Origin of the sequence: Pararoseomonas sp. SCSIO 73927, assembly GCF_037040815.1 — a bacterium.
Classification (GTDB): domain Bacteria; phylum Pseudomonadota; class Alphaproteobacteria; order Acetobacterales; family Acetobacteraceae; genus Roseomonas.
Genome location: NZ_CP146232.1, coordinates 1,482,501 through 1,537,431, shown reverse-complemented (window position 1 = coordinate 1,537,431; position 54,931 = coordinate 1,482,501). Strand labels below are relative to the sequence as shown.

The following is a 54,931-nucleotide window of genomic DNA, read 5'->3' as shown; positions in this document are numbered from 1 at the left end:
CGGTTCCTGCCCGTGCTGCTGGCCCCGCTGCTGCCGATGGCGGCCGCGCCGGCGCTGGCCCAGACGACCCCGGCCCAGACGGCCCCGGCCCAGATTGCCTCCGGTGGTCAGGTCGCCGTGGAGCTGAACCGGCTGGAGGCGCGGCCAGAGGGCTGCCGGGTGTGGATGCTGGCGCGCAACCCCGGCGCGGCGGTGGACCCGCTGCGCCTCGACCTCGTGGTCTTCGGCAAGGACCAGGTGGTGGCGCGCCGCCTGGCACTCGATCTCGGCCCGCTGCCCGCGGAGAAGACCATGGCCCGCATCTTCGACCTCGCCGGCACGTCCTGCGACGGCGTGGGCTACCTCCTTCTGAACGACGTGCTGGCCTGTGGGCCGGACGCCACCCCCGCCGCCTGCCTCGGCCGCCTGGCCGTCAGCTCGCGGGTGCAGGGCGTGGCGCTGGAGAAGTAAGCCATGAACCCCGCCGCCCCCGCGCCCGCCGCTCCCTCCGTCCCGCCCGCCATGTCTGCAGCAGCCCCCGCCGTGCCCCCCGCCGTACCCCCCGCCGTGCCCCCCACTGGCCCGGTCGCGGTGCCCGGGGCGCCCGCCACCGACCTTGCCCACGCGGCGGTCGGGCACGACCTCTCCCCGCTCGCGCTGTTCCTGCAGGCCGACCCCATCGTGAAAGGGGTGATGATCCTGCTGCTCGTCGCCTCCATCGCCTGCTGGGGGATCATGGTCGAGAAGCTGATCGCCGCCCGCCGTCTCCGGGCGGAGGCGCGCAAGCTGGCCGGCGCCGCGACGGGCGCCGTGACGCCCGAGGGCGGGCTGGCCGCCGAGGTGATCCGCGCCGGCGCGCGGGAGTGGCACGAGGGCCGCGACCCCGCAGAGAGCCGCGGCGAGTACCGCGAGCGGATGGAGCACGCCATGCGCGCCCCCGTCATCGCCGCCTTCCGCGCGGCGGAGCCCGGCCTGCCGCTGCTGGCCACCATCGGCGCCGTCGGCCCCTTCATCGGGCTGTTCGGCACGGTCTGGGGCATCATGAATTCCTTCTCCGGCATCGCGGCGAGCGGCGACACCAGCCTCGCTGTCGTGGCGCCGGGCATCGCGGAGGCGCTCTTCGCCACCGCCATCGGCCTGGTGGCCGCCATCCCCTCCGTCATGGCCTATAACCGCTTCACCGTGACCTTCGCGCGGATCCGGCAGAACGCCTTCTCCTCCATCCATGAGCTCTCGGCCGGCATGGCGCGGCGCCCCGCCCCCTCCCGCGCCCATAGCGGCCGCGCGGCGGAGTAGGCCGCGATGGCCATGTCCATGGGCGGCGGTGGCGGCGACGATGACGACGCCGCGCCGATGGCCGAGATGAATGTCACGCCGCTGGTGGACGTGATGCTCGTGCTGCTCATCATCTTCATGGTGGCCGCGCCGATGATGACGGTGGGCGTGCCGGTGAACCTGCCGCGCACGGCGGCCGCCCGCGCCGCCTCCACCAATCCGCCGGTCGTCCTCACCGTCGCGCCGGGCGGCAGGATCTTCATCCGGCAGGAGGAGATCTCCGAGGCGGCGCTGACGGAGCGGTTGGTGGCCCTGCACGCGCAGGACCCGGAGGCCCCCGTGCACGTGCGCGGCGACCGCGCCGTGCCCTATGGCGACGTGCTGCGGGTGATGGGCCGCGTCTCCCGCGCCGGGATTACGAAGGTCTCCCTCATCGCCGAGGCCGACGCCGCCGCGCCCGCGGTGCAGGCGCGCTAAAGGGCGGGGCCGGGATGGACCACCTCCTCGCCGAGAAGCCCCAGGCCGCCCGGCCGGCCCTGCCGTTCATGCCGAAGGTGGTGCCCCTGCCGGAGCCGCCGCCGGCGGTGCTGGAGGCCGCGCTCGCCGTCGCCGCCCGCCACCCGGCCCCCGCCCCGCATCGCTCCGGCCTGCGCCGCGCGGCGAAGCCGTTGGCCTGGGGCGTCTCCGCCCTGTTCCACGCCGCCGCCATCGGCGTGCTGCTGATCCCCGCCGCGCCGCCGGAGACGCCCGTCCCCGCCGTGGAGGTGGAGACCATGCCGGCCCCGGAGCCCGCGCCGGCGCCCGATCCCGCCCCCGTGACCGAGGCCGCGCCCCCGGCCGCCCCGCCCGATTCCGTGGCCGCTGCCCCGCCCGAGCCGGCGGCCGCCACGCCGCCGCCCGAGACCGCCGCCCCGCCGCCGCCGGACGCCGCCCAGCCCCCACCCCCCGAGGCCGCGCCCCCGCCGCCGCCGGAGGCCGTAACGCCGCCCCCGCCGGACACGGCCCCGCCGCCGCCGCCCGACGCCGCGCGCCCGCCGCCGCCGGACGAGGTGGCGATGGTGGAGCCTGACCCCGTACCGCCGCCCCCGCCAGAGGCGCCGCCGCCGCCGGAGCCGCCGCCGGTTGAAGCCACGGAGGAGCCCCCGCCGCTTCCCCCGCCCCCCGCCCCGCCGCCGCCGCCCGTGCCGGTGGTGCAGCCCCCGCGCCCCCGCGCCCCGGCGCCCCGCCCCGTGCGGCCGCAGGTGGCGGAGCAGGCGCCCGTCCAGCCCTACACGCCGCCCGTGGCCGCGCCGCCGGCTGCCGTGCCCTCGCCCGCCCCGGCCCCCGCGGCGCCGGCCGCGCCCGCCCGGGCCGCCGGCGGCCTGCCCAGCAACTACGTGGGCCAGATCCAGGCGGCGCTGCGGCGTGTGCAGCGCTACCCCGCCGGCGCCCGCGCGCGGCGCGCCGAGGGCGTGGTGAACGTGGGCTTCGTGCTGCGCCGGGACGGGACCGTCATCTCCGCCCGCGTCGTCCGCAGCTCCGGCGAATCCGACCTGGACGAGGAGGCGGAGGCGATGCTCCGCCGCGTGAGCCTGCCGCCGATGCCCGACGACATGGCCGGCAACACGGTGGACATGGTGGTGCCCATCCGCTTCAGCCTGAGCATCCGCTGAAGCGGGCCATCTGCCTTCAAAAACAAACGGCTGGACACCATATCCACCGGGTGTCCAGCTACCCCGCCATCCCCTTCCCGCCGCTCTCCCCACGCCTCCGCCGCCGCATCGCCCGCCTCTCCCGCGCGGTGCGGGAACGGCGCGCGCTGGAGCTGCGCTACGGCGGCGCCTGGCGCGTGGTGCACCCCCACGCCATCGGCCGCACCGGCACTGGCCGCATCGGCCTGCTGACCTGGCAGACCGCCGGCCTCGCGCGCGGCCCGGACGACCCCGGCGAGGGATGGCGCCTCTTCGACGTGTCCCGCATTGAGGGCAGCCGCGCCCTGCGCGCCCACTTCGCCCCGCGCCCGCGCGGCGGCCCGCACTGGACACCCGGCATCGACGCGCCCGTGGCGGAGGTGCCGAGCCGGGCGGAGGCGCTGGCGGCCTGACGCCCACCCGCGGCGGGCAGCCGGCGCAACCTTCCGCGCCGCGTCCCGCTGCAACGGCATCCATCCGCATCCCCGCGCAGGAGCCGCCGGCCATGTCCGCCACCACCCTTCCCACCCCGGCCGAGGGGCGCTTCCGCGTCGTCCGCGCCCTGGCGAGCGGCTGGTGGCTGCTGCTCCTCCGCGGGGTGGCCTCCATCCTCTTCGGCATCTTCGCCTTCCTCGCGCCGGGGCTGGGGCTGGCCGTCATCCTCGGCGTCCTCGCCGCCTGGCTGGCGCTGGACGGGATTTTCACTCTCTGGCAGGCCGCGACGGGCCGGAGCGCCACCCCCCTCCCCGGCCCCGCGCGCCCGCACTCCGGCTGGCTCTGGGTGGACGGCCTCCTCTCCCTCGTCGCGGCCGTAGTGCTGATGGCCATGCCGATCGCCTCCGCCATCATCCTCGTGCTGCTCGTGGCGGCCTGGTCCATCGCGACGGGGATCTTCCGCATCGTCCTCGCCTGGCGCAGCGGCAGCTGGCTGCTCGGGCTCTGGGGGGCGATCGGCATCCTCATCGGGCTGTGGCTGGCCGCGGCGCCGGGGGCGGGGCTATTGGCACTGATCTGGGTGGTGGCCATCCAGGCCGTGGTGGGCGGGGTCCTCCTCCTCAGCCTCGCGTTCCGGCTGCGGCGCATCCACCACGACCCGACGCCGGGGTGATCCTGCGGCTCCGGTCCGTGGCCAGGGAGAGGAAGAAGGAATTCTTCCTCTCCCCGGACCCCTCACCATCATCTTCTTCTTCGAGTTGGTCTGATCTTCGCTGACGGTGCGCCTCGGCTCGTGGAGCCGAGGCGACTGCAGGGGCAGGATGGGGTGCTGATCGTAGAGGGCCGACATCTCCCGTCAGTCCCGCGGCAGCCCGATGCAGGTCCAGGAGGCTCAGCCTCCTGGTGGGGGTTCCAGGGGGCAAGGCCCCCTGGTGCCGGACAGTCGGAAACCTAGACCGACATCCCCGCGCACCACCCCGACGACCAGGCCCATTGGAAGTTGTAGCCGCCGAGCCATCCCGTCACGTCCACCGCTTCCCCCACCACGTGCAGGCCGGGGACGTCCTTCGCGGCCATGGTCTGGGAGGAGAGGGCGGCGGTGTCCACGCCGCCGGCCATCACCTCGGCCTTGGCGTAGCCTTCCGTGCCGGTGGGGGTGAGGGAGAGGGCCTTCAGGCGGGCGGCGACGGCGGAGAGGGGCTTGTTGCCGAGCTCGCCCACGGGGCGCGCGTGCTCCTGGAACAGGGTGGCGCCGAGGGCGGAGGCGAGGCGCTGGGGCATGTGCTCCGCCAGCACGGTGTGCAGGGCGGCGCGCGGGCGCTCATTCTTGCGGGCCAGCAGCCAGGCGGTGGCGTCGAGCCCGGGCAGCAGGTCCACGGTGACCGGCTCACCGGGGCGCCAGGGGGTGGAGACCTGCAGGATGGCGGGGCCGGAGAGGCCGCGATGGGTGAAGAGCATCGCCTCCGCGAAGCGCGCGGGGCCCGCGCGCGCCTCCACGGGGAGGGAGACGCCGGAGATGGGGCGCATGAGGGCGAGGTCGGACTCCCCGAAGGTCAGCGGCACCAGGGCGGGGCGGGGCGTGACCACGGGCAGGCCGAAGCGGCCGGCGATGTCGAGCGAGAGGCCTGTCGCGCCCATCTTGGGGATCGAGAGGCCGCCGGTGGCGAGCACGAGGGCGGGGGCGGCGAAGCTGCCGCGGTTCGTCTCCACCTGGAAGCGGTCCGCGCGGGTGACGCCGGTAATGCGGTGGCGCGGGCGCAGGTCCACGCCGGCGGCGTCGCACTCGGCCAGAAGCATCCCGACGATCGCGCGGGCGGAGCCGTCGCAGAAGAGCTGGCCGAGCGTCTTCTCGTGGTAGGGGATGCGATGGCGCTCCACCATCGCGATGAAGTCCCGCTGCGTGTAGCGGGAGAGGGCGGAGCGGGCGAAGTGTGGGTTGGCCGAGAAGAAGCGCGCGGGCTCCACCTCGAGGTTGGTGAAGTTGCAGCGGCCGCCGCCGGAGATGAGGATCTTCGCCCCCGGCGCCTCCGCGTGGTCCAGCAGCAGCACGCGCCGGCCGCGCCGCCCCGCGGTGAAGGCCGCCATCATGCCCGCGGCGCCGGCGCCGAGGATGATCGCGTCGAAGGTCTCGGTCATCGTGGGCCTCCCTTGGCGCCGCGCGACGGATCGCGCAAGGCCGTCTCGCCAAGCCGGGCGGGGCGGGAGAGAATGGCGCACCGGAGGAATCGATGATGCCGCATTTCGTCCCCGCCACGCCGCAGACCACGCGCATCGGCCAGTTCGACGCCGGCTTCCCGCCGGTGGCGAGCATCGCGGCCGGGGAGAGCGTGACGCTGCAATGCGTCTCCGGCCTCGGCGACGCCGTGCCGGGCGAGGGCAGCGGGATGACCGTGCCGCAGGCGCTGCGCGACATCGCCGCCGCTAACACGGCGGGCCTCTCGGGCCACATCATCACCGGGCCGGTGGAGGTGCGTGGCGCGGAGCCGGGCGACGCGCTGCGGGTGGAGATCGAGCGGATCGAGCTCGGCACGGACTGGGGCTTCTGCGGCTTCCGCCCGCTGATGGGCACATTGCCGGAGGACTTTCCCTTCCGCCGCATGCTGCACATCCCCGTGGACCAGGCGGCGAAGACCTGCACCCTGCCGATGGGCGGCGGCATCCGGCTGGACCTCGCGCCCTTCTTCGGCGTGATGGGCGTGGCGCCGCCGGCCGAGTGGGGCCGCATCTCCACGAAGGAGCCGCGCGCGCATGGCGGCAACCTCGACAACAAGGAGCTGGTGGAGGGCACCACGCTGTGGCTGCCCGTGCACGTGGCGGGCGCGATGTTCTCGGCGGGCGACGGCCACGGCGTGCAGGGCGACGGCGAGGTCTGCATCAACGCGCTGGAGACGAGTCTGACCGGCACCTTCGGCCTGCACGTGGAGAAGGGAGGCGGCGCGCGCGACCCGATCCTGCGCTTCCCGCGCGCGGAGACGCCGACGCACTTCATCACCATGGGCATGAACGAGGATCTGGACCTCGCGATGAAGCAGGCGCTGCGCGAGATGATCGGCTTCATCGCCGCGCGCACCAACCTCACTCCCGCGGACGCCTACCAGTTCTGCTCGCTCGCGGTGGATTTCCGGGTGACTCAAACCGTGAACGGCGAGAAGGGCGTGCACGGAATGTTGAGGAAAGGTGTCATCCTCTAGCGGCGTGTGAAGTCGGCGCACGAAGCGGCTGATCCGATTCACACACTGATTCCTGTCCACAGAATCACCCACATTTCCGTCCACAAGTTTTCGTGGGCGTCATCTTGTGGGCGGGTAACCCTGTGACCTACCGTATCTTGTATCGTCGTTGACGGGGGTTGCGCGATGGACTGGTCAGCGGAAGCGATCGAGCAGTTGCGGGCGCTCTGGGCGGAAGGACACTCCACCGCCGAGATCGGGCGCCGCATGGGCATCTCGAAGAACGCGGTGGTGGGCAAGGCGCATCGCCTGCACCTGCCCGCGCGCCCCAGCCCCATCCAGCGCGAGCAGGCCGCCGCATCGGCCGCGCCCCGTCCGGTGGCAGCCGCCGCGCCGGTCATGGGGCCCGTCACGGGGCCGGTCGCCGCGCCCGCGCCGCGCCCCGTCGTCGCCGCCGCGCCCCGCCCGCCGGCCGCCCCCGTGATGCGCGCCGCGCCGCCCGCCGTGGTGCGCCCCTTCCCGCGCAGCGGCGCCCGCACCTGCTGCTGGCCGATCGGCGAGCCCGGCACGCCGGAGTTCCGCTTCTGCACGTCGGAGTCCTTCGGCGGGAAGCCCTACTGCCTGGAGCACGCCTCCATCGCCTACGTGAAAGCGCGCGATCGCCGCGAGGACGCTGCCTGAGGGCAGCGGCATCGCGTGACAGGAGGGGCGCCGGTCAGGGGGACCGGCGCCCTTCTTGTTTGGTGTGTTTCATGAGACTTCGCGCCTGCCCGGGCCAGGAGAAGGACCCGGACCCCATCATCCCATTCCTCAGGCTGGCGCCGGCGAGACCTGTCCCGCGCCGAGGGTCATCGGCCCTCGGCGAACCGCAAGCCCCCGCATCCCGCGGCAGCCCTTCAGAAGAAGATGAGGGGTGGGTTCCAAGGGAGGGGAGAATTCCTTCTCCCCTCCCTTGGGGCCACCACGCGCCGCGCCTTTGATGCGCTCGGCCATCCGCAGTCCGCGCCGATCATTCGCCCATCGCGGATGACGCCATCCGCCGCGGCGCGGCCCTTGCCGCGCGTCAGACCCCCGCCAGCACCGCTTCCGTCACCCGCGCCACCTGCACGTCGTCCAGGTAGGGGTGCATCGGCAGGGCCAGGATGCGCTTGCACAGCGCCTCGCTGACCGGCAGCGGCGGCACCCCGGCAATTCCGGCGGCGTGGGCCTCGCGATAGGCGGGCTGATGGTGCAGCGGCAGCGGGTAGTACACCGCCGTCGGCACGCCGCGGGCCTTGCAGGCCTCCTGCACGCGGGTGCGCTGCGCCTCGTCGGCGAGGGAGATGGAGTAGAGGCCGTAGGCGCTCTCGGTGCCCGCCGGCCTCGCGGGGGTCTGCACCACTCCGCCCAGCGCGGCGTCGTAGGCGGCGGCGGTGCGGGCGCGGGACGTCAGCTCGCTCTCCAGCAGCGGCAGCTTGCACAGCAGGATGGCCGCCTGGATCGTGTCCAGGCGGCCGTTCATGCCGGTGCGCATCACCTCGTAGCGGGTCTTGCCCTCACCGTGCGTGCGCAGCGACCGGTAGAGTTCCGCCTTCTCCGCGTCGTTCGTCAGCAGCGCGCCGCCGTCGCCGTAACAGCCCAGCGTCTTGGTCGGGTAGAAGGAGAGGGCGGCGGCGCCGCCCCAGTTCCCCAGCCGCTTTCCGTTCAGCGCGCCGCCGAAGGCCTGCGCGGCGTCGTCGAGGGCGAACATCCCCTCCTCGGCGCAGATCGCCTCGATCGCCGGCCAATCGGCGGGAAGGCCGAAGAGGTCCACGCCCACCACGGCGCGGGGGCGGAGCTTCCCTTCCGCCTTCACCAGCGCGACGCGGCGCTTCAGGTCGGCGATGTCGATGTTGAAGGTCTGGGGGTCCACGTCCACGAAGACCGGCGTGGCGCCGAGCACCAGCGGCACCTCGGCCGTCGCGGTGTAGGTGAAGGCGGGCAGGAACACGGCGTCGCCGCGCCCGATCCCCTCCGCCATCATCGCGATCTGCAGCGCGTCCGTGCCGGAGGAGACGCCGACACAGTGGCCGGCACCGGCGAAGGCGGCCAGCGCGCGCTCCACCTCCTCCACCTCCGGCCCCTGCACGAAGCGGCCGGAGTCCAGCACGGCGGCGATGCGGCGGTCGATCTCCGGCCGGATCAGCGCCTGCTGGGCCTTCACGTCGAACAGCCCGATGGGGGGGAGAGAAGAGGGGTCTTGCGCCATGGGCGCCCCCTTAGCCCAAAGCCGCGGGGGCGTCGAAATCAAGGATCGTGTCGCGGGGTTACCGCGCCGATCGTGTCGCGGGGTTACCACGCCGATCGTGTCAGGCGGTTACCGCGCCTTCCCCGGCATGATGCGGGAGAGGCCAAGGCCGAGCGCCAGCATGGCCGCCCCGCTGACCGCCAGCGCCCACGTGGCCCCAAACCCGCCGAGCAGCGCGCCGAAGAGGAGCGGCCCGAGGGACTGCCCCACGAAGAAGGAGAAGGCGTGCAGCGCCACCGCGGAGCCGCGGGCGCGCGGCGCGATCTCCGTCACCCGCATCTGCAGGGAGTTGTGCATGGTGAAGTAGCCCAGCCCCATGGCGAACATGCCCAGCACCACGGGCAGCACGCCCAGCCCCGCCCACCAGCCGCCACAGGCGACGAGCAGGAAGCCCGCGGCCACCACCAGCCCCGCCACGCGCTGCATGGCCGAGAGGCCCAGCCGCGCCAGCATGGGCCCGGCCAGGAAGGTGTAGGCGACGCCGGAGGCGCCGAAGGCCCCGATGGCCAGCCCCGCCTGCACCGCCCCGCCCAGCCCCCAGCCCGCGATCAGCGCCGCGAGGTAGGGGAAGAGGCCGAAGACGAAGAGGCCTTCTGTCGCCACCGCGGCGTAGACGCGCCGGGCTGCGCCCAACCGCAGGATCTCCCCATAGCGCCGGGCGGCCGAGCCGGCGTCCAGGTGGCCGGGGGCCGGGTCCGGCTCCCGCCGGATGTCCCGCCACAGCACCAGCCCCATGGCCAGCACCGCCACTGCCCCGCCGCCGATGATCCCGCGCCAGTCCACGAAGCCGTGGACGAGGCCGGAGACCACCCCGCCCGCGATCTGCCCGGCCGTGGAGAAGGCCAGCAGCCGGCTGAGCGCCACCTGGCGCGATTCCTGGGGCACCCGGTCCCCGAAGGTGGCGATGACCAGGGGGTAGATGCCCCCCGCCGCCGCCCCCGCGAGGGCGCGGAAGGCGAAGAGCAGCCCGAGGGAGGGGGAGAGGGCGCAGGCGACGAGGGCCAGGCCGGTGAGCAGCGTGGCCAGGGCGATGATCCGCCGCTTGCCCAGCGCGTCCCCCACCGGCCCGAGAAAGGGCTGCACCAGCGCGTAGGGCAGGGCGAAGGCGGAGGCGAGCAGCGCCACCGAGTCCGTGGCCGCCGCGAAGTCCCGCGCGATCTCCGGCAGGATCGGGTCCAGGCTGCGGGCGGAGAGGGAGGTGGTGAAGGCCGTCAGGCCGTAGAGCGTGATCAGCCGCCGGGTGCGGGATGTCTCGTCGGGCGGGGCGGGCATGGCGGGCCATGGTGCGGCGCGGCCCCCGCGAAGGCCAGTCACGGGCGCGCGGGGCAGGGATGCGGGGGAGGGGCGCGCCCCTCAGGCCAGCAGTGCCGCGCTCAGCGCCGCGTTCACGGGCCCCGGCGCCTCGAAGGCCACCCAGTGGCCGGCGCCCGGGACGACCAGGGGCTCCACGCCCCGGTCCCGGAAGAAGCCGATCCGCCCGGCCAGGTCGGGCACGACGATCGCGTCGTGCTCGCCGTAGATCACGGAAAGCGGGGCCCGGACCCCGTCCAGCGCCTGCCGCAGGGAATCCGGCTGGACCACGTTGCGGCTGCGGTAGCGGGCGTGATCGCTGTTCCAGGCCTGGATCGCCAGGGCCTCGGCATCGATCCGGGCGGGGTCGTGGATCATCAGCCGGGCCAGGTTCTCCCGATGCGCCGCCATCCGGTCCTCCCCCTGGCGCTCGCGCACGGAGACGAGAGGAATGGGCCGGCGCGGCAGCCCGAGCGACCCGGCGCCAAGGACCGTGAGGGAGAGCACCCCCGCCCCGTGCCGGGCGGCCACATGCCCCGCGATCGTCGCCCCGAAGGAGAAGCCGACGAGGTCGTAGGGCGCGCCGCCGAGCCGCGCCCCGATCCCCGCCGCGACGAGGTCGGCGAGGCCGGCCAGGTCCGTGCCCGGCGGCGGAAGGTCGGATTCCCCCAACCCCGGCAGGTCCGGCACATGCAGGCGGCGGCGGGCCGAGAGCGCCTCGACGTTGCGCGCCCAGTGCCGCCAGGATCCGGCGCCGCCGTGCAGCAGCACCGCCGGGCGCCCGGATCCCCATTCGTGCCAGACCATCCGGCCGCCATCCTGCCCCCCGGCGAAAGCTGTCTCGGCGCGGGTGGCGGAGTTCGCCAGGCGCTTCAGCCGGGCCTCGGGGTCGTCGTCGGTGGGCATGGCGGGATTGTCCGGCAAATCCGGGCGCCGCGGAACCACCCCCTCGGAGAGATGATCAACGATCAACCAAAGTGCTTATCGGGAGGATTAACTTGACGAATGCGTGGATAAGGTAATCCACTTCTCACCACAGGGCTGGCGATGACGTCCCGCTACCCGGACACGAAGGCAGGCCGCCATGCCCCACCCCACACGTCGCGCGCTGATCGCCGCGCTGCCCCTCCTCGCCGCCCCGGCCGCCCTTCGCGCCCAGGCGCCAGGGCGCCCGGTGCGGGCCGTGGTGCCCTTCCCGCCCGGCGGCGGGGTGGACGTCTTCGCGCGGCCCTTCGCCGTGGCCCTCGCCGCCGCGCTCGGCCAGCCCGTGGTGATCGAGAACGTCGGCGGCGCCTCCTCCCGCATCGGCAACGGCACGGTCGCGCGGGCCGCGGGCGACGGCGCGACCCTGCTGGTCACCAACGACACCCTGGCCGCGGTGGAGGCCCTGCCCGCCCCGGGCGCCGCGCCCGTCCTGCCGCAGCTCGCCCCCGTGCTCCTGGCCGCCAGCTCCCCCCACGTCATCGTCACCCACCCGAGGTCCGGCTTCCGGACGGTCACCGACTACGCGGCGCGGGTGCGGGACCCGGCGCGGCGCCCCAACATCGCCCTGCCCGGCCTCGGCACCGCCCACCACTTCGCCAGCGCCCTGTTCGACGGGGCCGTGGGCGGCCGGGCCGAGCCCGTGCCCTACCGCGGCGGCGGCCCCGCCATCGCGGACCTTCTGGCGGGCACCGTGGACGCCTCCCTCGTCACCCTCGGCATGGTGGTGCCCCACATCCGGGAGGGCCGGCTGATCGGCCTCGCCGTCACCTCCGCCACCCGAGCGGCCGCCGTGCCGGAGGTGCCGACGGTCGCGGAAACCGTGGCGCCCGGCTTCGACGTGACAACCTGGATGGGCGTCCTCGCCCCCGCCGCCACGCCGCCCGCCGCCCTGGCCCGCCTGCACGCCGCCGGCCGCACGGCGCTGGAGGATGCCACCCTGCGGGAGCGCCTGGCCTCCCTCGGCTTCGAGCCGGCCGGTGCCGGGCCGGAGGAGTTCGCCGCCCTGCTGCGGAGCACGGTGGAGCGCTTCGCCGCCGTGGTGCCGGCGGCGGGGATCAGGGCGGAGGACGCCTGAGAGCGGCCCCAAGGGGAGGGAGAAGGGATTCTCCCTCCCCCTGGACCCCCACCCTCATCTTTTTCTGGGGGGCTGCCGCGGGATGCACGGCTTGCGGTTCGCCGAGGGGCGGTGACCTTCGGCGCGGGAGAGGTTCCCCTGGCACCAATTCGAAGAAGATGATGATGGGGGTCGAGGGGGAAGAATTCCTTCTTCCCCTCGCGGGGGTTCCGGGGGCGGAGTCCCCGAGAATCCGCGGCCACGGGGTCTTGTCCCGCCGCCCCCCCCTGAATACATCGTGGTCCGACGGGCTCAGGCCCGTTTTCCAACCCCCATCCGATTGAAAATGGGGCCGCGCACGGTGCCTGATGACGGGCCGTGCCCCGGCCGCCGCGAAAAGGAGTGACGGATGAGCAAGGTCATCGGTATCGACCTCGGCACCACCAATTCCTGCGTCGCCATCATGGAAGGCGGCGAGACGAAGGTCATCGAGAACGCCGAGGGCGCCCGGACCACCCCCTCTATGGTCGCCTTCGCCAAGAATGGCGAGCGCCTTGTCGGCCAGGCCGCCAAGCGCCAGGCGGTGACCAACCCGACCGACACGCTCTACGCCGTGAAGCGCCTGATCGGCCGCCGCTTCGATGACCCGATGGTGCAGAAGGACGTCTCCCTCGTCCCCTACAAGATCGCGCGCGCCGACAATGGCGACGCCTGGGTCGAGGGCGGCGGGCAGAAGCAGGCGCCGCAGCAGATCAGCGCCTACGTGCTCGGCAAGATGAAGGAGACGGCGGAGGCCTATCTCGGCGACAAGGTGACGCAGGCCGTCATCACCGTCCCCGCCTACTTCAACGACGCCCAGCGCCAGGCCACGAAGGAGGCCGGCAAGATCGCGGGCCTCGAGGTGCTGCGCATCATCAACGAGCCGACGGCGGCGGCCCTCGCCTACGGCATGGACAAGAAGAACGGCGGCACGATCGCGGTCTATGACCTCGGCGGCGGCACCTTCGACGTCTCCGTGCTGGAGATCGGCGACGGCGTGTTCGAGGTGAAGTCCACCAACGGCGACACCTTCCTCGGCGGCGAGGACTTCGACCAGCGGGTGATCGACTATCTGGCGGACGAGTTCCGCAAGGAGAACGGGATCGACCTGCGCGGCGACAAGCTCGCCCTGCAGCGCCTGAAGGAGGCGGCCGAGAAGGCGAAGATCGAGCTCTCCTCCGCCAAGCAGACCGAGATCAATCTGCCCTTCATCACCGCCGACGCGAGCGGCCCGAAGCACCTGGTGCTGCAGCTCTCCCGCGCGAAGCTGGAGAGCCTGGTGGACGACCTGATCCAGCGCACGCTGGAGCCCTGCCGGAACGCGCTGAAGGATGCCGGCCTGACGGCGGGCGAGATCGACGAGGTGATCCTGGTCGGCGGCATGACCCGCATGCCGAAGGTCATCGACGCCGTGAAGTCCTTCTTCGGCAAGGAGCCGGCCCGCAACGTGAACCCGGACGAGGTGGTCGCCATCGGCGCCGCCATCCAGGGCGCGGTGCTGAAGGGCGAGGTGAAGGACGTCCTGCTGCTCGACGTGACCCCGCTGTCCCTCGGCATCGAGACGCTGGGCGGCGTGTTCACCCGGCTGATCGACCGCAACACCACGATCCCCACCAAGAAGTCCCAGACCTTCTCGACCGCTGACGACAACCAGACGGCCGTGACGATCAAGGTCTTCCAGGGCGAGCGTGAGATGGCGGCCGACAACAAGCTGCTCGGCAACTTCGACCTGCAGGGCATCCCGCCGGCGCCGCGCGGCGTGCCGCAGGTGGAGGTGACCTTCGACATCGACGCGAACGGCATCGTCTCCGTCTCCGCGAAGGACAAGGCCACGGGCAAGGAGCAGCAGATCAAGATCCAGGCTCGCTCCGGCCTGTCCGACAACGACATTGAGCGCATGGTGAAGGACGCCGAGGCGAATGCCGAGGCCGACAAGCGCCGGCGCGAGACGGTGGAGGCGAAGAACAACCTGGAGGCCCTGGTCCACTCCTCGGACAAGGCGCTGAAGGAGAACGGCGACAAGCTGGCCGATGCCGAGAAGGGTGAGGTCGAGGCCGCCCTCTCCGCCGCGCGCTCCGCGCTGGAGGGGGACGACCCCGAGGCGATGAAGGCCGCGGGCGAGCGCCTGTCCGCCGCGTCGATGAAGATCGGCGAGGCGATGTACAAGGCGCAGCAGGCGGCCGAGAGCGCCGGGGCGGCCCCGGGCGAGGGGGGTGGGGCCAGCGGCCCCAGCAACGCCAACCCGAACGGGAAGGTGGTCGACGCCGAGTTCGAGGATGTCGACCCCTCGAAGAAGAAGCAGGGCTGAACGGCCACGCCGTGAAGTAAAAGGGGCGCCCGGCATCGCGAGAGCGGGCCGGGCGCTTTCTCTTTACGGCGCCGGTCCTGTATTCACCCCCTTAGTATTCAACCCCTCAGGGCGAGCGCACGCCCCGCACGGGAACCATCATGGCCAAGCGTGACTACTACGAGGTGCTGGGCGTCGCCCGCGACGCGAACGAGGACGCGCTGAAGAAGGCGTTCCGCAAGCTCGCGATGCAGCACCACCCCGACCGCAATCCCGGGGACAAGGCGGCGGAAGCGAAGTTCAAGGAGTGCAACGAGGCCTACGACGTCCTGAAGGACGCCGAGAAGCGGGCCGCCTACGACCGCTACGGCCACGCCGCCTTCGAGAATGGCGGCGGGGGGGGCGGCAATCCCTTCGGCGGCGGCTTCGCGGGCGGCGGCTTCGAGGACATCTTCGAGCAGATGTTCGGCAACCTCGGCGGTCGCCGGGGCGGTGGGGGCGGGGGGAACAGCGGCCGCGGCGCCGACCTGCGGACCGAGGTGACGATCACGCTCGAGGACGCCTTCGCCGGCACGAAGCAGACCATCCGCGTCCCCTCCTCCGTTTCCTGCGACAACTGCCAGGGCACGGGCGCGGAGGGCGGCAAGCCCCAGACCGAGAGCTGTCCGACCTGCAAGGGCGCCGGCAAGGTACGCGCCCAGTCCGGCTTCTTCCTGGTGGAGCGCACCTGCCCCACCTGCGGCGGCCAGGGCCGCACCATCAAGAACCCCTGCAAGGTCTGCCAGGGCGCCGGGCGCGTCCAGAAGGACCGCAACCTCAACGTGACCATCCCCGCCGGCGTGGAGGAGGGCACCCGCATCCGCCTGGCCGGAGAGGGCGAGGCCGGGCTGCGCGGGGCGCCTGCCGGCGACCTCTATGTGGATATCGGCATTAAGCCCCACCCGATCTTCCAGCGGGAGGGGAACAACATCTTCATCCGCGTGCCCCTGCGGATGACGCAGGCGGCGTTGGGCGGGAACGTGGAGGTGCCGAGCATCGACGGCGGCCGCGCCCGCGTGCAGATCCCCACCGGCACCCAGGCGGGCGACCAGTTCCGCCTGCGGGGCAAGGGCTTCTCCGTCCTCCGCTCCGCCGCGCGGGGGGATATGTACGTGCAGGTCTCCGTCGAGACCCCGCAGAACCTGACCGCGAAGCAGCGCGAGCTACTGGAGCAGTTCGAGGCCGAGGCGGAGGCCAACAATCGGACCAGCCCGGAGAGCGAGGGCTTCTTCTCCCGCGTGAAGGAGTTCTGGGACGGGCTGGGGCGCTGAGCGCCTTCCAGGCTGGCCATCATGAGCCCCCGCCGGTCCGCCGGCGGGGGTTTTTCGTCTCGCCCGACACTTCCCCTCAGGATTCCAGGCGCTTGCCGATTTCGGATCAAGGGCGGACTGAACGGTCCGCGGCGGCAGGGCGACACCGCCGGGCGATTTAGTTTTCCCAGAATTTATCCACAGGATGAGGGCTTGACCCCCCCGGACTCGCCCGAGAGTCCGCGCTTTGTTCCCCGGACTCCCAGGATTCACCCAAGTTGATTCCTAAGTGACTGTAATAGCTGCTTTTTGCGATATCCACATACGCATCAGCAACAAACATTTCCCTGACTCCACAAGGCCTTGCTGCCGTGTCTTGCGCCGGTGTCCCAACCCCGCCCCGCATCTATTCCACCAACTTGTCCACAGCCCCTGCCAGAAGCCCTGGAAGGACCGGCCATGGGTCCACCCTCGGCGCGGGCGGTCTGTCCCGGGGAGAGGAAGAAGGAATTCTTCCTCTCCCCGGACCCCTCACCATCATCTTCTTCCAGGCTTTGGTCTTTCCCGGCTGACGGCGCGCCTTGGGTCGATGACCCGAGGCGACTGCAAGGGCCGGATGAATGCCGATCGAGAGGAGCAACGGCTCCCGTGGGTTCCGCGGCAGCCCAGCCGCTGGGGTCTGGGGACCCCCGCCGGGGTCCCCAGCGGGGTGCAGGGGCGGAGCCCCTGCGGGCCACGCGCACGAAAAAGGCCGGGGGAAGTGGCTTCCCCCGGCCCTGATCGGCCTCAGAAAAGGCGGGCTGGCCTCAGCGGCGCAGGCCGAGGCGCCCGATCAGGGTCTCGTAGCGCTGCTGGCTCTTTTTCTTCGTGTAGTCGAGAAGGCCGCGGCGCTGGCCGACGAGCACGAGCAGGCCGCGCCGGGAGTGGAAGTCCTTTGGGTGGGCCTTCATGTGCTCCGTGAGCGAGGTGATCCGCTCGGTGAGCAGGGCCACCTGGACCTCCGGAGAGCCGGTGTCGCCCGGGGCGGTGGCGTATTCCTGGATGAGCGCGGCGCGGCGCTCAGGGGTGATCATCGACATCGGGATATCCTAAGGTCGGGATTTCAGGGTCACCCGCGGGTGAGCCAGCGTTCGGGGCGGAGAAGCCCTTCCCCCAGGCGGCACAGACCCATCAGGCGCTCCCCCGACAGCACGCGGACCAGGCCCCCATCGGGGTTGGCTGCCTGCGGAACCCGGCCCATGAATTCGACCAGGGAGAGTTCCTGGCCGAAGGAGAGCCGGGCGGCCTCGGCTTCGGTGACGGCCAGGGCCGGGATGTCGTCCAGCGCGGTCGTCACCGGCAGCAGAAGCGCCGGGGAAGGGGGCGGGGTATCGCCCGTGACGATCAGGCTGTCCAGCGGAATCGCCGCCTCCTCCAGGAAGGGTCCGACCCGCAGCCGGCGCAGGGCCGCGATGTGCCCCACCGTGCCCGCCGCCCGCGCCAGGTCCCGCGCAAGGGAGCGCATGTACACGCCCTTGCCGGACTGCACGTGGAACACCGCCGTGTCGTCGTCCACCCGCTCCACCAGCTCGAAGCGGTCCACGCGCGCGGGGCGGGGCTGAAGCTGGATCTCCTGGCCCTCGCGCGCCAGGTCGTAGGCCCGCTCCCCGTTCACCTTGATGGCGGAGAAGATGGGCGGCACCTGCATGATGTCGCCGCGGAAGGCGGGCAGGGCGGCCTCAATCTGCTCGTTGGTCGGGCGGTGGTCGGAGGTGGCGATGGTCTTGCCGTCCGCGTCGTCGGAATCCCGCTCGTCGCCCATCTTCAGGGTGAAGCGGTACACCTTCGTGCTGTCCATCACGTAGGGCACGGCCTTGGTGGCAGCCCCGAAGGCAATGGGCAGGATGCCGGTCGCGAGCGGGTCCAGCGTGCCGCCATGCCCGACCTTCTGGGCATCGAAGGCGCGCTTGAGCTTCGTGACCACGTCCGTGGAGCCCATGCCCGTGGGCTTGTCCACGATCAGCCAGCCATCCAGCGGCCGCCCCTTAGGCTTGCGGTTCTGCCGGCCCCGATGCCCGTTCTGCCCTGCCATTCGCGGCCTGCCCTCTTCGCTCGGACCGTCACTCGCGCGGTCAGTCCATGCCGCCCCGGTCCGATCCGGGCGGCGAGGGCGGCCGTCTAGCACCGCGCGAGGGCGGGCGGGAATGCCCCGAGGGGAGGAGAAGGGGATTCTCCCCTCCCCGGCACCTCCGCATCCCTCCTGCCCGCATGTCATGCCCTGTCCGCGAAGGCCGGTGCCGCCCTTTCCCGCAGGGCGGCTTCCGGCCGGAGGGCAAGCCGCAGCGCCTGCCGGCTGTGTCCCCGGGGGCGGGTGGCCTAGGTGGCGGCCGCGATCTCCGCGATGGATTTCGCCACCAGCCGTGCTTCGAGGTGATGGACCATGTGCCCGGCCCCGCTCACGATCCGCAGGCGACTTCCGCGGATGCTGCGGTGGAGCCGCTCGGCGGAACGCTTGAACACCACCTTGTCGCCATCGCCGGCGATGATGGTCACGGGCATGGAAAGCATCCCGTAGCGGTGCTGCAGGGCCAGGACGCCCGGGATCATCAGGGCGCCGTCGCCGGCCGTTGCGCGGAGCTGGGAGGGGCGGAGCGCCATGGCGGGGGAGAATTCCTCCGTGAACCGTTCGGGTATGCGGGCGGGCGAGAACAGCGCCCGCTTCACCAGGGGCATCGTCAGCCACCCGAAGACGGGAGAGAGGGTGTAGCGCAGGACATCCCCCAGGACGGGGATCGCGGCGATCCCGACCAGCAGGACATCGGGCCGGAGCGTCGGGAAGTAGTAGCCGGACAGCAGCACGAGCCCGGCGGTGTCGGTCGGGTAGCGGTCCGCGAAGGCGAGGGCGACGATGGCGCCCCAGGAGTGCCCGACCACGACCGGCCGCTCAATGCCGAGCTGGCGCAGGGCCTCGTGGAGCAGCCCGGCCTGCTCAGCGGCCGTCCACATGCGCCCGCGGGGGCGTTCGCTATGCCCAAAGCCCGGACGGTCGAAGATGATGACGCGATGGCCGGCGCGCAGCAGGTCGGCCACGCCACTGGTGTCGTAGTCGTCCCCCGTCACCATGTTGCCGTGGATCAGGACGACAGGGCGCCCGGTACCCCGGTCGCTGTAGTGCAGGCGCACGCCGTCCACCTCGATGAAGCGGCCCTCCGGCGGGTGCCGCCGCTCCGCCCTGCCCGCGAGGACATGGTTCACGAGGGCGAGGGCGCCAAGGGCACCGGCCGTCCAGGCCAGGACCCGGGCCGCGGACGGCCCTCGGGAATGCTGTCGAAGAAGGTTCATCACTGCCCCTGATGTGGCGCACCACGATCGCCGGAGCGACTGCCCGGCCCAGGGATGGGCAACGCGCCACCGGATGGCTCTGCTGCAACGCGGCACGTTCCGTCCGCCGAACGGGTGCCGGCGGAAAGGCCCGCGGGTCGGGGGGAAAGCAGATGCGGGGCAGGTCTACTCGGGCCGGATGCCTGCGCGCCGGATCAGTTCCCCTTGCGAGGCAAGGTCCGCCTCCAGCCGCGCCCGCAGCGGCCCGGGCCCGGGCTCCATGGGGATGAGCCCGTTCCGGTTGAGGAAGTCGCGCATCGCCGGGCCTGCGATCGTCGCGGCGGTCGCCGCGGACAGGGCCTCGCCCTGCGCCTCCGGCATGCCGGGCGGGGCTTGCAGGCTGAACCAGCCGCCCGCCGCGAAGCCGGGGAAGCCTCCCTCCGCCAGGGTGGGCACGCCGGGCAGGGTGGGGGAGCGCTCCGGCAGCGCGATGCCGAGCGGCCGCACGCGGCCCTCGTCGATGCTCGCCTTCGCGGCGCCGAGGAGGGCGAACATGAGGTCGGTGCGCCCGGCGATGAGGTCGGTGAGGGCCTGGGGCGACCCGGTGTAGGGGGCATGAACCCACTCCACCCCGGCGCGCGCGGCCAGGTCCACCATCGGCAGATGCCCGGTGGTCCCAATGCCTTGGCTGGCGTAGCTGACCGCCCCGGGCCCGCGCCGCGATGCCTCCAACACCTCCGCCAGGCTTCCCCATTTCGGGTTCGCCACCAGCACGTAGAGCGAGTCCACCAGCAGGGTGACGTGGGTGAAGCCCGCCACCGGGTCGTAGCCGGGCTGGCGGAACATGTGCGGCGCGTTGGCGAAGGTGGCGATGGTGCCGAGGAAGAGCAGGCTGCCATCCGGCCGGCCGCGCGTGACCTGGCGCGCGGCGAGGGTGGTGGAGGCGCCCGGCCGGTTCTCGACCACGAAGCTTCCGCCCAGGCGCTCGGCGAGGCCGGTGGCGAGGAGCCGGGCCATGACGTCCGTCGGGCCGCCGGGGGTATAGGGCACGACGAGGGAGGTGGTGAGGCCGCGCGGCCAGGCCTCCGCGGCGCGGGCCGCCCGCGGGCGGAAGGGGGCAAGTGGCGCGAGGGCCGCGCCGGCGAGGAGCCCCCGCCGGGGCACCCCCCGCGCCAGGTCGCGCATCAGGCCCAGAGCCCTTTCGCCACGAGCCAGTCCTGGACCAGGGCCGCGACCTCGTCGCTGTTGCGGTCCATCATGACCATGTGGCTATTCCCGCGGATCCCGCGCTCCGGCAGGTTCACCACGTCCACGCTGCCGCCGGCGGCGCGGACCGCTTCGGCGAAGCGCATCCCGTTGGCGCGGATCGTCGGCCAGCGCGCGTCGCCCTCGATGTAGTCGCCGTAGAGGACGAGCATCGGCACGTCCTTCAGCGCGGCGGCCCTGGCGATGTCGCCGGTCGCGGCCGGCTCCACCAGCACCAGCGCCCGCACCTTGTCCGGCCGCTCCTGCGCCGCGCGCCAGCCGAAGAAGCCGCCCTGGCTGTGCACCATCACCACGCTCGGGCCCACGCGGTCGAGCAGGGCGCCGTAGGCCTCAAGCGTCAGCTCGTCCGTCGTGGTGAAGCGCGGCACGTTCTGGCGCATGAAGCTGCGGTAGCTGGCGGGATCGGACGGAAACTGGTTGCCCGGCAGGGTGGTGCCGCGCTCACGGGGGCCGTCGCCGATGCGGAAGCGCTCCCAGGGGTTGTTCTCGGTTAGGAAGACCGGCTGGCCGCCGGTCGCCTCCGGGATCATCGTCCAGCCGGAGCGCCCGCGCTCCGTGGCGTCGGAGACATAGACGGGCCAGCCGCGGCGCAGGAAGAAGTGCTGCCAGCCCTCGCGCCCGTCCGGCGTCGTCTCCCAGGTCACGCCGGTCAGGCCGCCGCCGTGCCACATCAGCAGCGGGAAGCGGCCGCGCCGGGGCTCGGGAATCATGTAGCCGGCATACATGCCGCCGATGAGGTAGGTGCCGTTCGGATCGACGCGCGCCGGCTGCCCGCCGGGGGAGAAGAGCACCTCCCGCGTCGGCTGGCCGGAGATGACGAAGTCACGCCCCCCGACGTGGAAGGAGCCGAAGTCGGAGAGGGTGAGGGGAGCCTTGCCCGAGGCCGGTGCCGGGGCGGAAGGGCCGGGGGCCGGCGCGGTGCCCTGGGCCCGGACCGCGTCCGGTAGCGCGGCGGCCGCGGCGGTCAGCGCCGCGCCGCGCAGGAACGTCCTTCTCATCCCTCGTCCTCTCCCATTCCGTCCGTTTCCCGGACCTTCGCTTCCGTGCCCGGCCGCAGCCGCCGGGTGTCTGCAGACCGTGGCATCGCGCCGGGCGCGTGTCACGCTGAGCGGGCCCGCGAACGAGGACCAGGACCGGCGGGAACGGGGCCCCGCGGCGTCCCGCTACCCCGCCGCGAGCACCGCCTCCACGATCTCCTGCACCTCCAGCGCCTCGCGCAAGGTAGCCAGGGTGTGGGGTTCGCCGCGGGTCATGGCGATCACCTTGTCCAGCTGGCCGCGCAGGACCATCGGGCGCATGCGCTCGTTGGGGATGGCGTCGGGGGCGGTGGCCCAGCCGTCCGGGCCCTCGCGCTCGGCGATCGACCAATCCCGCAGGCGGATGGCGCCGGCGGGGCCGCGCAGGGTCCAGGCGTTGGTGTCGTCGCGGTCGGTCGTGCCGACGCCGCCGCGAAGGGTCACGGGGATGCCGCCGGCGGTGAGGCGAGCCTCCACGGCGGTCTCGGAGCGGTCCTCGCCGGGGTAGGTGGCGCGGGCGGATTCCAGCGCCAGCGGGCCGAGCAGGCGGCGGGTGAGGAAGAGGAAGTGGGAGACCACCTCCCGCGTGAAGCCGCCCTCGGCGCGGCGGGAGAGCCAGGAGGCGGCGTCGTGCTGCCAGGCGCGGGGCCAGGTGGCGAAGGCGACCTCGATGGAGAGGGAGTGCGGGGTGCCGACGGCGCCGGATTCCATCCAGGCGCGGAGCCCGGCCACGGCGGGGGAGGACGCCATGGGGAAGTTCACCCCGGCGCGGGCGCCCTCCGCTTCGGCGTGGGCGACGAAGGCGCGGGCGGCCGCCGTGTCGTGGGAGAGGGGCTTCTCCAGCAGGACGGAGCGGCCGGCGGCGAGCGCGGCGCCGGCGAGCGGCAGGTGGGCGGCGGGCGGGGCGGCCACGTAGAGTCCGTCGCAGCCGGCGATCACGGCCTCCGCGCTCTCCAGCATCGGCAGTTCGGGGGCAATGGAGGCGAGGCGGGCGGCGGCCTCGGGAGAGGGGTCCCAGACGCCGGTCAGGCGCAGTGGGGCGCCGTGGTGGTCGAGCGCGGCGCGCAGCAGGCGCTCGCCCATGATGCCGAAGCCGACAATGCCGAGTTTGACGGTGTCGGGATGTTCGGAAGCCAAGATGGAGGTGCCCCCTGTGCGTGAGGCGGCGGAAGATGGCCCCCGGTTCGGAGGTGCGCCAGCCCCTTCAGCCCGGCAGGCGATCGCGCAGCGCGCCGAGCTTCTCGGGGTTCCGCATGACGTAGACCGCGACGATCCGGCCCTCCACGATCTCCAGCGTGGTGGCCTGGGGCAGGCCGTCCGCCTCCAGCGTGACATAGCCGGGCAGGTCGTTGAGGCGGCCCAGATATAGCAGGGCCTCGGGGGGCGGCACCTTGCGGGACAGTCCGACGAAGAAGCGGCTCACCTTGTCGGCGCCGAAGATCAGCTTGCGGGCGGCGGGGCGGATGCCGCCGCCATCGGTGTGCAGCACCACGTCCGCTGCCAGCAGGGCCCGCAGCGCGTCCTCCCGGCCCTCCCGCGCCGCTTCCATGAAGGCGCGGGCGATGCGTTGTGCCTCCTCCTCCGTCACGGATTGCCGGGGCTGGGCCTCCCCGAGATGGGCGCGGGCGCGGCTGGCCAACTGGCGGCAGGCGGCCTCGCTGCGGTGGAGGAGGGCGGCGATCTCGGCGAAGGAGGTCTCGAACAGGTCGTGCAGGATGAAGACCGCGCGCTCCGCCGGGGAGAGGCGCTGGAGGGTGAGGAGAAAGGCCACCGAGATGTCCTGCGCCCGCTCATGCGCCGCCTGCTGCGGGGCATCCTCTGTTGCCAGCATCGGCTCGGGCAGCCAGGGGCCGACATAGCTCTCCCGCCGGTGGCGGGCGGATTTCAGGTGGTCCAGGCTCAGCCGCGCCGTGGCCTTCAGCAGCCAGGCGCGGGGCAGCTCGATCTCGCTTCGGTCCGCGGCGTTCCAGCGCAGGAAGGCTTCCTGCGCGAGGTCCTCCGCGGTGGCGAGGGAGCCGGTCATGCGGTAGGCGAGCCCGATCAGCTCCCGCCGCAGCGGGGCGAAGTGCTGCACCGGATCGGGCCCGCCCGCCACGTCAGGCCGCCTTGGGCATCACGCCGGGGACGCTGCGGAAGCCGATGGCGAGCCGGTTCCAGGCGTTGATCGTGGCGATCTGCATTGTCAGGCCCACGATTTCCTCCTCGGTGAACTGCGCCTTCAGCGCCTCGTAGTCCTCGTCCGGCGCGTGCGTATGGGAGACCAGGGTCAGCGCCTCCGTCCAGGCCAGGGCCGCGCGCTCCCGGTCCGTGAAGTTCGGCGCCTCCCGCCAGGCGTTCAGCAGGAAGAGGCGCGCCGGGCTCTCCCCGGCCTTCATGGCGTCCTTCGTGTGCATGTCGATGCAGAAGGCGCAGCCGTTGATCTGGGAGGCGCGGGTCTTCACCAGCTCGATGAGGCTGTGCTCCAGCCCGCTGCTGGCGACGGCGCGCTCCAGGTTCATCATGGCTCCCAGCAGCTTCGGGGCGGTGGAAAAGTAGTCGAGGCGAGGCGTCATGGCGCTCTGTCCTTGTGGGTGTTCGCCGGTAGGACGAGGCAGGCCGGGCCGGTGTGACACGCCCGCCGAAGATTCCTCGCCCGCCGCATTCCCGCCGCAGGACGGCGCTGACTTCGCCACCGCCGCCGCGCTAGGCTGCGCCCGGGCCTCGGGGGAGGCCCGAGGGGGTTTTCCGATCGTGTCCGCCATTCTCATGCGGCTGTTCCTGCTCGCGCTGGCGGGCGGCGCGCTCTCCGCCTGCGGGGGCACCCGCAGCGGCCCGATCGCGGCCGGCCACGGCTACGAGGCGAGCGGCGGCTACCAGTCCTGCGTGCCCTACGCCCGGGCCCGCTCCGGCATCGAGCTGCGCGGCGATGGCTGGCAGTGGTGGGACGCGGCGGTCGGCCGGTATGACCGCAGCCAGCGCCCCCGCCCCGGCTCCGTCCTCGTTCTCCAGCGCACCTCCCGCCTGCGGGACGGGCACGTGGCCGTGGTGGCCCGCGTGATGGGCCCGCGCGAGATCCGGGTGGACCACGCCAACTGGGCCTCCGGCGGGCTGAAGGGCCGCGTGGCGCGGGATCAGGCGGTGATCGACGTGTCCGAGCGCAACGACTGGTCGGCGGTGCGGGTGTGGTATCCGCCGGCGAATGTGGTGGGGAATACCGTGTTCCCCGCCTACGGGTTCATCCTGCCGTACCGGAGCTGGGCCTCGGCGGAGTAGCGCGGGTGGCCCCAGGGGGAGAGAAGGAATTCTCTCCCCCTGGACCCCCTCTCATCTTCTTCTGGGAGGCTGCCGCGGAATGTGGGGCTGGCCCGTGAAGCAGGCCCGTGAAGCAGGATTGTCATGCGGGACCGGCGGACATGGCCCGCGCCTCGGGTCATGGACCCGAGGCGAGCCGCAAGCCCCGCATCCCGCGGCAGCCTCCCAGAAGAAGATGAGGGTGAGGGGGCCGGGGAGAGGGAGAATTCCTTCTCCCTCTCCCCCGGGGCGGCCGGCGTACCGCATGAAGGAACCGTCATCCGCCCATTGCGTCCGGCCAGCGCATGGCCCATGTCCCCTACCGGATTTCCGCAGGGCTGGGGCGGTCCGGTTTACCCCGGGAATGCGCGGCCCTAGTCTCCAACCTGGAACGTGGCTGGGCCGCCGGCCCGGCACATAAGGATCTACGGGGCGTCACATGGGTTCGTTCAGCATCTGGCACTGGCTCGTCGTGCTGCTCGTCGTGCTGCTGCTCTTCGGCAGCGGCAAGATCAGCGGGCTGATGGGCGACCTGGCCACCGGCATCAAGTCCTTCAAGAAGAACATCAAGGAGGACGAGCCCGACGCCTCCATGGCGGACACCACCGCCGTGCCGCCCGCCGGCAACCTGCCCCCGCCGACCGTGGGCACGGCCGCGGACGCGAACCGCACCACCGTCCGCCAGCCGCCGACGGTCTGATCGTCCCAATTCGTGCTGAAAGCGCGCCGGTCCCCAGGGTAGTGCCTGGCGGCCGGCGCGCTGCTGTTGAGGAGCCGGCCGGTGCCCGATTCCATCCCCCAGGCTGCAATCCCGGCGGCCGCGATCGAGGCCATCGTCTCCGCCGGGCGGCGGATGGCGGAGCGCAACTGGGTGCCGGCCACCGCCGGCAACATCTCCGTCCGCCTACCCGGGAATCAGGGGGGTGGGCGGGTGGCGATCACCCGCTCCGGCTTCCACAAGGCGCATCTGGACGCCGGCGCCGTGATGGCAGTGGACATGGCGGGCGCGCCGGAGAACCCGACGCTGCGCCCTTCCGCCGAGACGGGGCTGCACTGCGGCGCCTACCGCGCCTTCCCGGATGTGGGGGCGGTGGTGCACGGGCACTCCATTGCCAACACGGTGCTCTCCCGCCGGGCCGGGGATTCCATCCGGCTGGAGGGGTACGAGCTGCTGAAGGTCTTCCCGGGCCTGCCGACCCATGAGGGCGCGGTGGAGGTGCCGGTGCTGGACAACGACCAGGACATTCCCCGCCTGCAGCGCGCCGTGGAGGCCCGCTGGGCCGGCATGGCCGCCCCGATCCCGCCCGGGTATTTGATCCGCGGCCACGGTGTCTATGTATGGGGCCCCGACATGGAGGCCGCCCTGGCCCGCCTGGAGGGGCTGGAATTCATGCTGGCCTGCGAGATGGCCAACCGTTCGATCAACCCGTAGCGGGGAGGTTCCGCCCATGAGCCGCCTTGTCGTCCACGACGCCACCACCAATGCCGTGCTGCAGGACACGCAGGACGCGGCGGAGATCGCCACCGCCCTGTCCGCCATCGGCGTGCGCTTTGAGCGCTGGCCGGTGGCCGAACTGCCGGAGGGCGCGGACCCCGAGACGGTGCTGGCCGCCTATCGCCCCCGCCTGGACGCCTTCATGGGCGAGACGGGCGCGGGCACGGCCGACGTGATCCGGCTGACGGCCGACAACCCGCAGATCGACGCCATCCGCCAGAAGTTCCTGGCCGAGCACCGCCACACCGAGGACGAGGTCCGCTTCTTCCACGAGGGCGCGGGCAACTTCATCCTGCACGTGGGCGGGAAGGTTTACGACGCCCACTGCACGCGGGGCGACCTGATCTCCGTGCCCGCCAACACGGAGCACTGGTTCGACGCGGGCACGACCCCGAACGTGACGGCGCTGCGCATCTTCACGGACACCACGGGCTGGACGCCGCACTACACCGGCACCGACATGTCAGAGCGCTTCCCGGCCACCTTCGGCTGATGCCGGTCCGCGTCATGGCACCCGATGACCGCAGCGCCGCAGGGCGCGGAGGTCTGAATCGGGTGCCCCGATGTGTCGTCACCGACATCGAGGGCACGACCAGCGCCATCGCCTTCGTGAAGGAGACCCTGTTCCCCTTCGTGGAGCGGGCGCTGGACGGCTTCCTGGCGAAGAACGCCGGGGATCCGGCAGTGGCCGCGATCCTCGACGAGGTCCGTGCCCTGGCCCCCGGCCAGGACCCGGCCGATGCGCTGCGCGGCTGGATGGCGCGGGACGAGAAGGTGACGCCGCTCAAGGCGTTGCAAGGGATGATCTGGCGCCAGGGCTTCGAGGCCGGGGCGCTGCGCGGGCACCTCTGGCCCGACGTGGCGGGATGCCTGCGCGCCTGGGCCGCGGCCGGCATCGCGCTGCGCATCTACTCCTCCGGCTCGGTGGAGGCGCAGCGGCTCCTCTTCGGCCACACCGAGGCGGGGGACCTCACGCCCCTCCTCTCCGGCTTCGACGACACGCGCACGGGGCCGAAGCGCGAGGCGGCCTCCTACGCCGCCATCGCCCGCACGGCGGGGCTGCCCCCGGCGGAGGTGCTCTTCCTCTCCGACGTGGTGGAGGAGCTGGACGCGGCGGAGGCGGCGGGGATGATGACCTGCCAGCTCGTCCGCGCGGCGGACGGCACGGTGGCCGGCACCCGCCACCCAAGCTGCGCCACCTTCCCCGAGGTGGCCGCCCGCTTCGGCCTGCCCGCACCGGACGAGCCGCCCGCGGGCTGAGGCAGGCCTCAACCTGTCATCCCGCCGCGCTGGCAGGGTGCCGCGCGCGGCGCTAGAGCGGAGGCGCCCCGGCCGAATCGGCCGCCGGCGCGAACCGCCGCTGCACGACCACCGCCCGGCCGCCGGGGATGCCGCCCATGATGACCACCTACGCCCTCCGCAACGGGACCTGCGATGTCCATGGCGGAATGGACACGGCCGAATCCATCGCCGCGGCGACCTGGATCGACCTGCTGAACCCGACGCCCGACGAGGAGCGGGCCGTGCAGGACGCGCTGCACGTCGAGGTGCCGACCCGGGAGGAGATGCAGGAAATCGAGAGCTCCTCGCGCCTCTACAAGGAAGGCGAGGTCCTCTTCCTCACCGCCTCCTTCCTCTACGGAGCGGAGGAGGGGGAGTACGGCTCCACCCCCATCACCTTCGTCCTCGCGCCCACCGCGCTCATCACCGTGCGCTACGCGACGCCCAAGGCCTTCTCCGTCTTCGCCCTGCGCGCCCAGCGCCAGGCCCTGCCCATCCTGCGCACGCCGGACGGGGTGATGCTGCATCTGTTCGAGCAGATCGTGGACCGCCTTGCCGACATCCTCGAGCGCACCGCGAGCGAGATGGACCGCGCGAGCCAGACCACCTTCCGCAACGCGCGCAACATGCAGGTGAAGGCGAACAAGCGCGACGTGGACCTGCGCCAGGCCCTCCTCACCCTCGGCCAGGTGGGCGACGTGACGACGCGCGCGAGCGACACGCTGCTCGGCCTCACGCGCATCCTCACCTTCCTCGGCGCCGAGAAGGCGAGCGCCGTGCGCAAGGAGAACCAGGTGATGATCAAGACCCTGGTGCGCGACGTGCGGTCCCTGATCGACTACGCGAACACGATGAACGGCAAGGCGCAGTTCCTGCTGGACGCCGTGCTGGGCATCATCAGCATGGACCAGAACGGCATCATCAAGACCTTCACCGTCGCCTCCGTCGCGCTGATGCCGCCCACCCTGGTGGCCAGCATCTACGGCATGAACTTCGAGTTCATGCCCGAGCTGAAATGGGGGCTGGGCTATCCCTGGGCACTGATGCTGATGATCGCCAGCGCGCTGCTGCCGATCGTGTACTTCAAGCGTAAGGGATGGCTGTGATCCTGCGCTGATGGTCCGTGGCCAGGGAGAGGAAGAAGGAATTCTTCCTCTCCCCGGACCCCTCACCATCATCTTTTTCTAGTAGGTGGAAGCACTCTGCTGACGGTGCGCCTCGGGTCCACGACCCGAGGCGACGGCGTGATCGGAATGACGCCCGTCATGCCGAAACTCCGTGTCAGGATAGCGCGGCGGCAGCCGAAAGGGGGTCCAGGGGCCTCAGGCCCCTGGCGGGAGAGGTGTGGAGAGGGCAACGCCCTCTCCACGGCCGCCGCGCACCCATTCTTGTGATTTCTTGTGACGGATTCGTGGCCCTAGGCTTTGTAGAAGATGCCGAGTCCGGCCTGTTCCCAAGAGGGAGGGCGGTGCCGGGCGCGGCCTGCGAGGGGTGCCGATGCATACACGGAAGCGCGTTCTGGTCACCGGTGGCGCCGGATTCCTCGGGTCTCATCTCTGCGAAAGGCTTCTGGAGCGCGGCGACCACGTCCTCTGCCTGGACAACTACTTCACCGGCACGCGGGACAACATCGCGCACCTCCTGCAGAACCCGTACTTCGAGGTGATCCGGCACGACATCACCTTCCCGATCTACGTGGAGGTGGACCAGATCTTCAACCTGGCCTGCCCGGCCTCCCCGGTGCACTACCAGCACGACCCCGTGCAGACGACGAAGACGAGCGTGCACGGCGCGATCAACGTGCTCGGCCTCGCCAAGCGCCTGCACGTGCCGGTGTTCCAGGCCTCCACCAGCGAGGTCTACGGCGACCCTTCCGTGCATCCGCAGCCGGAGGCCTACTGGGGCAACGTGAACCCGATCGGGCTCCGCTCCTGCTACGATGAGGGGAAGCGCTGCGCGGAGACGCTGTTCTTCGACTACCACCGCCAGCACAACCTGCAGATCAAGGTGGCGCGGATCTTCAACACTTACGGCCCGCGCATGCACCCGAACGATGGCCGCGTCGTCTCCAACTTCATTGTGCAGGCGCTGCGGGGCGAGCCGATCACCGTTTATGGCGAGGGGCAGCAGACCCGCTCCTTCTGCTACGTCTCGGACCTGATCGAGGGCTTCATCCGCCTGATGGAGTCCGGCCCGGACGTGACCGGCCCTATCAATCTCGGCAACCCCGAGGAGTTCAGCATCCGCGAGTTGGCGGAGATGGTGCTGGCCGAGGTGGGCGGGCCGAGCCGCCTCGTCTTCCGGCCGCTGCCGAGCGACGATCCCCGCCAGCGCCGCCCGGATATCGACCGCGCGAAGGACCTGCTGGGCTGGGAGCCGCGGGTGCAGCTGAAGGAAGGGCTGCGCGCGACGATCGCCTATTTCGAGGCGGAGCTGGGCCGGCACGCGGTGATGCGGAGCCTGGCCTAGGGGCGCCCGCGCGGGGGGGGGGGGGGCGGCCCCCCCCCCCCCCCCCGCCGCGCTACCCGAAATACGCCTTCCACCACCGCACGAAGTGGCTGAGGCCGGTGTGGAGGTCCGTCGTCGGTTCCCAGCCGAAATCGTCCTGGATGGCGGAGATGTCGGCGAAGGTGGTGGGCACGTCGCCGGGCTGCATCGGCAGCAGCTCGCGCCGGGCGGGCATGCCGATGAGCTCCTCCAGGATGGAGACCATGTCCAGCAGCGGTTCCGGCTGGCTGTTGCCGATGTTGTAGAGGCGGTGGCCCGCCTCCACCGACGGGTTGTCGAGGGCGGCGAGGATGCCGGCCACGATGTCGTCGATGTAGGTGAAGTCGCGCTGCATCCGCCCCTCGTTGAACAGGCGGATGGGGCGGCCCTTCAGGATGGCGTCGGTGAAGAGCCAGTAGGCCATGTCCGGGCGGCCCCAGGGGCCGTACACCGTGAAGAAGCGCAGGCCGGTGAGCCGGAGGTTGTAGAGGTCGGCATAGGTGCTGCTCATCACCTCCCCCGCCTTCTTGGTGGCGGCGTAGAGGGAGGCGGGGGTGTCCGTGCGGTCCGTCTCGCGGAAGGCGCCGTCCGTGCGCCGGCCGTAGACGGAGCTGGTGGAGGCGTAGACGGCGTGGCCGACGCGGCCCTCGCTGCGCCGGATTCCCTCGAGGACGCCGAGATGGCCGGTGACGTTGGTGGAGGTGTAGGCGAAGGGCGCCTCTAGCGACCACCGCACCCCGGCCTGGGCGCCGAGATGCGCCACGCGGTCGATGCCGGGATTGGCCGCGAACAGGGCGAGGAGGTCGTCCGTCTCCGCGATGTCCAGCCGGTGCAGCGTGAAGGCGCCGGGGCGGGTGTTGCCCGTCAGCGCCGCCAGCCGCGCCTCCTTCAGCGCCGGGTCGTAGTACGGGTTGAAGTTGTCGACGCCGATAACCTGCTCACCGCGCGCGAGCAGGGCCTGGCAGACATGGGCACCGATGAAGCCGGCCGCGCCGGTGACGAGGACCTGTCCCATCAATCAGGGCGTACTGGCCGGGCGTTGGGGCGGGAGGGCATGACATGATCCGGTAAGAAAGGGCGTGGAGGTATCAGGGCGGGGGCGCGGGGGCCACATCCGTCTTGCGGGCCGACCCGGCGCCGTTCCATACGGCTGCTGGACACCGGGGGGAGCCCATTCCGGGCTGAGAGGCGGGGAGACCTGCGACCCCTGGAACCTGATCCGGTTCGGACCGGCGTAGGGACGGTGCACCATGAGGACGAGCGCGCGCCCGGATCCGGCGTGCCCCGCCTCCGGCCCCTCGGGGCCGGGGCGCGGGACGGCGCCCGCATCATGGCTTCTTCCGCCGCCTCCGCCCGCCCCCGGAGTGGAGGATATCCCATGCATCGCCGCTCCCTCCTGAAGGGCACCGCCCTTGTTGCGGGCACCTCTTTTTCTGGCTCGCCCACACTGGCCCAACCTGCCCGCTCGCGCACGCTGCGCTTCGTGCCGCAGGCCGCGCTGACGGCGCTGGACCCCATAGTGCAGAACGCCACGATCAGCACCACCCACGGCTTCTGCGTGTTCGACACGCTCTACGCAACCGATGCGCGGCTGATCCCGCGCCCGCAGATGGCGGCGGGGCACGAAGTCAGTGCGGACGGGATGCTCTGGACCATCCGCTTGCGCGAGGGTTTACATTTCCACGACGGCACACCTGTCCTATCACGCGATTGTGTTTACAGTCTGAAGCGCTGGTGCGCGCGGGACCTCTTCGGAGCGATGCTCGCCCGGGTGGTGGCGGAGTGGGGGACGCCGGACGACCGGACGCTCACCATCCGCCTCACCCGCGCCTTCCCCGCCCTGCTCTACGCCCTGGCCAAGCCCGCCGGCATCCCGCCCTTCATCATGCCGGAACGGCTGGCGAGGACGGACCCGGCAAGGCCGGTGCCGGAGATGATCGGCAGCGGCCCCTGGAAGTTTGTGGCGTCGGAGTTCAACCCCGGCAGCTTCGTGGCCTATGCCCGCAACGAGGCCTACCGGCCGCGGGACGAGCCGGCCGAGGGGGCCTCCGGCGGGAAGCGCGTGCATTTCGACCGGCTCGAGTGGCACATCATCCCCGACGGCGCGACGGCCGGGGCCGCCCTGCAGCGCGGGGAGGTGGACTGGGTGGAGTACCCGCTGCCGGACCTGCTGCCCGTGCTGGAGCGGGACCGGAACCTGCGGACGCAGGTCTACGACCCCGTCGGCTTCCTCGGCGTGGTCCGCTTCAATCACCTGCACCCGCCCTTCGACAACGTCGAGGTGCGGCGGGCCGTGCGGGACTGCATCAGCCAGCCCGACCACATGGCCGCGGTGGCCGCGCCGGGCGACTGGCGGGAATGCCACGCCCTGTTCCCCTGCACCCTGGCGGGGGTGACCGAGTTCCCCGCCGCGCCGCGCGACTTCGCCAGGGCGCGCGCCGCCATCCGCGCGGCGGGGGCGGAGGGCGCGAAGGTGGTGGTGATCAACCCGACCGACTTCGCCGCGGTGGCCCCGCAGGGCCGGCTGGCCGCCGATGTCCTCCGCCAGCTCGGCTTCCAGGTGGATCTGCAGGAGATGGACTGGGCCGCCCTGCTCAGCCGCCGCAACTCGCGGGAGGATGCGAACCGAGGGGGCTGGAGCATCTACCCCACCAACTTCCCCGCCGCCTCCATCGCCAACCCGGCGGTGAATTCTGGCATCCGCGGCGACGGCCCCACGGCCTGGTTCGGCTGGCCGACCGATCCGGCGACCGAGGCGAGCATCGAGCGCTGGCTCTACGCCCCCGACGCCGCGGCTCAGGCCCAGGCCTTCGCGGAGGTGCAGCGCAGCGCCTGGGAGCATGTGGGCTTCGCGCCCTCCGGCCTCTTCGTGCTGAAGACCGGGTTCCGCGCGGACCTCTCCGGCGTGCTGCAGGGGCCCAACCCCTACCTGTGGAACCTGCGCCGGGCCTAGGACCGGGCCCCGGTCACGAGGAGGGGTGGCAGGAGCGGCTCAGTTGTGCTGGCCCCCGCCGCCGGTCGCCCCGCTGCCGTCCAGCACGCTCTGTCCGGCGCCGCGCGGACCCATGCCGTATCGGGCGTCGTACATGGCCTCGTCGGCGCTCCGCTCGGCGGCGGGGGCCGGGGCAGCCATGGGACGCGAGTTCGCCTCGGCCCCCGCGCCCACCACGGCAAGGGTGGCGGACAGGGCGGCGGCGAGGCCAAGGATGCGGACGGAGGTGATCATGGCGGGTACTCTGTTCGGGTATTCGGGGTGGGCACTTGCGCGAACGGTGGCTCGAGGGTGTCATCTCGTTATGTGAGATATGTCTCTTCACTCGCGTCCGGACCATAGGAAGAAGCGGATACCCGCCATACGCGCAGCGGATGGAACTTTCTCCCGCTTGGCTTGGCTCCGCAGAGCGGTCACAAGAACGGCGCGTCATCCGTTCCCCGTGTGGAGACAACGCCCCCATGAGCCCGACCCCGAAGCCATTCCCACGCCGCACCCTCCTGGCGGGTGCCGCTGACCTCTCCCTGCCCTCCCTCCTTCCCTCCCGTGCCGGGGCGCAGCCGCACCTCGCCGGCTGGCGCCGCTTCGAGCTGCGGACCGAGGTGACGGTCGAGACCGGCGACGAGCCCGCGATCCTCTGGCTGCCCCTGGCGGGGACCGTCGGCACCTACCAGCGCGCCGACGAGCCCGCGGTCGAGACGAACGGCCGCGCGGAGCGGGTGCAGGACGCCCGCTACGGCGCGGAGATGCTCCGTATCACCTGGTCCTCCCCCCGGGAGCAGCGGGTGGTCGTCACCCAGGCCGTGGCCACCCGCCCCCGCGGCGCCGAGCCCGCGGCGCTGAGCGCGGCCGAGCGCGCCCTCTGGACCGCCCCCACCGAGAGCGTCCCCACCGACGGCATCGTGGCCGAGACCGCCGCGCGCATCACCGTCGGCCTCGGCACGGAGGAAGCGAAGCTCCGCGCCCTCTATGACTGGGTGGTGGAGAACACCTTCCGCAACGGCGCCACCCGCGGCTGCGGCACCGGCGACATCAAGGTGATGCTGGAGACCGGCTGGCTCGGCGGGAAGTGCGCGGACATCAACGCGCTGATGACCGGCCTCGCCCGGGCCTGCGGCATCCCCGCCCGCGACGTCTACGGCATCCGCGTCGCCGCCTCGGAGAACTCCCGCTCCCTCGGCACCGGAGGCCCCGACATCACCCGCGCCCAGCACTGCCGCACGGAGATGCATGTCGGCGGGAGGTGGGTCCCGGTGGACCCCGCCGACGTCCGCAAGATCGTGCTGGAGGAGAACCTGCCGGTGGAGAGCGACCACGTCCGCCGCCAGCGGGAGCGCCTGTTCGGGAACTGGGAGATGAACTGGGTGGGCTACAACAGCGCCACCAACATCGCCCTGCCCGGCGCGCCGCGCGCGATGGAATCCAACTTCCTGATGTATCCCTGCGCCATGACGGCGAAGGGCGAGCCGGACTGCCTGGACCCGGCGGCGTTCCGCTACGCCATCGCCGCGCGCGAGATCGGGGCCTGACATCGCCGTGGCCAGGGGGAGGGAGAAGGAATTCTCCCTCCCCCTGGAACCCCCGCCCTCATCTTCTTTCAAGGGGCTGCCGCGCGAGGCCCGGCTTGCGCCGCGCCGAGCGGCTTGGCCGCTCGGCGCGGCGCCTGTCCCTCCGCGCTGCCGCTGCGGAAGATCCGTCACCTCGCGGGCCGGCCCGGCCTTCCGCGGCAGCCCCGCAGAAAAAGATGAGTGGGGGTCCAGGGGGAGAGAATTCCTTCTCTCCCCCTGGGGCCACCCGTGCAAACCTCCCCATTCCCTTCCGCCTGTGGCAGTTTCCCCGCCCATGTCCCTCGGCCGCCCCGTCATCGTCTTCGACACCGAGACCACCGGCTGTACGGGCCAGGACCGGGTGGTGTCCCTCGGCGCCGTGCGGCTGGACGCGGCGCTGGAGCCGGAGGGGACGCTGCACCTCGTCTTCGCGCCGGGGATGCGCTGCCATTTTGGGGCTTACCGGGTGCACGGGATGTCGGACGCCTACCTGGCGGGGCAGCCCGGCTTCGCGGAGCACGCGGGGGAGGTCGCGGAGTTCTTCGGCGGCGCGCTGGGCTGCGCGCACAACATGGCCTTCGACCGGCGGATGCTGGGCGGGGAGTTCGACCGGCTGGAGATGGCGCGGCCCTGGAGCGGCGAGCTCTGCACCATGCTGGCCTGGCGCCGGGCGCGGCCGGGGGAGCGGTCCGGGCTCGCCCACGCCTCGGCGGCCTGCGGGCTGTCCCGGGAGGGGAGCCTGCACGGCGCGCTGGAGGATGCCTGGCTGGCGGCGAACCTGCTGCGGGCGCTGCACGGGCTGGCGCCGGCGCCGATGCGGCTGCACGGCTTCACCAACGAGCAGGTGGGGGACATGGCGGCGTAGGGCGCCGCGTTCGCATGTCCTCTCTGGCGCCGATTAGGCAGGACGCAGCCGGTAGGCCCGCTGGGCGCTGACGTACTCGCGCCCTTCGAAGCGGTGGGCCGGCCGGCCGGCGAGCACACCCTGGATGTCGGCGATCACCTCCGGGCGCGCCCGGTAGAACTGGTGGTCCGCGTCGGAGATGCCGCCGATGTCGGAGACGTCGCTGCAGTCGATGAGGTTCAGCCGGCGCGGCAGGTTGGTGAGGGTGCGCGGCCCCGCATTGCCCAGCCGGTCCGGGTTGCCCTTCGTGTTGTCGCTGATCCAGAGGGCGAAGTCGGTCACCGCGTAGTAGAGGTGCATCTGGGTGGTGATCTCGTGCAGCCGGCCGAACTTCAGCGGCGTGTCGAAGGCGTCGTCGTCCTCGTCGCTGGCGACGAGGAGGATGTTGGAGAAGATCCGCGGCATGTTCTCCCGCGGGAAGTCGCGCGCGAAGCTCTGCAGGGCGAAGCGCAGCACGTAGTTGCCCATGGAGTGCGCGACGAGATGGACGCGCCGCTCGCACCGGTCCTCCTGCCGCAGCTCGTGGAGGAAGGCGTAGAGCCGCCGCAGGCTGCGCGCGATCGCCTCCGCCGAGGCCTCCGCGTCCTGCCGGTCGCTGCGGTAGGCGGCGCCGAGGCCCGCGTTCCAGCTCGGCGCGAAGGTGCGCCCGTCCGAGGGCCAGCAGAACACGGCCGCTTCGAGGGGCTTGTCGGGGGTGCCGTAGACCGCCTTCAGGATGGCCGCGCGCTGCAGCGCGACCTCGAAGGAGCAGCCGAAGCCGTGGATCAGGATCAGCAGGTCGGACCGGTTGGCCATCAGGCGCGCGCGCAGCCCGTCGAAGATCCTCGTGCTGCCGAAGGTCGGCACGGTGCCCACCGGGGCGCTCCGGCCCGGGATGGCCTCGGCGGCCACCAGCGGCGGGCCGTCCAGCGCGTAGCCGCCCTCGTCCAGCACGTTGTCGGGAACGCGGATCCGCGCCTCCCCGTAGCGCACCTCGTAGGGGCCGTAGGGGTTGTAGTAGTTGCCAAAAATCCCGTTCGCCTCGTCGACGAGGTTGCGGTTGGTCGCGAAGTGGACGACCTCGATCCTTTGTGGCATCGCTTGCCTCCCCGGCGCGGCATGTCCCTTCGGGTGAGCTTGGGCGATCCGTTCCGTTGGCGCAATCACCGGGGATGCTGAGCATTCCCTGGGGCGGACCGCAGTGACTGGAGGAGCGCGGGCGCATGATCAACAAGATCGTCCGGGACATGGCCGAGGCCATGGCGGGGGTTGCGGACGGCAGCACGGTGCTGGTGGGCGGCTTCGGCGCCGCGGGCCAGCCCGACGACCTGATCGAGGGGCTGATCGAGCAGGGGGCGAAGGACCTGACGATCGTGGCCAACAACGCGGGCACGGGGCGCACGGGGCTGGCGCGGCTGATGGAGCTGGGCCGGGTGCGGAAGATCATCTGCTCCTTCCCGCGCAGCGTCGGGTCGGTGGTGTTCGAGGAGCTGTACAAGGCCGGCCGGCTGGAGCTGGAGATCGTGCCGCAGGGCACGCTGGCGGAGCGGATGCGCGCGGCCGGCGCGGGCGTGCCCGCTTTCTTCACCCCCACCGCCGCCGGCACGAAGCTCGGCCAGGGCAAGGAGGAGCGGGAGTTCAACGGCCGCCCCCACGTGATGGAGCTGGCCCTGCCCGGCGACGTGGCGCTGGTGGAGGCCTGGGAGGCCGACCGCTGGGGCAACCTGACCTTCCGGCGCAGCGGGCGGAACTTCAACCCGGTGATGGCGATGGCGGCGAAGCTGACGATCGTGCAGGCGGAGAAGATCGTGGAGCTGGGCGCGATCGAGGGGGAGCGGGTGGTGACGCCCGGCATCTTCGTGAGCCGCGTCCTCAACGTGAAGCGCGGCGCCCCCTGGGGCGAGACCGCGGCGGCCTGACGCCGCCGGCTTGGCGCCCCTGGCGTGACGCCCTGCACTCGACGCCCCGCACTCGACATCCGGCACATGACGCCCTGAACGCGATGCCCCGTACGTGACGCCCTGAAGGCGATGGAGGAAACGAGCATGGAACCCTGGTCCCGCACCCAGATGGCCGCCCGCGCCGCGAAGGACATCCCGGACGGCTGGTACTGCAACCTCGGCATCGGCATGCCGACCCTCATCGCCGACCACATCCCCGAGGGGCGCGAGGTGGTGCTGCACTCCGAGAATGGCATCCTCGGCATGGGCCCGGCGCCGGAGAAGGGGCGTGAGGACGCCTGGCTGATCAACGCCGGCAAGGCGCCCGTCACGCTCCATCCCGGCGGCAGCTACTTCCACCACGCGGACAGCTTCGCGATGATCCGCGGCGGGCACATCGACCTCTGCGTGCTCGGCGCCTTCGAGGTGGCCGAGAACGGCGATATCGCGAACTGGGCCACCAGCGAGAACGACACCGCGCCGGCGGTGGGCGGCGCCATGGACCTCGCGGCCGGCGCGAAGCGCGTCTGGGTGATGATGGAGCACACCACGAAGGACGGGCGCCCGAAGCTGGTGGAGCGCTGCGGCTACCCGCTGACGGCGATGCGGGCGGTGTCGCGGGTCTACACCAACCTCGCCGTGCTCGACGTGACGGAGGCGGGCTTCGCCGTGCGCGACCTCGCCCCGGGCGTGACCCTGGACCACCTCCGCACCGTGACCGCCGCGCCGCTGCAGGACGCGCGCGAGACGGCCGGCGCCTGAGGCGCGCGGGATGAGCGACACTCCGAGCAAGACCCCCCTGCCCGACGGCATGGTGCTGCACGCCGCGCGCGCCGGCGCCGTGCTGGTGCTGACCCTGGACTACCCCGCGCGCCGCAACGCGCTGGCCGTGCCGCTGCGCGACCGCATGGCGGACGTGCTGGAGGCGGCGGAGGGCGACCCCGCCATCCGCGCCGTTGTCGTCACCGGCGCCTCCGGCACCTTCTGCTCCGGTGGCGACCTCTCCGGTATGGAGGTGGAGAATGCCCTCGGCGGGCGGGAGAGGCTGCGCCGCGCCCACCGCTCCATCCGCCTCCTCGCCACCGGGTCCAAGCCCGTGGTGGCGGCGGTGGAGGGCTGGTGCGTCGGCGCCGGCCTGTCCCTCGCCTGCGCCTGCGACCTGATCGTGGCCGCCGAGGATGCGCGCTTCATGGCGGGCTTCGGCAAGGTGGGGCTGATGGCCGATCTCGGCCTGCCCTTCACCCTGCCCGCCCGCGTGGGCGCCGGCCGCGCCCGCCGCATCCTGATGCTGCACGAGCAGGTGACGGCGGCCGAGGCCGAGCGCATCGGCCTGGTGGAGGAGGTGGTCCACCGCGGCGAGGCCCTGCCCCGCGCGCTGGAGCGCGCCCGCTACCTGGCGGAGCAGGCCCCCGCGCCCATGGCCCTGACGAAGTCCATGCTCGCCGCCGGGCTGGAGGCGGCGCTGGAGGCGGAGCGGCACTTCCAGGCCACCCTCTTCCTCTCCGCCGACCATCAGGAGGGGCGGGCCGCCTTCCTGGAGAAGCGGCCGGCGCGCTTCACGGGGAGCTGAGGAGCCGGCCCGTTCCGGCGGGAGCGCCGGAACGGTTGGATCGGCAATCCCGACGGATCGCGGGACTGTGCCCGGAGAGGGTCCCGGCGCCCTTCCCCGGGGGCGCTGTTAGGGGCATCAGGAGGCGCACCCCGTCCAGAGTTCAGATACCAGCCATGCCGAACCAAGAAGACCGCCTGGACGAAGCCGTGAGGACGGCCGTGGAGCTGGCGCGGGACGTCGCCGACGGCCTCGACGCGGTGCTCCTGACCCATTTCGCGGACGCCGATGCGCTGGACACCTTGCGGCCCGGCGAAACGGACCCCGAGACCGTCCGGGCGGTGAACCGGGCCGTCGCGGCCGAGATGCTCGCGGCCGGCGTCGAGGTGTTCGTGCAGCGGGCGGACCGGGGGGCGTTCCGGCGCTGGATGCAGGGGCGGGTGGACACGCCGGAGAGCCGCCGCGCCTGGATCGACCGGGACCGCCTTCTCCGGGGCGATGCCGCCCTCGGACTGCTCGGCCTCGGGCCGGCCGGCTCGCCCCCGCCGGAGCCTCGCCCCGGGGGGCAGCCCGGTCCCGCCGCGGACCGGCTGCTGGCTGCCTTCGTCGCCGGCGATGAGGACGAGCTCGACGCCCTGGCCCAGGACCTGCTGTCGGCGGGACGGGCCGAGGTGTTGGACCTGGCGATCCGGAAGGCCGCCGAGCGCCACGGGAACGGGAACGCGGAGGAGCTGGCCGCCACCCTTCTCTCGGTGGCGGCGGGCGGCGCGCTCGGCCCCTCGGGATGGGCGGAGCTGGTTGCCCTGCCGGTAGCCCTTCCCCCTGGGGGGCTGCCGGACGCGGCCGCCATCGCGGAGGGGCTGCTCGCCTCCGGGGCGCTGGAGGAGGCGCTCGAGGTCCGGTTCCTGCCGGGATGGCGAGCGCCGAAGATCCTCGCCGGCCTCTCACCCGGCGCCCTCCGGCGCGCGCTCCTCGACATGGTGGCGGGGGAGGAGCCCCGCGATCTGCCGCCGGGCGACGCGGAGGGGCTGCTGGCGGGCGGCTTCGGCGTGCTGGTCGGGCTGGAGATCGACTGGGACATCCCGGTCTGGGACGAGATCGCCGCGCAGGGCGGCCTGCCCCTCCCCGCCGGGGAGGACGAGGAGAGAATGACGCCGGAGGAGTCCCGCGCTGCCGCCTTGTTCGACGGCTGGCGCGGCGCGGTCTTCGAGGCGAGCGGCTGCGTGCCGCTGGCCCTGGTCCCGCTCCCCGAGACGGAGGCGGAGATCGCGGAGTTCCTGGACGAGGCGGGCGCGGGAACCCCTGGCCTGGAGGAGATCGTGGCCTTCATCGCCGGGGCCCGGCAGGTGGCCGGGGAGGAGGAGGTTGTCTGCCGCCTCGAGTTCGTCGGTGACGCGCTGGAGATGTCGCTCTTCACCGCGGGGGGACAATTCCTCGACAGCCTGACCCTCCCGCCGGAGCGGATGCCGGCGAAGGCCGTGGACATGCCGGCGATCATCGCGGGCTTCGTCCGGCTGGTCCGGGATGCGCCGGGTCGCTGACCGCGCCGGCGGGGCGGCCGGGCGCCGGGCGCCGGGCGGACCGCCGGGCCGTCATCGGCGGGGAAGGCACCCGGGATGCCCGGCCGCCGGGCGTGACGATGGGGAAGGAGCCGCGATGACGGAGGGAGAAGCGGGCTTCGATCCCCGCGCGCACCGGATGGTGGCGGAGCAGCGCTGGTTCGACGACTTCCGGATCGGCGAGCGCTTCCCGCTGCCCAGCCGCACCATGACGGAGGCGATCTTCCTCGCCTTCCAGGCCGCGAGCGGGGACAACCACCCCATCCACTACGACCGCGCCTACTGCCGCGCCCACGGGCTGCCGGACATGCTGGCCCATGGGTACCAGGTGGCCATCCAGACCGTGGCGGGGGCGGGCCTTTTCCCGCACCTCGTGCAGGACTCGCTGCGGGCCTTCCTGGAGCAGTCCAGCCGCTTCCTGCACCCGGTTTACGTTGGCGATACACTCTACGCGGCGCTGGAGGTGGACGAGCTGGCGCCGAACCGCACGACCGGCGTCGTCGGGCTGCGCAGCACCGTCCACAACCAGGGCGGCGTCCTCGTGCTGGACGGGCGGCACCGCTACCTCATCCGGCGGCATCCCGACATGACCCGCGGAGCCCCGGACCCCGGCTGACGGGCTCTTGCCCCTGAGGGAGACGACCGACGCCATCGAGCACGACGTGCGACGGCCGTTAGAGCCCGTCGGGGCGGCCGCCGCTACGTCATGGGCGGTGCAACATGGCGCTGGAAGGACGGCCGCTCGGCAAGGCGCCCGTACCAGGCCTCGAACCGGGGCAGGGCGGGCCGGTTCTCCACCTCCACGCCGAACCAGCGCCGGGCATAGGAACCGAGGGCGATGTCCGCGAGCGTGAGGGCCTCGCCCTCCACGTAGGGGTGCCCGTGCGCCAGATGGGCGTCGAGCACCCGCCACGCCTCGCCGGACGCCTTCGCCGCGGCGCGGATCGCCGCCATGTCGCGCTCCGCCGGGCGGGTGCGCACCATGCCCCAGAAGAGCGCCCGCTCGGCGGGCTGCAAGGTGGAGAGCACCCAGTCCAGCCACCGGTCCACCCGGGCGCGCGGCGCGGCGCCCTCGGGGTAGATGCCCTTCGTGCCCAGCCCCTGCTCGATCTCGCGGAGCGCGAGGTAGCGGAGAATGGAGTGGGACTCCCAGAGCACGACGTCGCCGTCCACCAGGGTCGGGATCCGGCCGTTCGGGTTCATGGCCCGGTACTCCGGGGTGTCCACGACGCCGAAGGCCATGCCCGCGTCCCGGCGCTCGAAAGCCAGGCCCAGCTCGTCGCAGCACCAGAGCACCTTCTGGACGTTGACGGAGTTCGCACGCCCCCAGACCAGCAGCGTCGTCATGGCATTTCCTTTCCCGGTCCCTGCTTCTCCGCCCGGATGCGACGGGTCCGCAAGGTTCGTCTCGGCCTTATGGCTGGCCCGCCGTGGCCAGAGGGAGGAAGAAGGAATTCTTCCTCCCTCCGGACCTCCCACCATCATCTTTTTCTTCGAGTTGGAGTCGTCCGGTTGACGGTGCGCCTCGGCTCCACGAGCCGAGGCGACTGCACGGGCAGGACGGGGTGCGGCAGGTTCCCGCGCATCGGTTCAGGTGGGTTCCGCGGCAGCCAAACGGGGATCCAAGGGCCTCAGGCCCTTGGCGGGAGAGGTCCGGAGAGGGCGGCGCCCTCTCCGGTCCCGAAAGTGCAGAACAAGGCCCCGCCGGGATCAGGCCCAGTCCGGCGCGGCGAGAAGGGCGAGCAGCCGCGCGACCTCGATCCGCTCCGGCGTCAGGGCCGGTTCGGGCCAGAGCAGGTTGAGCGTGCCGACGCAGCGGCCGCCCAGCACGACCGGCGCGTTGACGATGCTGCGCAGGCCGAGGCCGAGGATGACATCATGATCCGCGAAGTGCTCTCGGATCGCCGCCTCGCCCTCGCCCTCGAAGCGGCGCGCCTCCAGCAGCACCTGCCGGCCCCAGGGTGTGTCCCGCTTCGGCTTGCGGCCGCCGACCGGGTAGCTGTCCGGGTGGGAGCTGTAGAGGCGCTGCACCGTCATCGCTTCCCGGTCGAAGACCATGGCGGTGAGGAGCTGCTGCCCGGCCAGCGCGCGGCCGAGCCGGTCCGCGGCGCGGATCCGGGGCAGCGGCCCCTCGTCGCGGGCCGCGCTCTCGAAAGCTTCAATCAGGCCGGGCAGGAGGTCAGGCATCGGACTTGTCGATGCCGAGGTCCTGGATCAGCTTGCGCCACTTCACCGCGTCCGCGCGCAGTTGGGTGGCGAAGGCGGCGGGCGTCTCGTTCACCACCTCCACGCCGATCGCGGCCATCTTGTCCTTCACCTCGGGCAGCATCAGCGCGCGGTTGATCTCGGCGTTCAGCCGGCTCACCAGCGCGGGCGGCATGCCCTTCGGGCCGAGCGCGCCGTACCACACCGCCATCTCGAAGCCCGGCAGGCTCTCATTCACCGTCGGCACCTCCGGCAGCAGGGCGGAGCGGCGGCCCTCCGTCACGCCCAGCAGGCGCAGCCGGCCGGCGCGGACATGGTCCAGCGTCTGCGTGCCGGCGGAGAAGAAGAGCTGCGTCTGGCCGGCCACCGTGTCCAGCGTGGCGGGCGCGCCGCCGCGGTAGGGCACGTGCACCATGTCCAGCCCCGCCATCTGCGCGAACATGGCGGCGCAGAGATGGTTGGTGGAGCCGGGACCGGCGGAGGCGTAGGCGACCTTGCCGGGATTGGCCTTGGCGTAGGCGATGAACTCCGGGACCGTGCGGGCCGGCACGGAGGGGTGCACGACCATCGTGTTCAGCACGTAGGCCAGCAGCGCGATGGGGGTGAAGTCCTCCACGCCGTTGAAGGGCATGTTGCGGAACAGCGCGTCGTTCATCGCGTGCGTGCTCATTGTCGCGAAGAGCAGCGTCTGCCCGTCCGGCGCGGAGCGCGCGACATAGGCCGAGCCGATGTTGCCGGAGGCGCCGGAGCGGTTCTCCACCACGAAGGGCTGGCCGAAGGCGGCGCGCAGCGGCTCCGCCAGGATACGGCCGAGGATGTCGGTGGAACCGCCGGGCGCCCAGGGCACGATCACGCTGACGGGACGGCTAGGATAGCCCTCCTGCGCGCGCGCCGCGCGCGGCAGCGCCATCAGCGCTTGCGCGGCGAGGAGCGAGAGGGCGGCCCGACGGTGGAAGAGAGGGCGCGAGAGGTCGGGTGGGGTCATGGGCGGGAGGTCCTGCGAGACGGCGCTCGCTCAGCGGGTTCGGCCGTGTGGGCGTGTCCGTCCGCGTGTTCCCGCGGTTCCGGCGTGTCGTTCCAGCCGGCCTCCTCGCTCTGGATGGCGAGGTGGACCGACTGCAGGTGGGCGCGCATGGCGCGGCCGGCCGCAGCCGCGTCGCGCGCGGCGATAGCGGCGGCGATGGCCGCGTGCTCCTGCGCGGAGGCCTGGCGCATGGGCTTCGTGGTGATGGCGGCGCGCAGCCGGCCCCAGTCCGTCAGGGCACGGGCGGCCTCCACCGTCTCGAAGGCGGCGAGCAGAAGGGGGTTGTGGCAGGCGCGGGCGATGGCGCCGTGGAAGGCGCCGTCCCAGCGGCCCCAGCTTCTCTCGTCGCTCGTCTCGGCGCCGCGGCCGGCGGCGCGGGCGATCGCCGCGATGTCGGCCGCCGTCGCCTTGATCGCGGCGAGCGACGCCATAGCGGGCTCCAGCGTCATTCGCGCCTCCATGACGGCGAGCGGGTGGCTGGCCTGGGCCGCCGGGGCGGTGCGCCGGGCCGTGGCGGGCTTCGGGCCGAGGAAGGTGCCCTGGCCCACGCCGCGCCAGATCCGCCCCTGCAGCTCCATCTCGCCCAGCAGCTCCCGCAGGGCGCGCCGGCTGATGCCGAGGCGCGCGGTGAGCTGGCGCTCGGGCAGCAGGCGGTCGCCGGGCCCGAGGCCCACCTCCCGCAGGTGGGCCTCCAGCCGATGGGCGGCGGGGTGGGCGGGCATGGGACCTTTGCTAGATTGGTTTTGCCGGACCGGCAAGCTTTCTGCGGCAGGGTGCCTGAGCTAAAGAGAGTCAACGCCGGGACACGGCGGATCGATGTGGAACCATTCCTGATTGGTTCCGGCCCGGGAGCCCGTCCATGTTCACCACCCGTCCGGAGATCCGCGGCACCTTCGGCGCGGTGGCCACCACCCACTGGCTCGCCAGCGCCGTTGGCATGTCCGTGCTGGAGCGGGGCGGGAACGCCTTCGACGCGGCCGCGGCCGCCGGCTTCGTGCTGCAGATCGTGGAGCCGCACCTGAACGGACCGGGCGGCGAGGTGCCGATGATCCTCAAGCGCCACGACGCGGCGGAGCCGGTGGTGATCTGCGGCCAGGGCCCTTTCCCCATGGCCGCCACGCCGGAGCGCTTCGCGGCACTGGGGCTGCGCCAGGTGCCCGGCACCGGCCTGCTGCCCTCCGTCGTGCCCGGCGCCTTCGACGCCTGGATGCTGCTGCTGCGCGACCACGGCACCTGGTCCCCGCGCACCGTGCTGGAGGCCGCCATCGGCTACGCCGAGGAGGGCTTCCCCGTGCTGCCCCGCGTCTCCGCCTCCATCCTGCCGGCGCGCGAGTTCTTCCCCGCCGAGTGGCCCACATCGGCCGAGGTGTGGATCCCCGGCGGCGAGGTGCCGCGCCCGCGCAGCCGCTTCCGCACGCCCGGCATCGCCGCCACTTACCGCCGCATCCTTGCGGAGGCGGAGGCCGCCGGCGCCGACCGGGAACGCCAGATCCAGGGCGCGCGGGATGCCTTCTATCGCGGCTTCGTGGCGGAGGCGGTGGACCGCTTCTATCGCACGGCGGAGCTGATGGATTCCAGCGGCCGCCGCCACGGCGGCCTGCTGCGGGCGGACGACTTCGCGCGCTACGAGGCGCGGGTGGAGCGCACCGTCTCCCGCGACCATGCGGGCGTGACGGTGCACAAGACCGGCCCCTGGGGGCAGGGGCCCGTGCTGCTGCAGACCCTCGCGCTGCTGGAGGACTACGACATCGCCGCGATGGACCCGGCCGGGGAGAGATTCGTGCACACGGTGGTGGAGTGCATGAAGCTCGCCTACGCCGACCGCGAGGTGTTCTACGGCGACCCGGACGCCTCCGACATCCCGCTCGATACCCTCCTCTCCCGCGACTACGCCGATCGCCGCCGCGCGCTAGTGGGGGAGACGGCCTCCATGGACCTCACCCCCGGCGACCTGCCCGGCGCGGCGGAGGCGATGCGCCGCATCCTCGCCATGGCGGGCGCGGAGACGCCCGTGGGCATCGGCCACGGCGAGCCCACCTTCGCGCCCCTGCCGGTGGAGTGGGGCGACACGGTCCACCTCGACGTCGTGGACCGCTGGGGCAACATGATCTCCGCCACGCCCTCCGGCGGCTGGCTGCAATCCTCCCCCGCCGTGCCCGGCCTCGGCTTCTCCATCTCCACCCGCGGGCAGATGGGCTGGCTCAACGCCGGCCTGCCGAGCGACCTGCGGCCGGGCACGCGCCCGCGCACCACGCTGACCCCGACGCTGGTGACGCGGGACGGGGAGGCGATCCTCGCCATGGGCACGCCGGGCGGCGACCAGCAGGACCAGTGGACGCTGGCGGTGCTGCTGCGGCGCCTGCACCACGGGCTGGACCTGCAGGCCTCGATCGACCTGCCGCTCTTCACCAGCAAGCACTTCCCGCAATCCTTCTATCCCCGCACCTTCGAGGCGGGGCGGCTGCTGGTGGAGGACCGGCTGGGCCCGGACGCCATCGCCGCGCTGGAGCGGCGCGGGCACCGGGTGAAGGTGGAGGACTCCTGGTCGCTCGGCCGCGTCTGCGCGGTGGGGCGGGAGGACGGCTTCGTCATCGCCGCCGCCACGCCGCGGCTGATGCAGGCCTACGCCATCGGGCGATAGCGCGGGCCTACAGCGGCAGCGGGGCGTCCGACTTCACCTCCTCCATCACGGCGTAGGTCCGCGTCTCCCGCACGCCGGGCAGGGCGAGGAGCACCTTGCCCAGGAAGTCGCGATAGGCGGCCATGTCGCGCACCCGCGTCTTGACGAGGTAGTCGAAGCCGCCCGCGACCATGTGGCACTCCAGCACCTCCGGCGCGCGGTTCACGGCGGCGGCGAAGCGGTCGAAGACGTCGGGGGTGGTCTTGTCCAGCAGCACCTCCACGAAAACGAGCAGGCCGAAGCCGAGGCGATGCGGGTCCAGCCGCGCGGCGTAGCCGGTGATCAGCCCCTCCTTCAGCAGCCGCCGCGTCCGCTCGCTCGTCGCGGTGGGGGAGAGGCCGATGCGGTCCGCGAGCTCGAGGTTGGGGATCCGCCCCTCGCGCTGGAGGATGGACAGGATCATGCGGTCGGTCCGGTCGATCTCCTGCATGAAACGCTCCGCTGCCACTTATCCGTGGTGAATCCTACGGCACCCCGCCTGAGATCGCCATGTTCATTCGCCGGGCGCGGGGACAATCTCCGGTCGTCCAGCCGGGATCGCCGCGACCATGAGAACCGACACGACCGAGACCGCGCCGCGCCCTTTCCAGGCCTTCGCGGAGGAGCTGCCCTCCCCCTCCCCGCTGCGCGCCGCGGTGACGGCCGCCTACCGCCGGCGGGAGGAGGATTGCCTGCCGCCGCTGATCGAGGCGGCGTCCCTCTCGCCCGGGCAGGACGACGCGGCCGGCGCCCTCGCCCGCCGCCTCGTGACCGCGCTTCGCGGCAAGCGCCGCGGCGGCGGGGTGGAGGCGCTGGTGCAGGAGTTCTCCCTCTCCAGCGGGGAGGGCGTGGCGCTGATGTGCCTCGCCGAGGCCCTGCTGCGCATCCCCGACGCCGCCACGCGCGACGCCCTGATCCGCGACAAGATCGGCGGCGGGGACTGGCGTGCGCATCTCGGCCACTCCCCTTCCCTCTTCGTCAACGCCGCCACCTGGGGGCTGGTGGTGACGGGCCGCCTCTCCTCCACCAACAGCGAGGCGGGGCTGGGCGCGGCGCTAACGCGGCTGATCGCGCGCGCGGGCGAGCCGGTGATCCGCCGCGGCGTGGACCTGGCCATGCGGATGATGGGCGAGAGGTTCGTCACCGGCCAGACGATCGAGGAGGCCCTGTCCCGCAGCCGTGCCATGGAGGCGAAGGGCTTCCGCTACTCCTACGACATGCTCGGCGAGGCGGCGACGACGGCGGAGGATGCGGCGCGCTACCTGCGCGACTACGAGAGCGCGATCCACGCCATCGGCGCGGTCTCGGCGGGGCGCGGGATCGTCGGGGGGCCGGGCATCTCCATCAAGCTCTCCGCCCTGCACCCACGCTACGCCCGCGCGCAGCGGGCGCGAGTGATGGCGGAGCTGCTGCCGCGCCTGGCGGGGCTGGCCGCCCTCGCGCGCCGCTACGACATCGGGCTGAACATCGACGCGGAGGAGGCGGACCGGCTGGAGCTCTCGCTCGACCTGCTGGAGGCGCTCTGCCACGACAGGCGGCTGGCCGGCTGGAACGGGGTGGGCTTCGTGGTCCAGGCCTACCAGCGCCGCGCGCCCTTCGTGATCGACTTCGTGGTCGATCTCGCGCGCCGGACGGGGCGGCGCATGATGGTGCGGCTGGTCAAGGGCGCCTACTGGGACAGCGAGATCAAGCGCGCCCAGGTCGACGGGCTGGAGAGCTTTCCGGTCTTCACGCGCAAGGTCCACACGGACGTCTCCTACCTCGCCTGCGCGCGGCGGCTGCTGGCGGCGCCGGACGCGGTGTTCCCGCAATTCGCCACGCACAACGCGCGCAGCGTGGCCGCGATCCACGAGATGGCGGACCTCGCCGCGTGGCATCCCGGCCAGTACGAGTTCCAGTGCCTGCACGGCATGGGCGAGCCGCTCTACGAGGAGGTGGTGGGGCACGGGCATCTCGACCGGCCCTGCCGGATCTACGCCCCGGTGGGCACGCACGAGACGCTGCTGGCCTATCTCGTGCGCCGGTTGCTGGAGAACGGCGCCAACTCCTCCTTCGTGAACCGCATCAACGACCCGGAGGTGCCGGTGGAGGCGCTGGCGGCCGATCCGGTGGCGGAGGCGCGCGCCCTCTCGCCGGTCGGCCGCCCGCATGACGGCATCGCGCGGCCGCGCGACCTGTTCGGGGCGGCGCGCGAGAACTCGGCCGGGCTGGACCTGACGGATGAGGACCGGCTGGCCGCGCTGGCCGCGGCGCTGCGGGACGGCACCGCGCCGCCCCGAGTCGTGCCCCTCCGGGCCGTGCCGCTGCTGGGCGACGGCAGCGGCGAAGGGGAAGCGCGGGAGGTCCGCAACCCTGCCGACCGACGCGACCTGGTGGGGCATGTGGTCGAGGCCACGGACGACGTGGTGGACGCCGCCCTTCGCCAAGCGGAGGCCGCCGCGTCCGGCTGGGCCGCAACGCCGCCGGCGGCGCGCGCCGCGGTGCTGGAGCGCGCGGCCGGGCTGATGGAGGTGCGCATGGGCGCGCTGCTCGGCCCCATCGTGCGGGAGGCGGGCAAGTCCCTGCCCAACGCGGTCGGCGAGGTGCGGGAGGCCGTGGACTTCCTGCGCTACTACGCCGTCGCGGCCCGGGGCTTCGGGGCGGGGCACCGCCCGCTCGGGCCCGTGGCCTGCATCTCGCCCTGGAACTTCCCGCTGGCGATCTTCACGGGGCAGGTCGCGGCCGCGCTGGCGGCGGGGAACCCCGTGCTGGCCAAGCCGGCGGAGGAGGTGCCGCTGATCGCCTCCCTCGCCGTGGGCCTGCTGCGGGAGGCCGGGGTGCCGCCCGCCGCGCTGCAGCTCCTGCCCGGGGATGGCAGGGTGGGTGCGCGGCTGGTGGCCGATGCGCGCGTCCAGGGCGTGATGTTCACCGGGTCGACCGAGGTGGCGCGGCTGATCGGGCGCGGGCTGGCCGGGCGCCTCGGCGCCACCGGCGCGCCCGTCCCGCTGATTGCCGAGACGGGCGGGCAGAACGCGCTGGTGGTGGACAGCTCGGCACTGGCCGAGCAGGTGGTGGCCGACGTCCTCGCCTCGGCCTTCGACAGCGCGGGGCAGCGCTGCTCCGCGCTCCGCGTGCTCTGCCTGCAGGAGGAGGTGGCGGAGCGCGTGCTGACGATGCTGAAGGGCGCGCTGGCGGAGCTCTCCGTCGACAATCCGGACCGCTTGTCCACCGATATCGGCCCTGTCATCACCGAGGAGGCCCGCGCCGGCATCCAGGGCCATGTGGACGCCATGCGCGCGGCGGGCCGCCCGGTTCACGCCCTGTCGCTGCCGGATGGGTGCCGCCACGGCAGCTTCGTCGCGCCCGCCATCGTTGAGATCGGCGGCATGGCCGAGCTGGAGCGGGAGGTCTTCGGCCCGGTGCTGCACGTGCTGCGCTTCCGGCGCGACGGGATGGAGGCGCTGATGCGCGACATCAACGCCATGGGCTACGGCCTGACCTTCGGCGTGCACTCCCGCATCGACGAGACGATCGAGCGCCTGACCGCCGCCTCCCGCGCGGGCAACGTCTACGTCAACCGCAACCTCATCGGGGCGGTGGTGGGCGTGCAGCCCTTCGGCGGCCACGGCCTCTCCGGCACCGGGCCGAAGGCGGGCGGGCCGCTCCTCCTGCGCCGCCTCCTCGCCGAGGCCCCGCTCCGGCCGGACCTGCCCGCCGCCGGGCCGCGACCGGCCCTGCAGGCCCTCACGGCCTGGCTGCGGGAGGAGGGGAGGGCGGAGCTGGCCGGGCTCTGCGCGCGCCAGGGGCAGGCGGCGGGGCTGGGGGTGACGATGGAGCTGCCCGGCCCGGTGGGGGAGCGGAATCTCTACGCCCTGCACCCCCGCGGCGCCGTGCTGTGCCGGGGCGCGACGGGCGACGGGCTGCTGGTCCAGATCGCCGTCTGCCTTGCCACCGGCAATGCCGCGCGGGTCGGGGCGGCGGCGCTCGCGCGGCTCGGCGGCCTGCCGCCGGCCGTCCGCGCGCATCTCCGGGCCGGGGACGACGTGGCGGGGAGCGATGCCGTGCTCTTCGGCGGGGAGGACGGGGCCCTGCCCGGCCTGCTGCGGGAGGTGGCCGGGACGCCCGGGCCGATCCGCCCGGTGGTCACGGCCCGGGAAGGCCTCTACCCGCCGGACATGCTGGTGGCGGAGCGCTCCGTCAGCACGAACACCGCGGCGGCCGGGGGAAATGCCGGCCTGATGAGCCTCTGACGCCGATGGGCCCCGGGTCCCGGACCCGGGGTGACGGGCTGGCGGCGGGGTATCGGCGCCCCGGCCTCCCTACGGCACCCTGAAGCGGCCCGGCGCCTCGATGCCGAGCTCGGCGCCCCTGGCGTCGAAGGCCTCGTCGTAGATTCGTGCCAGGCGGCCCTTCGGCATCCCGCCGGCCCCGTCCTCCCCGACCAGCTCCTGCATGGCGGGCAGGCCGGCCTCGACGGCGACGGCCAGGAGATGGGAGGCCTGGGCCGTGAGGCCGGCGGAATGCATCGTCTCCACCGCGAGCCTCGCCTCGGCCACGGCGAGCTGCTGCTCGAGCGCCGCGACCTGCCCCTCCAGCCCGTCGGCCCGCAGCGCCTGCCCGGCGGCGGCGGCCCGCAGCGCGTCCACCCTTGCCGTGACGGCGGCGGCCGCCTCCTCGAGGCGGCCCACGGGAAGAAGGTCGAGGCCGGACTGCGCGGCTTGTTGCTCGGGCATCGGAACCTCCTGGGCCGGATGGGCGCCAGCCATAATGCGATCCTGCCGGGCAGGAAATGCCGCCGGCGCGCCGGCGCCGGCCATGAGAAGGGCCGCCGCCATGGCCGGGGCGACAAGGGAGCCGTGGCTCCCTTGTGCGCTCCTCATGAGACGCTTCTCAGGGACGCTCGAGCATCGAGCCGTGGATCCACCCCGCCGGCTCCCCCTCTCCCACCTGGTACCACCCCCCGGGCGCCTCCGCGAAGACCCGCAGCCGCGTCCCCCTCGGCACCACGCGCAGGACCGCGCCGCCGCCGGCCGGGCTGCTCCGGAGGTTGACCGGGTGGGCCGAGGTCGTCGTGACCGACCCCTGCGCGGAAGGGCTTCCGGCGGGCGGAGGGGCGGGCGGCGGGGCCTGCGCGGGGGCCTGCGCAGGAGCCGGGGCCGGGGCCGCTGGGGGCGGGGTTGCGGTGGCCGGCACGGGCGGGAGGGGCGGGACGGAGCGCGCGGAGGTCGGTCCGCCGCCGTCGAAGCAGCGGGTGTTCGTCTCCACGTAGGTGCGGGTGGCCTCCGCGCTGCCGGTGGCGACGAACTGCTCCACCCTCTCCCCGTTCGGGCTGACGACGGAGACGAAGGGCAGGTACGGATCCTCCACCGCGCCGGTGAGGTTCACCTGCCCGCAGACCGCGTAACCCCCCTGGGCCTGCCGGTGCGCGACCACGCCCCTGAGCCGGGCGGCCGGCGCGATGTTGCGGGCCGTGGAGCGCAGCCGCTCCTCGGCCACCCGGCTCGCGGCCGCGGCCTCCGCCGCCTGCTCGGCCTGGAGGCGTTTCCTCTTCGTCTCCGCGTCGTCGCAGGCGGCCGTGAGCGCGGTGAGCAACAGGAACGCTACAAGCCCGAGGCGCATGCATCCTCCTCTCGTGGTGATGGGCGTCATCCGGTACCGGAGACGGGGCGGCGACGGTCCGGGAAGCACCCTGCCCATCCCCCTGCCGGCGGGGGGCAGAGGTGCCGCGACGCGCGCCTTCCCCTAGCATGACGCCGCGACGGACAGGACACCTCCGGCCCTCCCCCGACGCGGTGTCGGGGATCGGCCCCAGGGATCGGGAGCATCCGCCATGACAGGTGCGGCCTATTTCGAGAGCCTCTTCTCCCTCTCCGGCAGGACGGCGCTGGTGACGGGCGGGGCCACGGGCATCGGCCGCATCATCGCGGAGGCGCTGGTCCGGGCCGGGGCGAGCGTGCTGATCGCCTCCCGCAAGGGGGAGGCCTGCGCCGCCGTCGCGGAGGAGCTGAACGCCCTGGGGGCAGCGGGACGCGCCGAGGGCATGGCCGGGGATGTGGGGGGCGAGGCGGGGGTCCAGGCCCTGGCCGCGGGGGTGGGGGAGCGCGCGGCGCGGCTGGACATCCTGGTGAACAATGCGGGCCGGAGCTGGGGGGCGCCGCTGGGCTCCTTTCCCTTCAAGGGCTGGGAAGGGGTGATGTCCGTCAACGTCGCCGGCCTCTTCAGCCTCACCCAGGCCCTCCTGCCGATGCTGGAGGCGGCGGCGACGGCGGAGCACCCGGCGCGCGTCGTCAACCTTGGCTCGGTGATGGGCACACAGCCCATGGGGAACCGCGCCTACTCCTACGCCGCCTCCAAGGCCGCCGTGCACCACCTCACGCGGATCCTGGCCCAGGAACTGGCAGGGCGGCACATCACCGTGAACGCCTTCGCGCCCGGCCCCTTCGAGAGCCGCATGATGGCCTTCGCCACCGCCGACGCGGAGGCGCGGGCGCGCACGGCGGCCGGGGTTCCCATGGGCCGGCTCGGGCGGGCGGAGGATATCGCGGCCGCGCTGCTCTTCCTCTGCGGCCGGGGCGGCTCCTACACGACCGGGGCGATCCTGCCGATCGACGGCGGGAAGCATGTCATGACCGGGCACCGCTACTACCTCGACGAGGAGGGCTGACCCGTGGCGCAGGTTTGCCGGAGAACCACACCTCCGCGGCGGGCGTTGAGCCCCCTGCCCCGGCCGTGTCCGGCCAGTGCGATGGGATGGGAGAACAGATGAAGCCGCGCCAGCCCTCCGCCGAGCTCGCTTCGTTGGATACGGCGGGCGGCCCGGAGACCGATTCGGCGCGGTCGCGCGGGCCGGCCAAGGCCTCATCGCTCGAGACCCGGCGGCAGACCTGGCGCGAGAGGCTGGCCGCGCTGGCGCGGCAGGCCCCGGCGCTGCCCGCGCGCCAGGACGACATCGACGTGGCGGCCGACAGCCTCGGCGGTGCCGAGGCGGGCGACGCCGCCCTTCTCGCCGCCCTGCGGGAGGCCGTGCTGGCGCGGCTGTCCGGCTACGGCACGCCCGAGACCGCCCTGGCCGCGGCGCTTGGGGACCTGCCGAAGGGGACCTCCGGGGAGGCCACGCTGGAGGCGGTCGGGCATTGCGCGGCGCTCGTCGCGGAGGCCTACGCCATGTCGGCGCCGGTGACGGAGACCTTCGTGTTCCGGGCGATGGACACGGAGCGCCGCCGCCGGGGCGAGCGCCGCGCCGCGGCGAGGGTGGCGCGCGAGACCCAGGCGGCGGAGGAGCGGCGCCTCAAGGAGTGGGAGAGCTCGCTCGTCGGCGCCGAGGCGGTGCCCGCCCTGCTCGGCTGCACGCGGCACGAGGCGGAGCGCTGGATCCGGGCGGGGATCGTGCCGGCGGCGCGGCGGGTTACCGTGCGGCGCGGCGGGCGGACGACCCAGGAGCAGGAGTTCGACCCCGCGGCGCTGGAGGCGCTGCGTGGCGAGGTCCAGGCTTGGCGCGATGCGGAAGCGGGGCGGAAGCCCGGTGAGGGAAGGGGCGGAAGCGAGCGCGGGGAGGGGGCGCCGGAGCGGGGATCGGAGCGGGGCTCGGAGCCGGGGCGGCGGATCAGCAACGCCGCCGTGGCGCGGATCGCCGGGCTGGACCGCTACGCCGCCCATTTCGCCACCGCCCGCGCGCTGGACCGCCGGCTGATCGCCTGCCTCGGCCCGACGAATTCCGGGAAGACCTATTTCGGCCTGAGCCGGCTGGCCGAGGCGGAGAGCGGGATCGCGCTCGGCCCGCTGCGGCTCCTCGCGCACGAGTACCGCGAGGCGCTGGAGGCCCGGGGCGTCCCGACCGCCCTCTACACTGGGGAGGAGCGGATTCCCGTGCCGGGCAGCCGCCACACGGCGGCGACCGTGGAGATGTGCCCGTTCGGGAACCCGGTGGACGTGGCGGTGATCGACGAGGTGCAGATGCTCGCCGATCCCGAGCGCGGGGCCGCCTGGACCGCCGCCATCATGGGCGTGCCGGCGCGGCAGGTGATCCTCCTCGGCGCACCCGACGCGGCGCCCATGCTCCGGCGCATCGCCGCCCTCTGCGGCGACCCGATCGAGGAGGTGCGGCTGGAGCGGATGGGTCCGCTGGCGGCGGCGCCGACCCCTGTCCCGCTGAGCGAGGTGGGCCGCGGCGACGCCGTGATCGCCTTCTCGCGCCGCGAGGTCTTCGCGCTGCGGGCCGAGCTGATGCGGCGCGGGCGGAGTGTGGCCGTGATCTACGGGGCGCTGGGGCCGACGGTGCGGCGCGCCGAGGCCAGGCGCTTCCGGGACGGCGAGGCGGAGGTGCTGGTCGCGACCGACGCGATCGGGATGGGGCTGAACATCGGCCCGCTGCGGCGCGTCGTGTTCTCCGCGCTGACGAAGTACGACGGGAAGGAGGACCGCCCCCTCACCGCGCAGGAGATCAAGCAGATCGGGGGCCGCGCCGGCCGCTTCGGCGGGGCGCACGCGGAGGGGATCGTGGCCGTGCTCGCGGGGTCCGACGACCCCCGGGCGATCGGCCGCGCCCTGAAGGCGGCCCCGGAGCCGCCGGAGGACCTGCGCCCGCCCGTGGCGCCCGACGCCGAGATCGTGGCGGCGGTGGCGGCCGAGATGGGGACGGAGAGCCTGTTCGGCACGCTCCGGCGAATCGAGCGCGCGGTGCTGCGGCGGGACGACCCGAATTACCGCCTCGGCGACCTCTCCACCCCGCTGGCCATCGCCGC

Annotated in this window: 52 protein-coding genes and 1 riboswitch (2 of these 53 only partly in view); of the genes, 30 read left to right on the top strand and 22 right to left on the bottom strand. The window is 72.9% G+C overall.

Annotated features, from left to right (window positions below; all coding sequences use genetic code 11):
- The 6 genes from VQH23_RS07240 to VQH23_RS07215 all read left to right on the top strand — a co-directional run.
- On the top strand, nt 1-450 hold the 3' portion of the coding sequence (locus tag VQH23_RS07240) for a Tat pathway signal protein (protein WP_338664959.1). Its footprint begins 21 nt before the window's first position; only the last 450 of its 471 coding nucleotides appear in the window; its start codon lies off the left edge, out of view; it ends in the stop codon at nt 448-450.
- Between the two features lie 3 nt (nt 451-453).
- Complete coding sequence (locus VQH23_RS07235; RefSeq protein WP_338664958.1) at nt 454-1,275, top strand: MotA/TolQ/ExbB proton channel family protein; 822 nt, start codon at nt 454-456, stop codon at nt 1,273-1,275.
- Nucleotides 1,276-1,281: 6 nt separating this feature from the next.
- Complete coding sequence (gene tolR, locus VQH23_RS07230) at nt 1,282-1,731, top strand: protein TolR (RefSeq protein ID WP_338664957.1); 450 nt, start codon at nt 1,282-1,284, stop codon at nt 1,729-1,731.
- 14 nt (nt 1,732-1,745) lie between these two features.
- Nucleotides 1,746-2,906, top strand: coding sequence for an energy transducer TonB (locus VQH23_RS07225; RefSeq protein WP_338664956.1), 1,161 nt, complete (start codon nt 1,746-1,748; stop codon nt 2,904-2,906).
- A 50-nt stretch (nt 2,907-2,956) separates the two neighbouring features.
- Nucleotides 2,957-3,337 (top strand): hypothetical protein, encoded by a 381-nt coding sequence (locus VQH23_RS07220; RefSeq protein WP_338664955.1) that lies wholly within the window; start codon nt 2,957-2,959, stop codon nt 3,335-3,337.
- 92 nt (nt 3,338-3,429) lie between these two features.
- Nucleotides 3,430-4,032: a DUF308 domain-containing protein gene (locus tag VQH23_RS07215; RefSeq protein ID WP_338664954.1), complete on the top strand. Its 603-nt coding sequence runs from the start codon at nt 3,430-3,432 to the stop codon at nt 4,030-4,032.
- Between the two features lie 278 nt (nt 4,033-4,310).
- Here VQH23_RS07215 and VQH23_RS07210 read toward each other — a convergent pair whose 3' ends face one another.
- Entirely contained in the window at nt 4,311-5,495 is a 1,185-nt protein-coding gene (locus VQH23_RS07210; RefSeq protein WP_338664953.1) for an NAD(P)/FAD-dependent oxidoreductase, read from the bottom strand.
- A gap of 95 nt (nt 5,496-5,590) precedes the next feature.
- Between VQH23_RS07210 and VQH23_RS07205 the strand changes: the two genes are divergently transcribed.
- Nucleotides 5,591-6,550, top strand: coding sequence for an acetamidase/formamidase family protein (locus VQH23_RS07205; protein WP_338664952.1), 960 nt, complete (start codon nt 5,591-5,593; stop codon nt 6,548-6,550).
- A 165-nt stretch (nt 6,551-6,715) separates the two neighbouring features.
- A complete protein-coding gene (locus tag VQH23_RS07200; protein WP_338664951.1) occupies nt 6,716-7,210 on the top strand; it encodes a GcrA family cell cycle regulator in 495 nt (164 codons plus the stop codon).
- Nucleotides 7,211-7,592: 382 nt separating this feature from the next.
- Here the strand turns inward: VQH23_RS07200 and VQH23_RS07195 are convergent, their stop codons facing one another.
- The 3 genes from VQH23_RS07195 to VQH23_RS07185 all read right to left on the bottom strand — a co-directional run bounded on the left by VQH23_RS07195 (nt 7,593) and on the right by VQH23_RS07185 (nt 10,991).
- Nucleotides 7,593-8,756 carry a DegT/DnrJ/EryC1/StrS family aminotransferase gene (locus VQH23_RS07195; protein WP_338664950.1) on the bottom strand — a complete coding sequence of 388 codons (1,164 nt, stop codon included), beginning with the start codon at nt 8,754-8,756 and terminating at the stop codon, nt 7,593-7,595.
- A gap of 108 nt (nt 8,757-8,864) precedes the next feature.
- Nucleotides 8,865-10,067, bottom strand: a complete 1,203-nt coding sequence (locus VQH23_RS07190) for an MFS transporter (RefSeq protein ID WP_338664949.1) — start codon at nt 10,065-10,067, stop codon at nt 8,865-8,867.
- Between the two features lie 81 nt (nt 10,068-10,148).
- Nucleotides 10,149-10,991: an alpha/beta fold hydrolase gene (locus VQH23_RS07185; protein ID WP_338664948.1), complete on the bottom strand. Its 843-nt coding sequence runs from the start codon at nt 10,989-10,991 to the stop codon at nt 10,149-10,151.
- Between the two features lie 178 nt (nt 10,992-11,169).
- Here VQH23_RS07185 and VQH23_RS07180 point away from each other — a divergent pair, with 178 nt between their 5' ends.
- From VQH23_RS07180 to dnaJ, 3 genes are all read left to right on the top strand, one after another.
- On the top strand, nt 11,170-12,144 hold the full coding sequence (locus VQH23_RS07180; protein ID WP_338664947.1) for a tripartite tricarboxylate transporter substrate-binding protein: 975 nt from the start codon (nt 11,170-11,172) through the stop codon (nt 12,142-12,144).
- A 388-nt stretch (nt 12,145-12,532) separates the two neighbouring features.
- A complete protein-coding gene (gene dnaK, locus VQH23_RS07175) occupies nt 12,533-14,470 on the top strand; it encodes a molecular chaperone DnaK (protein ID WP_338664946.1) in 1,938 nt (645 codons plus the stop codon).
- A 140-nt stretch (nt 14,471-14,610) separates the two neighbouring features.
- Entirely contained in the window at nt 14,611-15,759 is a 1,149-nt protein-coding gene (dnaJ, locus tag VQH23_RS07170; RefSeq protein ID WP_338664945.1) for a molecular chaperone DnaJ, read from the top strand.
- 785 nt (nt 15,760-16,544) lie between these two features.
- Here dnaJ and rpsO read toward each other — a convergent pair.
- The 8 genes from rpsO to VQH23_RS07130 all read right to left on the bottom strand — a co-directional run bounded on the left by rpsO (nt 16,545) and on the right by VQH23_RS07130 (nt 23,872).
- Nucleotides 16,545-16,817, bottom strand: a complete 273-nt coding sequence (gene rpsO / locus VQH23_RS07165; RefSeq protein ID WP_338664944.1) for a 30S ribosomal protein S15 — start codon at nt 16,815-16,817, stop codon at nt 16,545-16,547.
- A gap of 29 nt (nt 16,818-16,846) precedes the next feature.
- Nucleotides 16,847-17,809, bottom strand: coding sequence for a tRNA pseudouridine(55) synthase TruB (gene truB / locus VQH23_RS07160; RefSeq protein ID WP_338664943.1), 963 nt, complete (start codon nt 17,807-17,809; stop codon nt 16,847-16,849).
- A gap of 284 nt (nt 17,810-18,093) precedes the next feature.
- Nucleotides 18,094-19,059 carry an alpha/beta hydrolase gene (locus VQH23_RS07155; RefSeq protein ID WP_338664942.1) on the bottom strand — a complete coding sequence of 322 codons (966 nt, stop codon included), beginning with the start codon at nt 19,057-19,059 and terminating at the stop codon, nt 18,094-18,096.
- A 165-nt stretch (nt 19,060-19,224) separates the two neighbouring features.
- On the bottom strand, nt 19,225-20,223 hold the full coding sequence (locus VQH23_RS07150; protein WP_338664941.1) for a tripartite tricarboxylate transporter substrate binding protein: 999 nt from the start codon (nt 20,221-20,223) through the stop codon (nt 19,225-19,227).
- Nucleotides 20,223-21,302 carry an alpha/beta fold hydrolase gene (locus VQH23_RS07145; protein WP_338664940.1) on the bottom strand — a complete coding sequence of 360 codons (1,080 nt, stop codon included), beginning with the start codon at nt 21,300-21,302 and terminating at the stop codon, nt 20,223-20,225. Before VQH23_RS07145 ends, VQH23_RS07150 begins: the two co-directional genes overlap by 1 nt.
- A gap of 165 nt (nt 21,303-21,467) precedes the next feature.
- Nucleotides 21,468-22,457, bottom strand: a complete 990-nt coding sequence (locus VQH23_RS07140) for a Gfo/Idh/MocA family oxidoreductase (protein WP_338664939.1) — start codon at nt 22,455-22,457, stop codon at nt 21,468-21,470.
- A gap of 67 nt (nt 22,458-22,524) precedes the next feature.
- The gene (locus VQH23_RS07135; RefSeq protein ID WP_338664938.1) at nt 22,525-23,415 is read right to left on the bottom strand and encodes a sigma-70 family RNA polymerase sigma factor; all 891 of its coding nucleotides are present in this window, start codon (nt 23,413-23,415) and stop codon (nt 22,525-22,527) included.
- Between the two features lies 1 nt (nt 23,416).
- On the bottom strand, nt 23,417-23,872 hold the full coding sequence (locus tag VQH23_RS07130; protein WP_338664937.1) for a carboxymuconolactone decarboxylase family protein: 456 nt from the start codon (nt 23,870-23,872) through the stop codon (nt 23,417-23,419).
- A gap of 193 nt (nt 23,873-24,065) precedes the next feature.
- Here VQH23_RS07130 and VQH23_RS07125 point away from each other — a divergent pair, with 193 nt between their 5' ends.
- The 7 genes from VQH23_RS07125 to VQH23_RS07095 all read left to right on the top strand — a co-directional run bounded on the left by VQH23_RS07125 (nt 24,066) and on the right by VQH23_RS07095 (nt 29,835).
- Complete coding sequence (locus VQH23_RS07125) at nt 24,066-24,572, top strand: CHAP domain-containing protein (protein ID WP_408904329.1); 507 nt, start codon at nt 24,066-24,068, stop codon at nt 24,570-24,572.
- A 457-nt stretch (nt 24,573-25,029) separates the two neighbouring features.
- On the top strand, nt 25,030-25,290 hold the full coding sequence (locus VQH23_RS07120) for a twin-arginine translocase TatA/TatE family subunit (protein ID WP_338664935.1): 261 nt from the start codon (nt 25,030-25,032) through the stop codon (nt 25,288-25,290).
- Nucleotides 25,291-25,371: 81 nt separating this feature from the next.
- A complete protein-coding gene (locus VQH23_RS07115; RefSeq protein WP_338664934.1) occupies nt 25,372-26,022 on the top strand; it encodes a methylthioribulose 1-phosphate dehydratase in 651 nt (216 codons plus the stop codon).
- 16 nt (nt 26,023-26,038) lie between these two features.
- Complete coding sequence (locus VQH23_RS07110) at nt 26,039-26,578, top strand: cupin domain-containing protein (protein WP_338664933.1); 540 nt, start codon at nt 26,039-26,041, stop codon at nt 26,576-26,578.
- Between the two features lie 62 nt (nt 26,579-26,640).
- Entirely contained in the window at nt 26,641-27,345 is a 705-nt protein-coding gene (gene mtnC / locus VQH23_RS07105; protein WP_408904302.1) for an acireductone synthase, read from the top strand.
- Nucleotides 27,346-27,482: 137 nt separating this feature from the next.
- Complete coding sequence (locus VQH23_RS07100; RefSeq protein ID WP_338664932.1) at nt 27,483-28,472, top strand: magnesium transporter CorA family protein; 990 nt, start codon at nt 27,483-27,485, stop codon at nt 28,470-28,472.
- A 391-nt stretch (nt 28,473-28,863) separates the two neighbouring features.
- Nucleotides 28,864-29,835 carry a UDP-glucuronic acid decarboxylase family protein gene (locus VQH23_RS07095; RefSeq protein WP_338664931.1) on the top strand — a complete coding sequence of 324 codons (972 nt, stop codon included), beginning with the start codon at nt 28,864-28,866 and terminating at the stop codon, nt 29,833-29,835.
- Between the two features lie 52 nt (nt 29,836-29,887).
- Here VQH23_RS07095 and VQH23_RS07090 read toward each other — a convergent pair whose 3' ends face one another.
- Nucleotides 29,888-30,868 carry an NAD-dependent epimerase/dehydratase family protein gene (locus tag VQH23_RS07090; RefSeq protein WP_338664930.1) on the bottom strand — a complete coding sequence of 327 codons (981 nt, stop codon included), beginning with the start codon at nt 30,866-30,868 and terminating at the stop codon, nt 29,888-29,890.
- Between the two features lie 138 nt (nt 30,869-31,006).
- A riboswitch (TPP riboswitch) is annotated at nt 31,007-31,111 on the top strand.
- 120 nt (nt 31,112-31,231) lie between these two features.
- Between VQH23_RS07090 and VQH23_RS07085 the strand changes: the two genes are divergently transcribed.
- The gene (locus VQH23_RS07085; RefSeq protein WP_338664929.1) at nt 31,232-32,806 is read left to right on the top strand and encodes an ABC transporter substrate-binding protein; all 1,575 of its coding nucleotides are present in this window, start codon (nt 31,232-31,234) and stop codon (nt 32,804-32,806) included.
- Nucleotides 32,807-32,845: 39 nt separating this feature from the next.
- Here the strand turns inward: VQH23_RS07085 and VQH23_RS07080 are convergent, their stop codons facing one another.
- Nucleotides 32,846-33,079 (bottom strand): hypothetical protein, encoded by a 234-nt coding sequence (locus tag VQH23_RS07080; protein WP_338664928.1) that lies wholly within the window; start codon nt 33,077-33,079, stop codon nt 32,846-32,848.
- Nucleotides 33,080-33,306: 227 nt separating this feature from the next.
- Between VQH23_RS07080 and VQH23_RS07075 the strand changes: the two genes are divergently transcribed.
- Nucleotides 33,307-34,374, top strand: coding sequence for a transglutaminase family protein (locus VQH23_RS07075; protein ID WP_338664927.1), 1,068 nt, complete (start codon nt 33,307-33,309; stop codon nt 34,372-34,374).
- A 313-nt stretch (nt 34,375-34,687) separates the two neighbouring features.
- Complete coding sequence (locus VQH23_RS07070) at nt 34,688-35,257, top strand: 3'-5' exonuclease (protein ID WP_338664926.1); 570 nt, start codon at nt 34,688-34,690, stop codon at nt 35,255-35,257.
- Between the two features lie 33 nt (nt 35,258-35,290).
- On the opposite strand, the gene VQH23_RS07065 is transcribed toward VQH23_RS07070, so the two are convergent.
- Entirely contained in the window at nt 35,291-36,373 is a 1,083-nt protein-coding gene (locus tag VQH23_RS07065) for an alpha/beta hydrolase (protein WP_338664925.1), read from the bottom strand.
- A gap of 125 nt (nt 36,374-36,498) precedes the next feature.
- On the opposite strand from VQH23_RS07065, the gene VQH23_RS07060 reads away from it, so the two are divergent.
- From VQH23_RS07060 to VQH23_RS07040, 5 genes are all read left to right on the top strand, one after another.
- Entirely contained in the window at nt 36,499-37,194 is a 696-nt protein-coding gene (locus VQH23_RS07060) for a 3-oxoacid CoA-transferase subunit A (RefSeq protein WP_338664924.1), read from the top strand.
- Nucleotides 37,195-37,305: 111 nt separating this feature from the next.
- A complete protein-coding gene (locus tag VQH23_RS07055; protein WP_338664923.1) occupies nt 37,306-37,977 on the top strand; it encodes a 3-oxoacid CoA-transferase subunit B in 672 nt (223 codons plus the stop codon).
- Nucleotides 37,978-37,987: 10 nt separating this feature from the next.
- On the top strand, nt 37,988-38,785 hold the full coding sequence (locus VQH23_RS07050) for an enoyl-CoA hydratase-related protein (RefSeq protein WP_338664922.1): 798 nt from the start codon (nt 37,988-37,990) through the stop codon (nt 38,783-38,785).
- 155 nt (nt 38,786-38,940) lie between these two features.
- Complete coding sequence (locus tag VQH23_RS07045) at nt 38,941-40,305, top strand: hypothetical protein (RefSeq protein WP_338664921.1); 1,365 nt, start codon at nt 38,941-38,943, stop codon at nt 40,303-40,305.
- 115 nt (nt 40,306-40,420) lie between these two features.
- Nucleotides 40,421-40,939, top strand: coding sequence for a MaoC family dehydratase (locus tag VQH23_RS07040; protein ID WP_338664920.1), 519 nt, complete (start codon nt 40,421-40,423; stop codon nt 40,937-40,939).
- A gap of 83 nt (nt 40,940-41,022) precedes the next feature.
- Here the strand turns inward: VQH23_RS07040 and VQH23_RS07035 are convergent, their stop codons facing one another.
- The 4 genes from VQH23_RS07035 to VQH23_RS07020 form a co-directional block, all read right to left on the bottom strand.
- Nucleotides 41,023-41,670: a glutathione S-transferase gene (locus VQH23_RS07035; protein WP_338664919.1), complete on the bottom strand. Its 648-nt coding sequence runs from the start codon at nt 41,668-41,670 to the stop codon at nt 41,023-41,025.
- Nucleotides 41,671-42,033: 363 nt separating this feature from the next.
- The gene (locus VQH23_RS07030; RefSeq protein WP_338664918.1) at nt 42,034-42,510 is read right to left on the bottom strand and encodes a GAF domain-containing protein; all 477 of its coding nucleotides are present in this window, start codon (nt 42,508-42,510) and stop codon (nt 42,034-42,036) included.
- The gene (locus VQH23_RS07025) at nt 42,503-43,513 is read right to left on the bottom strand and encodes a tripartite tricarboxylate transporter substrate binding protein (RefSeq protein WP_338664917.1); all 1,011 of its coding nucleotides are present in this window, start codon (nt 43,511-43,513) and stop codon (nt 42,503-42,505) included. The genes VQH23_RS07030 and VQH23_RS07025 overlap by 8 nt, the downstream gene beginning before the upstream one ends.
- Nucleotides 43,510-44,274, bottom strand: coding sequence for an FCD domain-containing protein (locus VQH23_RS07020; protein WP_338664916.1), 765 nt, complete (start codon nt 44,272-44,274; stop codon nt 43,510-43,512). Before VQH23_RS07020 ends, VQH23_RS07025 begins: the two co-directional genes overlap by 4 nt.
- A 137-nt stretch (nt 44,275-44,411) precedes the next feature.
- On the opposite strand from VQH23_RS07020, the gene VQH23_RS07015 reads away from it, so the two are divergent.
- On the top strand, nt 44,412-46,193 hold the full coding sequence (locus VQH23_RS07015; protein ID WP_338664915.1) for a gamma-glutamyltransferase: 1,782 nt from the start codon (nt 44,412-44,414) through the stop codon (nt 46,191-46,193).
- Nucleotides 46,194-46,200: 7 nt separating this feature from the next.
- On the opposite strand, the gene VQH23_RS07010 is transcribed toward VQH23_RS07015, so the two are convergent.
- The gene (locus VQH23_RS07010; protein ID WP_338664914.1) at nt 46,201-46,662 is read right to left on the bottom strand and encodes an Lrp/AsnC ligand binding domain-containing protein; all 462 of its coding nucleotides are present in this window, start codon (nt 46,660-46,662) and stop codon (nt 46,201-46,203) included.
- Nucleotides 46,663-46,780: 118 nt separating this feature from the next.
- On the opposite strand from VQH23_RS07010, the gene putA reads away from it, so the two are divergent.
- Nucleotides 46,781-50,440, top strand: coding sequence for a trifunctional transcriptional regulator/proline dehydrogenase/L-glutamate gamma-semialdehyde dehydrogenase (gene putA, locus VQH23_RS07005; RefSeq protein WP_338664913.1), 3,660 nt, complete (start codon nt 46,781-46,783; stop codon nt 50,438-50,440).
- Between the two features lie 69 nt (nt 50,441-50,509).
- Here putA and VQH23_RS07000 read toward each other — a convergent pair whose 3' ends face one another.
- Nucleotides 50,510-50,923 carry a hypothetical protein gene (locus tag VQH23_RS07000; protein ID WP_338664912.1) on the bottom strand — a complete coding sequence of 138 codons (414 nt, stop codon included), beginning with the start codon at nt 50,921-50,923 and terminating at the stop codon, nt 50,510-50,512.
- Nucleotides 50,924-51,080: 157 nt separating this feature from the next.
- On the bottom strand, nt 51,081-51,809 hold the full coding sequence (locus VQH23_RS06995; protein WP_338664911.1) for an SH3 domain-containing protein: 729 nt from the start codon (nt 51,807-51,809) through the stop codon (nt 51,081-51,083).
- A 211-nt stretch (nt 51,810-52,020) separates the two neighbouring features.
- On the opposite strand from VQH23_RS06995, the gene VQH23_RS06990 reads away from it, so the two are divergent.
- Entirely contained in the window at nt 52,021-52,854 is an 834-nt protein-coding gene (locus VQH23_RS06990; protein WP_338664910.1) for an SDR family oxidoreductase, read from the top strand.
- Between the two features lie 98 nt (nt 52,855-52,952).
- Nucleotides 52,953-54,931: the 5' portion of a helicase-related protein gene (locus VQH23_RS06985; RefSeq protein ID WP_338664909.1), read on the top strand. Its footprint extends 415 nt past the window's final position; the window shows 1,979 of its 2,394 coding nt (coding positions 1-1,979); its start codon is at nt 52,953-52,955; the stop codon falls past the right edge of the window.

Bases quoted from the DNA above. Each gene is read 5' to 3' on its own strand.
- VQH23_RS07090 (WP_338664930.1), bottom strand. From the start codon at position 30,868: ATGGGACAGGTCCTCGTCACCGGCGCGGCCGGCTTCATCGGTGCCCAT.
- VQH23_RS07205 (WP_338664952.1), top strand. From the start codon at position 5,591: ATGCCGCATTTCGTCCCCGCCACGCCGCAGACCACGCGCATCGGCCAG.
- VQH23_RS07185 (WP_338664948.1), bottom strand. From the start codon at position 10,991: ATGCCCACCGACGACGACCCCGAGGCCCGGCTGAAGCGCCTGGCGAAC.
- VQH23_RS07130 (WP_338664937.1), bottom strand. From the start codon at position 23,872: ATGACGCCTCGCCTCGACTACTTTTCCACCGCCCCGAAGCTGCTGGGA.
- VQH23_RS07100 (WP_338664932.1), top strand. From the start codon at position 27,483: ATGATGACCACCTACGCCCTCCGCAACGGGACCTGCGATGTCCATGGC.
- putA (WP_338664913.1), top strand. From the start codon at position 46,781: ATGAGAACCGACACGACCGAGACCGCGCCGCGCCCTTTCCAGGCCTTC.
- VQH23_RS07050 (WP_338664922.1), top strand. From the start codon at position 37,988: ATGAGCGACACTCCGAGCAAGACCCCCCTGCCCGACGGCATGGTGCTG.
- VQH23_RS07225 (WP_338664956.1), top strand. From the start codon at position 1,746: ATGGACCACCTCCTCGCCGAGAAGCCCCAGGCCGCCCGGCCGGCCCTG.
- VQH23_RS07145 (WP_338664940.1), bottom strand. From the start codon at position 21,302: ATGAGAAGGACGTTCCTGCGCGGCGCGGCGCTGACCGCCGCGGCCGCC.
- tolR (WP_338664957.1), top strand. From the start codon at position 1,282: ATGGCCATGTCCATGGGCGGCGGTGGCGGCGACGATGACGACGCCGCG.
- VQH23_RS07000 (WP_338664912.1), bottom strand. From the start codon at position 50,923: ATGCCCGAGCAACAAGCCGCGCAGTCCGGCCTCGACCTTCTTCCCGTG.
- VQH23_RS07200 (WP_338664951.1), top strand. From the start codon at position 6,716: ATGGACTGGTCAGCGGAAGCGATCGAGCAGTTGCGGGCGCTCTGGGCG.
- VQH23_RS07070 (WP_338664926.1), top strand. From the start codon at position 34,688: ATGTCCCTCGGCCGCCCCGTCATCGTCTTCGACACCGAGACCACCGGC.
- VQH23_RS07010 (WP_338664914.1), bottom strand. From the start codon at position 46,662: ATGCAGGAGATCGACCGGACCGACCGCATGATCCTGTCCATCCTCCAG.
- VQH23_RS07150 (WP_338664941.1), bottom strand. From the start codon at position 20,223: ATGCGCGACCTGGCGCGGGGGGTGCCCCGGCGGGGGCTCCTCGCCGGC.
- VQH23_RS07235 (WP_338664958.1), top strand. From the start codon at position 454: ATGAACCCCGCCGCCCCCGCGCCCGCCGCTCCCTCCGTCCCGCCCGCC.
- VQH23_RS07025 (WP_338664917.1), bottom strand. From the start codon at position 43,513: ATGACCCCACCCGACCTCTCGCGCCCTCTCTTCCACCGTCGGGCCGCC.
- VQH23_RS07055 (WP_338664923.1), top strand. From the start codon at position 37,306: ATGGAGGAAACGAGCATGGAACCCTGGTCCCGCACCCAGATGGCCGCC.
- dnaJ (WP_338664945.1), top strand. From the start codon at position 14,611: ATGGCCAAGCGTGACTACTACGAGGTGCTGGGCGTCGCCCGCGACGCG.
- VQH23_RS07065 (WP_338664925.1), bottom strand. From the start codon at position 36,373: ATGCCACAAAGGATCGAGGTCGTCCACTTCGCGACCAACCGCAACCTC.
- VQH23_RS06990 (WP_338664910.1), top strand. From the start codon at position 52,021: ATGACAGGTGCGGCCTATTTCGAGAGCCTCTTCTCCCTCTCCGGCAGG.
- rpsO (WP_338664944.1), bottom strand. From the start codon at position 16,817: ATGTCGATGATCACCCCTGAGCGCCGCGCCGCGCTCATCCAGGAATAC.
- VQH23_RS07215 (WP_338664954.1), top strand. From the start codon at position 3,430: ATGTCCGCCACCACCCTTCCCACCCCGGCCGAGGGGCGCTTCCGCGTC.
- VQH23_RS07110 (WP_338664933.1), top strand. From the start codon at position 26,039: ATGAGCCGCCTTGTCGTCCACGACGCCACCACCAATGCCGTGCTGCAG.
- VQH23_RS07035 (WP_338664919.1), bottom strand. From the start codon at position 41,670: ATGACGACGCTGCTGGTCTGGGGGCGTGCGAACTCCGTCAACGTCCAG.
- VQH23_RS07045 (WP_338664921.1), top strand. From the start codon at position 38,941: ATGCCGAACCAAGAAGACCGCCTGGACGAAGCCGTGAGGACGGCCGTG.
- VQH23_RS07080 (WP_338664928.1), bottom strand. From the start codon at position 33,079: ATGATCACCTCCGTCCGCATCCTTGGCCTCGCCGCCGCCCTGTCCGCC.
- VQH23_RS07210 (WP_338664953.1), bottom strand. From the start codon at position 5,495: ATGACCGAGACCTTCGACGCGATCATCCTCGGCGCCGGCGCCGCGGGC.
- VQH23_RS07095 (WP_338664931.1), top strand. From the start codon at position 28,864: ATGCATACACGGAAGCGCGTTCTGGTCACCGGTGGCGCCGGATTCCTC.
- VQH23_RS07120 (WP_338664935.1), top strand. From the start codon at position 25,030: ATGGGTTCGTTCAGCATCTGGCACTGGCTCGTCGTGCTGCTCGTCGTG.
- truB (WP_338664943.1), bottom strand. From the start codon at position 17,809: ATGGCAGGGCAGAACGGGCATCGGGGCCGGCAGAACCGCAAGCCTAAG.
- VQH23_RS07030 (WP_338664918.1), bottom strand. From the start codon at position 42,510: ATGCCTGACCTCCTGCCCGGCCTGATTGAAGCTTTCGAGAGCGCGGCC.
- VQH23_RS07020 (WP_338664916.1), bottom strand. From the start codon at position 44,274: ATGCCCGCCCACCCCGCCGCCCATCGGCTGGAGGCCCACCTGCGGGAG.
- VQH23_RS06995 (WP_338664911.1), bottom strand. From the start codon at position 51,809: ATGCGCCTCGGGCTTGTAGCGTTCCTGTTGCTCACCGCGCTCACGGCC.
- VQH23_RS07195 (WP_338664950.1), bottom strand. From the start codon at position 8,756: ATGGCGCAAGACCCCTCTTCTCTCCCCCCCATCGGGCTGTTCGACGTG.
- VQH23_RS07155 (WP_338664942.1), bottom strand. From the start codon at position 19,059: ATGAACCTTCTTCGACAGCATTCCCGAGGGCCGTCCGCGGCCCGGGTC.
- VQH23_RS07190 (WP_338664949.1), bottom strand. From the start codon at position 10,067: ATGCCCGCCCCGCCCGACGAGACATCCCGCACCCGGCGGCTGATCACG.
- VQH23_RS07040 (WP_338664920.1), top strand. From the start codon at position 40,421: ATGACGGAGGGAGAAGCGGGCTTCGATCCCCGCGCGCACCGGATGGTG.
- VQH23_RS07015 (WP_338664915.1), top strand. From the start codon at position 44,412: ATGTTCACCACCCGTCCGGAGATCCGCGGCACCTTCGGCGCGGTGGCC.
- VQH23_RS07085 (WP_338664929.1), top strand. From the start codon at position 31,232: ATGCATCGCCGCTCCCTCCTGAAGGGCACCGCCCTTGTTGCGGGCACC.
- dnaK (WP_338664946.1), top strand. From the start codon at position 12,533: ATGAGCAAGGTCATCGGTATCGACCTCGGCACCACCAATTCCTGCGTC.
- VQH23_RS07060 (WP_338664924.1), top strand. From the start codon at position 36,499: ATGATCAACAAGATCGTCCGGGACATGGCCGAGGCCATGGCGGGGGTT.
- VQH23_RS07180 (WP_338664947.1), top strand. From the start codon at position 11,170: ATGCCCCACCCCACACGTCGCGCGCTGATCGCCGCGCTGCCCCTCCTC.
- VQH23_RS07075 (WP_338664927.1), top strand. From the start codon at position 33,307: ATGAGCCCGACCCCGAAGCCATTCCCACGCCGCACCCTCCTGGCGGGT.
- VQH23_RS07125 (WP_408904329.1), top strand. From the start codon at position 24,066: ATGCGGCTGTTCCTGCTCGCGCTGGCGGGCGGCGCGCTCTCCGCCTGC.